Origin of the sequence: Longimicrobium sp. (assembly GCF_036388275.1) — a bacterium.
Taxonomy (GTDB): Bacteria; Gemmatimonadota; Gemmatimonadetes; order Longimicrobiales; family Longimicrobiaceae; genus Longimicrobium.
Window position 1 is genome coordinate 1 of sequence record NZ_DASVSF010000041.1, and the last position, 53,119, is coordinate 53,119.

Annotated in this window: 47 protein-coding genes and 1 pseudogene; 31 read left to right on the forward strand and 17 right to left on the reverse strand. The window is 70.4% G+C overall.

The annotated features are described in order from the left end of the window. Nucleotides 1-328: 328 nt before the first annotated feature. The 4 genes from VF632_RS08825 (at nucleotide 329) to VF632_RS08840 (ending at nucleotide 5,844) form a co-directional block, all read left to right on the forward strand. Nucleotides 329-1,381 carry a GntG family PLP-dependent aldolase gene (locus tag VF632_RS08825; protein WP_331022506.1) on the forward strand — a complete coding sequence of 351 codons (1,053 nt, stop codon included), beginning with the start codon at nucleotides 329-331 and terminating at the stop codon, nucleotides 1,379-1,381. Between the two features lie 159 nt (nucleotides 1,382-1,540). Beyond that, nucleotides 1,541-2,581 carry a recombinase RecA gene (gene recA / locus VF632_RS08830; protein ID WP_331022507.1) on the forward strand — a complete coding sequence of 347 codons (1,041 nt, stop codon included), beginning with the start codon at nucleotides 1,541-1,543 and terminating at the stop codon, nucleotides 2,579-2,581. Between the two features lie 489 nt (nucleotides 2,582-3,070). After that, entirely contained in the window at nucleotides 3,071-4,963 is a 1,893-nt protein-coding gene (locus VF632_RS08835; RefSeq protein ID WP_331022508.1) for a potassium transporter Kup, read from the forward strand. A gap of 116 nt (nucleotides 4,964-5,079) precedes the next feature. Further along, complete coding sequence (locus tag VF632_RS08840; RefSeq protein ID WP_331022509.1) at nucleotides 5,080-5,844, forward strand: transglycosylase SLT domain-containing protein; 765 nt, start codon at nucleotides 5,080-5,082, stop codon at nucleotides 5,842-5,844. 43 nt (nucleotides 5,845-5,887) lie between these two features. On the opposite strand, the gene VF632_RS08845 is transcribed toward VF632_RS08840, so the two are convergent. After that, the gene (locus VF632_RS08845; RefSeq protein WP_331022510.1) at nucleotides 5,888-6,568 is read right to left on the reverse strand and encodes a hypothetical protein; all 681 of its coding nucleotides are present in this window, start codon (nucleotides 6,566-6,568) and stop codon (nucleotides 5,888-5,890) included. A 263-nt stretch (nucleotides 6,569-6,831) separates the two neighbouring features. Between VF632_RS08845 and VF632_RS08850 the strand changes: the two genes are divergently transcribed. The 3 genes from VF632_RS08850 (at nucleotide 6,832) to VF632_RS08860 (ending at nucleotide 10,978) form a co-directional block, all read left to right on the forward strand. After that, nucleotides 6,832-7,245 (forward strand): nuclease A inhibitor family protein, encoded by a 414-nt coding sequence (locus VF632_RS08850; protein WP_331022511.1) that lies wholly within the window; start codon nucleotides 6,832-6,834, stop codon nucleotides 7,243-7,245. 155 nt (nucleotides 7,246-7,400) lie between these two features. Continuing rightward, nucleotides 7,401-10,334: a DNA/RNA non-specific endonuclease gene (locus VF632_RS08855; protein WP_331022512.1), complete on the forward strand. Its 2,934-nt coding sequence runs from the start codon at nucleotides 7,401-7,403 to the stop codon at nucleotides 10,332-10,334. A gap of 263 nt (nucleotides 10,335-10,597) precedes the next feature. Beyond that, complete coding sequence (locus VF632_RS08860; RefSeq protein WP_331022513.1) at nucleotides 10,598-10,978, forward strand: hypothetical protein; 381 nt, start codon at nucleotides 10,598-10,600, stop codon at nucleotides 10,976-10,978. Nucleotides 10,979-11,151: 173 nt separating this feature from the next. Here VF632_RS08860 and VF632_RS08865 read toward each other — a convergent pair whose 3' ends face one another. The 10 genes from VF632_RS08865 to mazG form a co-directional block, all read right to left on the reverse strand. Then, nucleotides 11,152-12,339, reverse strand: a complete 1,188-nt coding sequence (locus VF632_RS08865; protein WP_331022514.1) for a PLP-dependent aspartate aminotransferase family protein — start codon at nucleotides 12,337-12,339, stop codon at nucleotides 11,152-11,154. Next, entirely contained in the window at nucleotides 12,336-12,932 is a 597-nt protein-coding gene (locus VF632_RS08870) for a hypothetical protein (RefSeq protein WP_331022515.1), read from the reverse strand. The genes VF632_RS08865 and VF632_RS08870 overlap by 4 nt, the downstream gene beginning before the upstream one ends. Nucleotides 12,933-12,937: 5 nt before the next feature. Beyond that, complete coding sequence (locus VF632_RS08875) at nucleotides 12,938-13,414, reverse strand: peptidylprolyl isomerase (protein ID WP_331022516.1); 477 nt, start codon at nucleotides 13,412-13,414, stop codon at nucleotides 12,938-12,940. Nucleotides 13,415-13,453: 39 nt separating this feature from the next. Further along, a complete protein-coding gene (locus VF632_RS08880; RefSeq protein ID WP_331022517.1) occupies nucleotides 13,454-14,398 on the reverse strand; it encodes an ATP-binding protein in 945 nt (314 codons plus the stop codon). Between the two features lie 166 nt (nucleotides 14,399-14,564). Beyond that, the gene (locus VF632_RS08885; RefSeq protein WP_331022518.1) at nucleotides 14,565-15,404 is read right to left on the reverse strand and encodes a zinc metalloprotease HtpX; all 840 of its coding nucleotides are present in this window, start codon (nucleotides 15,402-15,404) and stop codon (nucleotides 14,565-14,567) included. An 864-nt stretch (nucleotides 15,405-16,268) separates the two neighbouring features. Continuing rightward, nucleotides 16,269-16,727, reverse strand: a complete 459-nt coding sequence (locus tag VF632_RS08890; RefSeq protein ID WP_331022519.1) for a DUF488 domain-containing protein — start codon at nucleotides 16,725-16,727, stop codon at nucleotides 16,269-16,271. Nucleotides 16,728-16,812: 85 nt separating this feature from the next. After that, nucleotides 16,813-17,112 (reverse strand): SWIM zinc finger family protein, encoded by a 300-nt coding sequence (locus VF632_RS08895; RefSeq protein WP_331022520.1) that lies wholly within the window; start codon nucleotides 17,110-17,112, stop codon nucleotides 16,813-16,815. Nucleotides 17,113-17,356: 244 nt separating this feature from the next. Next, nucleotides 17,357-17,938, reverse strand: coding sequence for a hypothetical protein (locus tag VF632_RS08900; protein ID WP_331022521.1), 582 nt, complete (start codon nucleotides 17,936-17,938; stop codon nucleotides 17,357-17,359). 26 nt (nucleotides 17,939-17,964) lie between these two features. After that, nucleotides 17,965-19,449 carry a HAMP domain-containing sensor histidine kinase gene (locus tag VF632_RS08905; protein WP_331022522.1) on the reverse strand — a complete coding sequence of 495 codons (1,485 nt, stop codon included), beginning with the start codon at nucleotides 19,447-19,449 and terminating at the stop codon, nucleotides 17,965-17,967. Between the two features lie 79 nt (nucleotides 19,450-19,528). Continuing rightward, nucleotides 19,529-20,347 (reverse strand): nucleoside triphosphate pyrophosphohydrolase, encoded by an 819-nt coding sequence (gene mazG / locus VF632_RS08910; protein ID WP_331022523.1) that lies wholly within the window; start codon nucleotides 20,345-20,347, stop codon nucleotides 19,529-19,531. Between the two features lie 23 nt (nucleotides 20,348-20,370). On the opposite strand from mazG, the gene alr reads away from it, so the two are divergent. The 8 genes from alr to obgE all read left to right on the forward strand — a co-directional run bounded on the left by alr (nucleotide 20,371) and on the right by obgE (nucleotide 30,686). After that, nucleotides 20,371-21,537, forward strand: a complete 1,167-nt coding sequence (gene alr, locus VF632_RS08915) for an alanine racemase (RefSeq protein WP_331022524.1) — start codon at nucleotides 20,371-20,373, stop codon at nucleotides 21,535-21,537. Nucleotides 21,538-21,645: 108 nt separating this feature from the next. Further along, on the forward strand, nucleotides 21,646-22,923 hold the full coding sequence (locus VF632_RS08920) for a hypothetical protein (protein WP_331022525.1): 1,278 nt from the start codon (nucleotides 21,646-21,648) through the stop codon (nucleotides 22,921-22,923). Next, nucleotides 22,920-24,080: a hypothetical protein gene (locus tag VF632_RS08925; protein ID WP_331022526.1), complete on the forward strand. Its 1,161-nt coding sequence runs from the start codon at nucleotides 22,920-22,922 to the stop codon at nucleotides 24,078-24,080. The genes VF632_RS08920 and VF632_RS08925 overlap by 4 nt, the downstream gene beginning before the upstream one ends. Nucleotides 24,081-24,981: 901 nt before the next feature. Continuing rightward, nucleotides 24,982-25,641, forward strand: a complete 660-nt coding sequence (tmk, locus tag VF632_RS08930) for a dTMP kinase (RefSeq protein ID WP_331022527.1) — start codon at nucleotides 24,982-24,984, stop codon at nucleotides 25,639-25,641. A gap of 70 nt (nucleotides 25,642-25,711) precedes the next feature. Then, nucleotides 25,712-27,361, forward strand: a complete 1,650-nt coding sequence (locus VF632_RS08935) for a S41 family peptidase (RefSeq protein ID WP_331022528.1) — start codon at nucleotides 25,712-25,714, stop codon at nucleotides 27,359-27,361. A 178-nt stretch (nucleotides 27,362-27,539) separates the two neighbouring features. Further along, on the forward strand, nucleotides 27,540-28,544 hold the full coding sequence (locus tag VF632_RS08940) for an asparaginase (protein ID WP_331022529.1): 1,005 nt from the start codon (nucleotides 27,540-27,542) through the stop codon (nucleotides 28,542-28,544). Beyond that, nucleotides 28,537-29,145 carry a carboxymuconolactone decarboxylase family protein gene (locus tag VF632_RS08945; protein WP_331022530.1) on the forward strand — a complete coding sequence of 203 codons (609 nt, stop codon included), beginning with the start codon at nucleotides 28,537-28,539 and terminating at the stop codon, nucleotides 29,143-29,145. The genes VF632_RS08940 and VF632_RS08945 overlap by 8 nt, the downstream gene beginning before the upstream one ends. Before the next feature lie 515 nt (nucleotides 29,146-29,660). Next, a complete protein-coding gene (gene obgE / locus VF632_RS08950; protein WP_331022531.1) occupies nucleotides 29,661-30,686 on the forward strand; it encodes a GTPase ObgE in 1,026 nt (341 codons plus the stop codon). Between the two features lie 121 nt (nucleotides 30,687-30,807). Here obgE and VF632_RS28220 read toward each other — a convergent pair. After that, nucleotides 30,808-31,287, reverse strand: a pseudogene (locus VF632_RS28220) (RES domain-containing protein); the annotation flags it as partial. Next, complete coding sequence (locus VF632_RS08955) at nucleotides 31,287-31,787, reverse strand: antitoxin Xre/MbcA/ParS toxin-binding domain-containing protein (RefSeq protein ID WP_331022532.1); 501 nt, start codon at nucleotides 31,785-31,787, stop codon at nucleotides 31,287-31,289. The gene VF632_RS08955 and the pseudogene VF632_RS28220, both read right to left, overlap by 1 nt. A 312-nt stretch (nucleotides 31,788-32,099) precedes the next feature. Here VF632_RS08955 and dprA point away from each other — a divergent pair, with 312 nt between their 5' ends. The 9 genes from dprA (at nucleotide 32,100) to VF632_RS09000 (ending at nucleotide 41,185) form a co-directional block, all read left to right on the forward strand. Further along, nucleotides 32,100-33,245: a DNA-processing protein DprA gene (gene dprA, locus VF632_RS08960; RefSeq protein ID WP_331022533.1), complete on the forward strand. Its 1,146-nt coding sequence runs from the start codon at nucleotides 32,100-32,102 to the stop codon at nucleotides 33,243-33,245. After that, the gene (locus tag VF632_RS08965) at nucleotides 33,242-33,688 is read left to right on the forward strand and encodes a hypothetical protein (RefSeq protein WP_331022534.1); all 447 of its coding nucleotides are present in this window, start codon (nucleotides 33,242-33,244) and stop codon (nucleotides 33,686-33,688) included. The genes dprA and VF632_RS08965 overlap by 4 nt, the downstream gene beginning before the upstream one ends. Nucleotides 33,689-33,977: 289 nt before the next feature. After that, the gene (hemW, locus tag VF632_RS08970) at nucleotides 33,978-35,243 is read left to right on the forward strand and encodes a radical SAM family heme chaperone HemW (RefSeq protein WP_331022535.1); all 1,266 of its coding nucleotides are present in this window, start codon (nucleotides 33,978-33,980) and stop codon (nucleotides 35,241-35,243) included. Between the two features lie 67 nt (nucleotides 35,244-35,310). Then, on the forward strand, nucleotides 35,311-36,357 hold the full coding sequence (gene hrcA, locus VF632_RS08975) for a heat-inducible transcriptional repressor HrcA (protein ID WP_331022536.1): 1,047 nt from the start codon (nucleotides 35,311-35,313) through the stop codon (nucleotides 36,355-36,357). A 16-nt stretch (nucleotides 36,358-36,373) separates the two neighbouring features. Further along, complete coding sequence (gene dnaJ / locus VF632_RS08980; protein WP_331022537.1) at nucleotides 36,374-37,522, forward strand: molecular chaperone DnaJ; 1,149 nt, start codon at nucleotides 36,374-36,376, stop codon at nucleotides 37,520-37,522. Beyond that, a complete protein-coding gene (gene prmA / locus VF632_RS08985; RefSeq protein ID WP_331022538.1) occupies nucleotides 37,519-38,388 on the forward strand; it encodes a 50S ribosomal protein L11 methyltransferase in 870 nt (289 codons plus the stop codon). The genes dnaJ and prmA overlap by 4 nt, the downstream gene beginning before the upstream one ends. A 543-nt stretch (nucleotides 38,389-38,931) precedes the next feature. After that, nucleotides 38,932-39,282 (forward strand): histidine triad nucleotide-binding protein, encoded by a 351-nt coding sequence (locus VF632_RS08990; RefSeq protein WP_331022539.1) that lies wholly within the window; start codon nucleotides 38,932-38,934, stop codon nucleotides 39,280-39,282. After that, the gene (locus tag VF632_RS08995) at nucleotides 39,279-39,773 is read left to right on the forward strand and encodes a DinB family protein (protein WP_331022540.1); all 495 of its coding nucleotides are present in this window, start codon (nucleotides 39,279-39,281) and stop codon (nucleotides 39,771-39,773) included. The genes VF632_RS08990 and VF632_RS08995 overlap by 4 nt, the downstream gene beginning before the upstream one ends. Nucleotides 39,774-39,928: 155 nt before the next feature. Continuing rightward, entirely contained in the window at nucleotides 39,929-41,185 is a 1,257-nt protein-coding gene (locus VF632_RS09000) for a GGDEF domain-containing protein (RefSeq protein WP_331022541.1), read from the forward strand. Here the strand turns inward: VF632_RS09000 and VF632_RS09005 are convergent. Both VF632_RS09005 and VF632_RS09010 read right to left on the reverse strand, forming a co-directional pair. Further along, nucleotides 41,182-42,558 carry a GAF and HD-GYP domain-containing protein gene (locus VF632_RS09005; protein WP_331022542.1) on the reverse strand — a complete coding sequence of 459 codons (1,377 nt, stop codon included), beginning with the start codon at nucleotides 42,556-42,558 and terminating at the stop codon, nucleotides 41,182-41,184. The genes VF632_RS09000 and VF632_RS09005 overlap by 4 nt on opposite strands. A 532-nt stretch (nucleotides 42,559-43,090) precedes the next feature. Next, nucleotides 43,091-43,558, reverse strand: a complete 468-nt coding sequence (locus VF632_RS09010; protein ID WP_331022543.1) for an EVE domain-containing protein — start codon at nucleotides 43,556-43,558, stop codon at nucleotides 43,091-43,093. Between the two features lie 174 nt (nucleotides 43,559-43,732). Between VF632_RS09010 and VF632_RS09015 the strand changes: the two genes are divergently transcribed. The 7 genes from VF632_RS09015 (at nucleotide 43,733) to VF632_RS09045 (ending at nucleotide 50,598) form a co-directional block, all read left to right on the forward strand. Then, nucleotides 43,733-44,497, forward strand: a complete 765-nt coding sequence (locus VF632_RS09015) for a thioesterase II family protein (protein WP_331022544.1) — start codon at nucleotides 43,733-43,735, stop codon at nucleotides 44,495-44,497. Nucleotides 44,498-44,559: 62 nt separating this feature from the next. Further along, on the forward strand, nucleotides 44,560-45,624 hold the full coding sequence (locus tag VF632_RS09020; RefSeq protein WP_331022545.1) for an HAD-IIIC family phosphatase: 1,065 nt from the start codon (nucleotides 44,560-44,562) through the stop codon (nucleotides 45,622-45,624). 213 nt (nucleotides 45,625-45,837) lie between these two features. Further along, complete coding sequence (locus tag VF632_RS09025) at nucleotides 45,838-46,173, forward strand: tRNA-binding protein (RefSeq protein ID WP_331022546.1); 336 nt, start codon at nucleotides 45,838-45,840, stop codon at nucleotides 46,171-46,173. A 131-nt stretch (nucleotides 46,174-46,304) separates the two neighbouring features. Continuing rightward, entirely contained in the window at nucleotides 46,305-47,174 is an 870-nt protein-coding gene (locus tag VF632_RS09030; RefSeq protein ID WP_331022547.1) for a hypothetical protein, read from the forward strand. Continuing rightward, a complete protein-coding gene (locus VF632_RS09035; protein WP_331022548.1) occupies nucleotides 47,171-47,611 on the forward strand; it encodes a PIN domain-containing protein in 441 nt (146 codons plus the stop codon). The genes VF632_RS09030 and VF632_RS09035 overlap by 4 nt, the downstream gene beginning before the upstream one ends. A gap of 93 nt (nucleotides 47,612-47,704) precedes the next feature. After that, entirely contained in the window at nucleotides 47,705-49,093 is a 1,389-nt protein-coding gene (locus VF632_RS09040) for a pitrilysin family protein (protein ID WP_331022549.1), read from the forward strand. Next, complete coding sequence (locus VF632_RS09045) at nucleotides 49,090-50,598, forward strand: pitrilysin family protein (RefSeq protein ID WP_331022550.1); 1,509 nt, start codon at nucleotides 49,090-49,092, stop codon at nucleotides 50,596-50,598. The genes VF632_RS09040 and VF632_RS09045 overlap by 4 nt, the downstream gene beginning before the upstream one ends. A 63-nt stretch (nucleotides 50,599-50,661) precedes the next feature. On the opposite strand, the gene VF632_RS09050 is transcribed toward VF632_RS09045, so the two are convergent. Together VF632_RS09050 and VF632_RS09055 are read right to left on the reverse strand one after the other, a co-directional pair. Then, a complete protein-coding gene (locus VF632_RS09050; protein ID WP_331022551.1) occupies nucleotides 50,662-51,165 on the reverse strand; it encodes a thioesterase family protein in 504 nt (167 codons plus the stop codon). Continuing rightward, the gene (locus VF632_RS09055) at nucleotides 51,162-52,412 is read right to left on the reverse strand and encodes an aminoacetone oxidase family FAD-binding enzyme (RefSeq protein WP_331022552.1); all 1,251 of its coding nucleotides are present in this window, start codon (nucleotides 52,410-52,412) and stop codon (nucleotides 51,162-51,164) included. The genes VF632_RS09050 and VF632_RS09055 overlap by 4 nt, the downstream gene beginning before the upstream one ends. Between the last annotated feature and the right edge of the window lie 707 nt (nucleotides 52,413-53,119).

Consider the following 53,119-nt stretch of genomic DNA (forward strand, 5'->3'; position numbering starts at 1 on the left):
GGGAATCTGCGGGAATCTGCGGGAATCTGCGGGAATCTGCGGGAATCTGCGGGAATCTGCGGGAATCTGCGGGAATCTGCGGGAATCTGCGGGAATCTGCGGGAATCTGCGGGAATCTGCGGGAATCTGCGGGAATGGACGGACGACTCACCATCTGACGGAGGCAGAACATGGGGTTCATCGGCAGCGGGTACGAGTCGTACTGGCCGATGTTCGGGAACCGCTACAGCGTGCTCGCAACGCTGGAACCGAGGCCGTTGCCGTCCCTTGCATCGGCGGCGGGTTCGCGGGATCTTTCGGCTCCTTCTGAACCCGCCAAGAGCCGTCGATGCCCGCACGCCCCGAAAGCACCGTAGACCTTCGTTCCGATACCGTTACGCGGCCCACGCCGGCCATGCGCCGCGCCATTGCCGAGGCCGAGGTGGGCGACGCCGTGCTGGGCGACGACCCGACAGTGGCGGAACTGGAGCGGGTGGCGGCGGAGCTGGTTGGAAAGGAGGCCGCGCTGTTCTTTCCCAGCGGCATCATGGCCAACGCCGCCGCGCTGCTGGTGCTAGGCAGGCCTGGGACCGAGGCGGTGATCGAGGCGTCGGGGCACATCCTGAACTACGAGGAGGGCGCGGCGGCGGCCTGGGGCGGAATCCAGCTTCACGCCGTACCCACGCCCGACGGCCTGCTGACCCCGGAGCTGGTTGCGGAGCGCATCCGCCCGCCGTCGCCGTACGTGCCGCAGACGTCGCTGCTGTGCCTGGAGAACACCCACAACAGCGCTGGCGGAAAGGTGCTGCCGTTGGACCGGATGGGCGCCCTCGCCGGCGTGGCCCGCGAGCGCGGAGTGCGGGTGCACCTGGATGGCGCGCGCCTCTCAAACGCGTCGGTCGCCTCGGGCGTGGCCATGCGCGACTACGCGGCGCACGCCGACACGGTGATGTTCGCGCTTTCCAAGGGGCTGGGCGCGCCGGTGGGCTCCATGCTGGCGGGGGACGCGGAGGCGATGGAGCGCGCATGGCGGGTGCGGCGGCGGCTGGGTGGAGGCATGCGCCAGGCGGGGATCCTTGCGGCGGCGGGGCTGTACGCCCTTCGCAACCACTTCCCGCGGCTGGAAGAGGACCATCGGCGGGCGAAGGAGCTGGCCGCAGCCGTGTCGAGCGTGGAGGGGGTGGCCGCCGCGGAGCCCGAAACGAACATCGTGATGATCGATCTTCGCGAGCCGCGGCTGGACCCCACCGCGCTGCTGGCGGCGCTGGAACGCCGGGGCGTGCGCATGGTGCAGTTCGGTCCGCGCCGGCTGCGGGCCGTAACGCACCTGGACGTGGACGACGCGGGGATCGAGCACGCCTCCAGCGCCTTTTCCGATGTGGTCGGCGAACTGCTGGCCTAGGCAGGAACGCGCGGCAACTTGCCGCACGAAAACCCTTGTGCATCGTGCCGCGAACGTGTAAACTTTCGCTTTATCTTCGGGAACGCCGTCCGGCGTCCGGTGTATTGTCCGCACAGCCGCCCGGCGGCTTTCTGAACGAGCTTCTACCAGGGAAACCCAATGGCCGTCGACATCGCCGAGGACAAGCGCAAGGCCCTGAACGTGGCCATTGGCCAGATCGAAAAGGCCCACGGCAAGGGCTCCATCATGCGGATGGGGGTCAACGGCCCCCGGGTGGCGATCACGGCCATCCCCACGGGCGCCATCAACCTCGATGCGGCCATCGGCATCGGCGGCATCCCGCGTGGGCGCGTCACCGAGATCTACGGGCCGGAGTCGTCGGGCAAGACCACGCTCTGCCTTCACGTCATCGCCAACGCGCAGAAGGCCGGGGGCGTGGCCGCGTTCATCGACGCCGAGCACGCGCTCGACATCGAGTACGCGCGCAAGCTGGGCGTTGACGTCGACAACCTGCTGGTGTCGCAGCCCGACACGGGTGAGCAGGCGCTGGAGATTGCCGAGGTGCTGGTGCGCTCGAGCGCGGTGGAGGTGGTGGTGATCGACTCGGTGGCGGCGCTGGTGCCCCGCGCCGAGATCGAGGGCGAGATGGGCGACAGCCACGTGGGCCTGCAGGCGCGGCTGATGAGCCAGGCGCTCCGCAAGCTGACGGGCGCCATCAACCGCTCGCAGACCACGGTGATCTTCACCAACCAGATCCGCGAAAAGATCGGCGTGATGTTCGGCAGCCCCGAGACCACGACCGGCGGCCGCGCGCTGAAGTTCTACGCCTCGCTGCGCATCGACATTCGCCGCATCGGGTCCATCAAGGACCGCGAGGTGCTGGTGGGCAACAAGACGCGCGCCAAGATCGTCAAGAACAAGGTGGCGCCGCCCTTCAAGCAGGCGGACTTCGACATCATGTTCAACGTGGGCATCGACCATCACGGCATCGTGGTGGACCTGGGCGTGGAGTCGGACGTCATCAACAAGTCGGGCGCGTGGTTCTCGTACGGCGACGTGCGGCTGGGGCAGGGGCGCGAGAACGCCAAGAGCTTCCTGCAGGAAAACCCGCAGGTCGCCGCCGACATCGAGGCGCGCGTCAAGGAGGTGCTGGGGATGCGCGGGATCGTCGCCGCCACCGACGGCGCCGACAGCGACTGACGTCCTTCCGCTGTGCGGCGAGGCGCTGAGAGAGGGGAAAACTTCGATCGGGGTTCGACGGGCCGCCTCGCATCCTGCGGGTGGGCCCCTCCCCCGGCAAACTGCGCCGGGAGAGGGGAGACTTCGATCGAGGTTCGACGGGCCGCCTCGCATGCCGCGGGAGCCCCCCACTCCCCGGCCCTCTCTCCCGCTTCGCAGGGGAGAGGGAGAATTCGGTAGCGCTCCGGCACGGTCCACGTGAAGCCTCCCGCAGTCGGGGAGGCTTTCCGCTTTTGTCGGGGCCGATTCATCCGCTTCAGGCAGCAACTCGCAACGGGCGCGGCCTCTCGCTCATACGGCGTTGACGCGGGCCTTCACGCCCGCGAGGTTGTCGCGCGCCCTGGCAGCCGGAGCAGTCGTGGAGCGTGGGCACAAAACCGGCTGTAAGGCCGCTACGTAACCGGCGGCGCACCGAATGGGCGCCGCTGGGCGTCCGCATCCCGGGATCCCGTGAGCACGAACACCCACGCCGAACCGTCCGGCAAATACTTCTACGTCCTGGCGCTCACCGCCCTGGGCGTGGTGTACGGCGACATCGGCACCAGCCCCATCTACGCCATCCGCGAAGCGCTCGGGCCCCACTACGGGCTGTCGCCCACGCGCGACAACGTGCTGGGCGTGATGTCGCTGGTCTTCTGGGCGCTGATCCTCGTCATCTCCATCAAGTACCTGCTCTTCGTGATGCGGGCCGACAACCGCGGCGAAGGCGGGATGATCGCGCTTACCGCGCTGGTGGCGCCGCAGCGCAGGATGCGGCCGGGTAGCCGGCGCTGGGTCCTCGTGCTGGTGGGGCTGTTCGGCGCGTCGCTGCTGTACGGCGACAGCATGATCACGCCCGCCGTCTCCGTGCTCTCCGCCGTCGAGGGGCTGGAGGTGGCCACGCCGCTCTTTTCGCCGTACGTGCTGCCCATCACCATCACCATCCTGGTCGCCATCTTCGCGGTGCAGTCGCGGGGAACGGCGGGCATCGGGCGTGTGTTCGGGCCGGTGACGCTGGTGTGGTTCCTCACGCTGGGCGCGCTGGGGCTCAACCAGCTGGTCCGCCGGCCCGAGGTGCTGTGGGCCATCAACCCGGTGCACGGCGTCGAGTTCTTTGCCCGCAACGGCTGGTCGGGCTTCTTCGTCCTCGGCTCCGTCTTCCTCGTGGTGACCGGCGGCGAGGCGCTGTACGCCGACATGGGGCACTTCGGAAAGAAGCCCATCCAGGCGACCTGGTTCACCATCGTGCTCCCCTGCCTGATCCTGAACTACTTCGGGCAGGGGGCGCTGATCCTGGGCGACCCGGCGGCGATCGAGCACCCGTTCTTTCTGATGGCGCCCAAGTGGGCGCTCTATCCGCTGGTGGCGTTGACCACCGCGGCCACGGTGATCGCCTCGCAGGCCGTGATCTCGGGGGCGTTCTCGCTCACGCGGCAGGCCGTGCAGCTGGGCTACCTGCCCCGGCTTCACATCGAGCACACGTCGGAGCGGCAGATCGGGCAGATCTACATTCCGTCCATCAACTGGCTGCTGATGTTCGCCTGCATCGGACTGGTGCTGGGCTTCCGCACCAGCGGCAACCTGGCGGCGGCGTACGGCGTGGCGGTGACGACGGACATGGTGTTCACCACCATCCTGTTCGCGTTCGTGGCCAGCCAGCGCTTCGGGTGGGCGCGGTGGAAGGTGGGGCTGCTGTGCGCCGGGTTCCTGGTCGTGGACCTGGGCTTCTGGGGGGCCAACATCGTCAAGATTCCGGATGGCGGCTGGTTCCCGCTGGTGATCGCCGCGGCGTTCTTCGTCTGCATGACTACCTGGAAGACGGGACGGCAGATCCTGGCTGACCGGCTGCAGAGCCGCACGCTGCCGCTGGCCATGTTCATGGACGACCTGGAAAAGAACGCGTTCACCCGCGTTCCGGGCACGGCCGTGTACATGTACGGCAACTCGCAGGGCACGCCGCCGGCGCTGCTTCACAACTTGATGCACAACAAGGTGCTTCACGCGCGCGTGGTGCTGCTGACGGTGGAAACGGAGGAGGTTCCCTTCGTCGACGACAGCGAGCGCACCACCGTGGAGCAGCTGAGCCACGGCCTGTACCGCGTGATCCTGCGCTACGGCTTCACCGAGAACCCCGACATCCCCACGGCGCTGGCGGCCATCCAGAACCCCGACCTGCCGCTGAAGACTATGGAAACGAGCTACTTCCTGGGTCGCGAAACGCTGATCGCGTCCAAGAAGCGGGGGATGGCCATCTGGCGCGAGCGCCTGTTCTCGGTGATGTCGCGCAACGCCCGCAGCGCCACGTCGTTCTTCGGGCTGCCGCCGAACCGCGTGGTGGAGCTGGGCGCGCAGATCGAACTGTAGGGACGGGATCGGACGAGGAGAGGGACCGGCGGCCTGGCCGCCGGTCCCGGATTTGCTCCGGGTGGGCCGCGCCACACCGTTCGGATGGACGGTTCGGAAAACGGAGGAGATGGACCGTGACCGACACTGCCCGACCCAGCGGGTCGTCGAAGTATGGGCTGGCCGGCATCCCGCGGTGGATGCTGGCGCTGCTTCCGCTGATCCTCATCGCCGGCATCGCCCTCGCACGTTCCACCGCGGGCGTGTCTCGGGCCTTCGCGCCGGCCGCGGGCGTGCCCGACAGCCTGCGCGAGCTGCGCGTGGCCGCCCCGCGCACCCCCCGGCTCGTGAAGACGCCGTACCTTGAGCGGGTGGTCGAAAAGAAGGCCGATCCGCGCGAGATTCTCTGCGACCAGATGGTGGCCCGCTACAACATCACCAACACCATGGCGCGGATGGTCTACGACGCCGCGGCCGAGGTGGGGCTGGACCCGGAGCTGGGCTTTCGCCTGATCCGGGTGGAGAGCGTGTTCGACCCCGGGGCGGTGGGGCAGGGCGGCGCCGCGGGGCTGGTGCAGATGATGCCCGGCACCGCACGCGCCATCAATCCCGAGATCGACACCAGCCGGGAGCTGATGGACCCCAACACCAACATGCGGCTGGGCTTCGGCTACCTGCGCGAGATGATCGAGCGCTACGACAAGTACGGGAACGACGCGGTGCGGCTGGGGGTCATCGCCTACAACCGCGGCGAGAACGCCGTCGACCGTGCGCTCAAGCGGGGGAAGGACCCGGAGAACGGCTACGGCGCGCGCGTCCTGGGGCCCCGCGCCCACGGCGGAGGCAGCTACCAGGGAAAGGGCGTCGGCCCCCTGCCGGCCGACTCTGCCGCGAAGAACTAGGCCAGGCACCCTCCAGGGGCGCCCGGCCTCCGTCGTCCAGGGGTCAGTAGCGGCCGCCCCGGTCCGGCGAAGCGTCGCGGATTTCCTGCTTCAGCACGTCCACGCGTCGCGCCACGTCGGTGCGGGCGGGAAGGTTTGCCGAGAGGGCGGTGAGCACGTCGCCCGCGCGGTCGGCGACGGCGGTGGCGCGGCACTCGATGGCGTTCTGCTGGATCTGCCGCGCCAGGGTGCGGGCGCGGCTCTTTTCCGGGTCCATCACGAACAGCCCCGTCTGCGTCTCCGACGCCGACACCAGGTTGCCCAGCTCGTAGGCCTGCGACTGCATCTGCACGCATTCGCGGCCCCAGTACGGCGGGCGCGAGCCGCCGGGGTAGCCAGGCCGGTCCTCGTAGTCCGGCCGGTCCGGGTATCCGCCGCCCGCCTGCTCCTCGTGCGGAAACACCAGGGCCATGTACACGATGGCCGTCGCCTGCGTGGCGGTGAGCGTCCCGCGCCGCGCGCCGGGCCCCAGCAGATCCACCCACGTCAGGTCGATGGCGCGGGACTGCTCGCGGGTCAGCCGGTTGGGGTTGTAGCCGTAGTACCGCACGGCGCGGTCGATCAGCCGCTCGGAGCGGCTGCCGCGCCACTGGGCGGTGGAGGACTGCGCATGCGCCGGGGTGTGGGACGAGGCCAGCGCCACAAGGGCGGCGGCGGCGAAGATCAGGGTGCGGAATCGGGGCATCGGGGTGTCTCGCTGTAAGCTTGAATGGGAGCGCCGGAGGGGCGCCGCCGGCGGGCTGTCCATCCCGCCGTCGCCTGGCTCCATGCGCAACCGGAGCGCCCGCGCGTGTGTTCCCGCCGCAAGTGATTGTGTGTCAAGGCGATGTCCCTTCCGCCAGCCTCATTTTCGCCCTGCGCGGCTGTCCACGCCGGATGACAGGCGCGGCGGCGGAACGCCCCGAGGCAGGGGACAGCATCCCACCTACTTCCAGCGGAGTCCAATCCATGGCCCAGCCCGATCCCGATGAACTAAAGCGTGAGATGGAGGCCGCCTCGGCGGGGCTCACGTACGGCAGCGAATCCGATCGCCCCTTCTCGTTCTTCTTTCTCCCTGGCGCCGGCGACAATCCACCCGGCGTGGACGAATTCGCGCGGCTCCTCTGCGAGCCAGACGGTTCTCCGGTGGAGGAGCGGTCGCTGGACCACTTCTTCACCGGACACACGGAAACCAGCGATCCGTGGGACGCGCAGGCCCAGGCCATCCGCCCGCGCTACGAGGCACTGCGGGAGCTGCTCCGCACCCGGCTCCGCGGCGCGACGGTGTACCGCCTGGGCAAAATCGAGGTTCGCTGCTACGTCGTCGGGGGAGACGGCAAGGGGAACCTGGCCGGGCTGGAAACAGTGGCGGTCGAGACCTGACCGTTACTCGTAAAGTGATGCACCGGTACGAGATACGTCTGATGTGGGGGCTTGAAATCCGGTGTCGGGGATGGTATCTTTGTCATCTATCCCTGACGGGTTCCGCGCCTCCAATCGGAGGCGCGATCCTTTTCGCCCTCCTTTCCAGAATCCCCATGAGCCTTTCGACGCTGCGTGTCCTCGGGGCCGCATTTTTTGGTGTGGTGCTGCTTTCCGCTTGTACGCAGGACACGGCGACTGCGCCCACCGCGCGCCTGGACGTCCAGGCGGCTGCCGCCACCGGCCTGGTCATCAACGAGGTGATGCCCAACCCCAACGCGGTGCTCGACGACTTCGGCGAATGGTTCGAGGTCTACAACCCCGGCGCGGCGGACGTGGACCTGAAGGGATACACGCTGGCCTCGGCCAACGACGCGGCGTACGTGATCCCCGCCAGCGTGGTGGTTCCCGCGGGCGGGTTCGTGGTGCTGGCGCGCAGCGGCGACGTCACCAAGAACGGCGGCCTGAACGCCGCGCACGCCTACCGCTCCACCTTCACACTCGCCAACGGCACCACCGACTGGCTGGCCCTGCGCGACGCCTCGGGCGCCTCGGTAGACTCGGTGGCCTGGGGCACGACGTCGCCTCCCACGGGTGCCACGCGCGGCGTGGTGAACGCCGCCGCCGACAACGTGGTGATGAGCGGAAGCAACTGGGCCACGGCCACCAGCACGTACGGCCTGGGCGACAAGGGCACCCCCGGGGCGGTGAACGACGGCTCCACCACCACCCCGCCGCCGCCGCCCCCCTCCACGGGCACCGGCGCCATCGTCATCAACGAGATCCTGGCCGACCCCAACGCCGTGCTCGACGACAAGGGCGAGTGGTTCGAGGTGGTCAACCGCACCGCGGCGCCCGTGAGCCTGCAGGGATGGAAGATCGTGTCGCGCGGCGACGCGGGCCACACCATCACCACCGCCGTGACGGTGCCGGCCAACGGCTACCTGGTGCTGGGGCGCAACGCCGATTCCGTAACCAACGGCGGCGTGGCCGTGGGCCACGTCTTCGCCAACGTCAACCTGGGCAACAGCTCCGACCACCTGGTGCTCAAGGACGGCGCCGGCGCCACCGCCGACTCGGTGGACTGGGCCGTCACCGCCCCCCGCGGCGCCTCGCGCTCCGTGATCGACGCGGCGGCCGACAACACCGACGCCGGCGCGGGCACCAACTGGTTCACCTCGACGGCCTTCTTCGGCGCGGGGGGCGACAAGGGCACGCCGGGCGCGGCCAACAGCTCCACCGGCGGCGGCGGCCAGCCGGGTGTGGTGGCTTCCATCAGCATCAGCATCAACACCCCGCGCTCGGTTCCGGCGGGCTACACCAAGCCGGCGTTCCCCACGGCGCGCGACGCCTTCAACACCGTCGTCTCGCCGCCCCCGGCGTACACGTGGACCACGTCGGACGCGTCCGTGGCCGTCGTCGACTCCATGGGCTACATCACCGGCGTCTCGGCCGGAACGGTGACCGTCACCGCGACGGCCCCCAACGGCGTGTCGGGCACGGCGCAGATCACCATTCTCCCCGGCACCGCGCCCACCCCGGCCGTCTACCGCAACCACGTGGAGTTCGGCACCCCGGCGGCGGCCGGCGTGCTGCTGAGCAAGCCGCAGTTCGCCGCCTCGTACAGCGAAACGCGCGGCGGGCCCAACTGGGTGAGCTGGAACATCAACGCCACGCAGTTCGGCGCCGCGCCGCGCTGCGACTGCTTCAGCGCCGACCAGACGCTGCCCACGGGCACCTACCGCGTGGTGGACTTCGACTACCGCAACGGCGGGTACGACCGCGGCCACATGGTGCAGTCCGAAAGCCGCACCACCACGGACCAGGAGAACGCCAGCACCTTCCTGCTGACGAACATCCTTCCGCAGGCCGGTGAGAGCAACCAGGGCCCCTGGAGCAAGTTCGAGAACCACCTGAACGACCTGGCCCGCCAGCAGGGCAAGGAGATCTACGTCGTGGCCGGCGGCGAGTACTCGGCCAACCCGGTCACGCTCAAGGGCCAGGGCCGGGTGCAGATCCCCGAGTGGACCTGGAAGGTGGCCGTGGTGATGGACGGCGGCGAGGGGCTGAACGACGTGCGCGGCACGGGCGACGTGCAGGTGCTGGCCATCCGCATGCCCAACGACACGGCCGCCGCCCGCGGGACGCGCAACAACCCGTGGGAGATGTACGCCGTGACGGTGGACCAGATCGAGGCGCGCACCGGCTACGACCTGCTCGACAAGCTTCCGAACGCCATCGAGCGCATCGTCGAGGCCAACGACCGCGCCCCGGTGGCGGCCACGGACGGGCCGTACATCGGCATCGAGGGCTCGTCGGTGACGCTGGACGCCTCGGCCTCGACCGATCCGGATGGCGACGCGCTGACGTACGAGTGGAGCTTCGGCGACGGCGCCACCGGCACGGGCGCCCGCCCGGTGCACGTCTACACGGACAACGGCACCTACCCGGTGTCGGTGATCGTCAGCGACGAGTACGGCGCGGCCGACACGGCCACCACGGTGGTGACGGTGATGAACGCGGCGCCCACGGTGGCGGCGTTCGGCGGCGCGGCGCTGCTGCGCGGTGAGAGCTACACGGCGGCGGGCACCTTCGCCGATGCAGGCGACGACACCTTCACCGCCATCGTGGACTACGGCGACGGCTCGGGCGCGCGTGCGCTGGCGCTCGACGGCGGATCGTTCGCCCTCGCGCACCGCTACACGTCGGCCGGCACCTACACCGTGACGGTGCGGGTGACCGACGACGACGGCGCCGAAGGCGTGCGGACCTCGACGGTGACGGTGCAGTCGCCGGAACAGGGCGCGGCCGCGCTGATCAACGCGGTGCAGAACGCCAACCTGCAGCGCGGCGAAGAGGTTTCGCTGACCGCCAAGCTCCGCGCGGCACAGCAGTCCCTTGCCCGCGGCAACGACGGCGCCGCCGTCAACCAGCTGGGCGCGTTCATCAACGAGCTGGAAGCGGCGCAGCGCACGGGCCGCATCTCGGGCGACGACGCGGCGCGCTTCTCGGCCGAGGCGCAGCGGATCATCCGCAGCATCGAAGGCTGAGATCCGCCGCCGGGCCTTGCGCCCGGCACGCAGGACGGGGCCGCTTCTCCACGTGAGGAGCGGCCCCGTTTTGCATCCGCCGGTTTCTGCGATCCGAAGCCGCGCGGAGGGCGTGCACGGCGTAAACATTGTCCCGTTGGGGCGAGCCGGAAAGCGCCTCTTGTTAACGGCGCGCGAGGGCGATAGACTATCCAGTGTACAAAGACTAGAGATAAACGGTTTGGACGGCGGCTACAGGGCCGCGGTCCCGGGCAGGGTGGCGAATGACGCCGCCTGATCCCCGGCGGGTGCCCATCGAGGCCATCCGCGAGGCGGCGCGCCGCGCCGTCTCCGAACAGTCGCTGCGTGCCGTGGCGCGGGCGATCCCGATGAGCCCCATGGGCTTGCAGCACTTCATCAACGGGACGTCGCCCTACCGAAGCACGCTGCGCAAGCTCACCGCGTGGTACGTGAACCGGGGCGCCAGCCGGGGAGAGTTCTCGGAAGACACGGTGCTGGCCGCGCTGGCCATTCTGCTGGACGGGCTTCCCGACGAGCAGCAGCCGACCGCACGCGCCGAGCTTCTGGACCGCATCGCGGTGCTTTACGAGGGCGCCGGCACCGAGGTGCCCGCCTGGCTGAAGCGCCTGCGCCGGGACGGCTGAGGCGCTGTGATTGCATCAAAAGGGCGCCGGGGACCAGGGGTCTCCGGCGCCCTTTCGTGCGTCTTCAAGAAAACAAAGAAGGCCTCACGCAGAGGCGCAGAGCCGCAGAGAGAGGAACCGAGAGAACTCCGCGTCCTCTCGGCGCCTCTGCGGCTCTGCGCGTGCTTTTTTGTTCAGTCGGCCGCTTCGCGCTCGGTCTCCCCGGCGTCAGCCGCGCGCAGGGCCTGGTCGAAGTCGGCGATCAGGTCCGCGGCGTCCTCGATACCCAGGGAGATGCGGACGAAGCCGTCGGGTATGCCGTTCGCAGCGCGCTCCGCGGGCGTCATCGCCGCGTGCGACGTGTGGCGCGGCTCCGACACCAGCGTCTCTACCCCGCCCAGGCTGGGCGCCAGCTTCGCCAGCTGCAGCGCGCGGACGAACCGCGTCGCCGCCGGCCCGCCGCCCCGTAGCTCGATCCCCAGCATCGCGCCGAACCCGTCCAGGATGCGCGCCGCCGTCTCGTGGTCCGTGTGCGAGGGCAGGGAGGGGTGAATGACGCGGGCGATCTCGAGCCGCTCCTGCGCCCAGCGGGCGATCTCCGCGCCGTTGCGGTTGTGCCGCTCCATCCTCACCGACAACGTCTTGATCCCGCGCTCCAGCAGCCACGCCGCGTGCGGGTCCAGCACGGGCCCCCACACGCGCGCCCGCTTGCGCGCCTCGCCAATGCGCGCGGCGCTGCCCACCAGCACGCCCGCCGTCACGTCGCTGTGGCCGCCCAGGTACTTGGTGGCGCTGTGCATCACCAGGTCCGCCCCGTGCTCCAGCGGGCGGAAGTTGAGGGGCGACGTGAAGGTGCTGTCGATCACCAGCGCCGCCCCGTGCGCCTGCGCCGCCCGGGCGACCGTGGCCACGTCCAGCACGCGCAGAATGGGGTTGGATACCGACTCGCCCAGCACCACGCGCGTCTCGGGACGCAGCGCCTCCGTCCACTCCGGGGAGAACAGGTCCACGTAGGTGGTCTGGATGCCCAGCCGCGACAGCTCGGTGGAAAGCAGCGCGCGGGTGCCGCCGTAGATGGCGTCCGTAGCCACGACGTGGTCGCCCGCCTGCAGCAGGGAAAGGAGCGCGCAGGCCATGGCCGCCATCCCGCTGCCCACCGCGAGGGCGTCGTCGCCGCCGTCCAGGGCGGCCAGGCGGGCCTCCAGCACCTGGTGGTTGGGGCCGTTGCCGTAGCGCGTGTACAGCAGGTCGCCCCGGCCCTCCGCGTCCATGTAGAACGTGGTGCTGGTGACGATGGGGTTCACCACCGGCGCGTTGGGGCGCGGCGCGGGGTCGCCCGCGTGGATGGCCTGGGTACCGGGGCCGGCCGGGTGCGGCATCATCCCTCCTGCACGACGAAGGCGGACAACGGCGAGATGGTGCCGTCCACGTGCACGGCAGCCACCCGCTTCAGATAGAGGTGCGCCAGCGCGGCGGTCACCGCCTCGCGGGCCACGCCGGTGTCGTCGGCCAGGTCGGCGCGGCTGGCGCGGCCGCGGCGCACCAGGGCGTCCCACACCGCGCGCTGCGTGGCATCGGCTTCGCCCAGCAGCGCCACGTCGCCCTCGTCCTGGATGGCCACCAGGAGCAGGCCGTGGCGCTCCAGCACGGCCTCGATGGCCTCGACGTGGTGCTCCTGCACGTTGCGGACGACGAAGAACGCCTCGCCCGGGCGCTCGTCGCCCAGGTAGCGCAGCAGCAGCTTCGCGACGATCTCGTCGGCGCAGGAATAGTCCAGCACCCGGACCTGCGAAAAGTCCAGGATCGACAAGGTGACCTCGCGGTCCTCCATCTCGGCGAGCTGGCTCTCGACCCCGGTGCGGATGGCCCGCCCCGTGGGGCGGGTCACCAGGTTGCTGAAGAGCGAAGTCACCGAGCGGCGGGCAGCGCGGTACAGGTCGATGGGAAGCGGAGCGATCCTGCGCCCTTGAAGCATGGCCGTCAGGCCGCGGCGCCGTCGCTGACGGTCACCGTCTCCATCTTGTCACCCTTGGCGAGCTGAAAGATCACGTCCAGCCCCTCGGTGACCTTGCCGAACACCGTGTGCACGCCGTTCAGGTGACGCGTGTTCTGCTCGCTGAGCACGATGAAGAACTGGCTGCCGCCGGTGTCCTTGCCGGCGTGGGCCATCGACAGGGCGCCCACCTCGTGGCGGTGCGGATTGCCCTGGGTTTCGCACTTGATGTTGTAGCCCGGGCCGCCGGTGCCCACGCGCGGGTTGTTCACGCCGCCCGCTTCCTTGGTGATGGGGTCGCCGCCCTGCACCACGAAGTCGGGGATCACGCGGTGGAAGATGATGCCGTCGTAGTAGCCGTCCTTCACCAGCTTGGTGAAGTTCTGCACGGTGCCGGGCGCCTCGTTGGCGTACAGCTCGGCGGTGAAGGTGCCCTTGTTGGTCTGGAACGTAACGGTGCTCATGAGAGTGCGTGAGTTCGGGAGTGCGTAAGTGCGTCGCGCCTAGCGGCGGACGGGTCCAGGTCTGGCTGCTGGGCGCGCCGCGGGTTCCGCGGGAGGCGCTGGCGGCTTGGCCGGAAGGACGATCAGGATCTGCGAGCCGGGAAAGTCGGCCAGCTCCGTGGCCATGGGCGGCGAATCGTCCCAGTCCGGCACGTCGGAGATGCGCGCCGTGCCGCTGCGGATGGCGATCTTGCCGCCCCACCGGCCCACCTTCTTGCGGATCTGCTTGAGGCCCTGCCCACGTCCCGGGTCGCGAAAGCGCGTGACGCCGTGGATGAACGCCGCCTCCAGCGCGGTGGCGTCGCCCCAGCGGTCGCCGAAGCGGCTGCTGTGCTCGCGCTCCAGCGATCCCCGGAAGCCGGTGCCCAGGTCCATCACCGCGATCACCACCACGCGCTTGTCGATGCGGCGCCAGCGGCGGTACGTCTGGATGCCCACCCACCCCGGCGCGCCGGCGTGCTCGATGATGTTCTGCGAAACCTCGCTCAGCAGCATGCTGAAGGCGATGGCGTCGGCGCGCGAGTAGCCCAGCTGCTCCGAAAGAAGGGTGCTGATCCGGTGCTCGTTCAGCGCCTCGATCACCCCGTGCACGTCCTCGTGCGTGTCGATCACGGTGATGGGAAGCAGCACGCTGGAGCCGTCGTTGGCCCGCGGGCGCGGTGCATCCACCATCTCGAACGCCGCGTCGGCCGCTGCCACGAACCCCATCCGCGTGAAGTAGCTTCCCACCTCGGGCGACTGGGGAAAGTGGAGGATGGGCTTCACCCCGTCGCGCGTAAAGTGCTGCCCCAGCGCCAGCAGCCCCACCATGCCGTACGGATCGGCGAAGCGCAGGTGGCGCCCGTCGAACAGCAGGCGCGCGTCGCCGCCCTCGGCCGCGCTCGCGATCATCTGGTCGAAGGCGTCGCTGTCCAGCGTGGGAGGTACGGCGATGACGTGCGTCATTGTGCGGAGCGGGGGGGCGTGATCATGCCCGCAAGTTAGCACCGGGGCACGGCGGGTGAAAGTGCGCGGACGGGGAAGTGCGTTGGTGCGTGAGTGCGTTAGTGCGGAAAAGAAAATCGACGCGCTCTCCGGGAAGAGCGCGTCGATTCCGTTCCTGCTTCCAGCGTCAGGCGGCGAGGCGCATCCCCGTAGCCAGCTCCGAGAGGCGGGCGACGCGCTCCTCGGTGGGCGGGTGGGTGCTGAACAGCTTTCCGATCCCCCCGCCGCGAAGCGGGTTCACCTGCGCCAGCGGGGCCACCGCGGGGCTGACGTGCATCGGCACGTGCCGCGCGCCCGCCTCCAGGCGCTGCAGGGCGCTGGCCAGCGACAGGGGACGGCCGCAGATCTCGGCGCCCACTGCGTCGGCCTTGAACTCGCGCTGGCGACTGATGGCGAACTGGATGATCATCGCCGCGATGGGCGCCAGGATCGCCAGCAGGATGGCCGCGAACGGATTGCTATCCTCGTCGCCCCCGCCGAAGAACAGCCCGAACTGCGCCAGGTTGCTGATGGCGCCGGCCATAGTGGCCGTCACCGTCTGCAAGAGCATGTCGCGGTTCTTGATGTGCGCCAGCTCGTGCGCCACCACGCCCTCCAGCTCGTCGCGCGTCACCAGCTTCATCAGCCCCTCGGTCACGCAGACCACCGCGTTTTCCGGGTTTCGTCCCGTGGCGAAGGCGTTCGGCTGCGCGTGCGGGGCGATGGCCACCGTGGGCATGGGCAGCCCGGCGCGCTGCCGAAGCCGGTCGACCATCGCGTACAGCTCGGGCGCCTCGCGCTCGGTGACCACCTGCGCGCCGTACATGCGCAGAACCATCGACGCCGAGCCCCAGTACATCACCACGTTCATCAGCCCGGCGAACGCCAGCGCCATCAGCATCCCGGCCTGGCCGCCGATCATGGCTCCCACCGCGCCGAACAGCGCCGTCAGGCCGGCCATCAGCGCGAAGACCTTGATGTTGTTCATCTTTCGTCGTCGTCTCCCTGGTTCAACATGGGCCCGGGCACATGCCCGGACCCGCCACTCACCTCAGCGCGGGCGCCTGGCCCGCACGGGCACGGGCACCAGCCGCGGCTGCCGGTCGCGGCACCGCATCAGCGCGGCCCCCGCCAGCCCTACCAGCGTCGTCCAGATCACGTACGCAACCATCGGCTTTCTCCCGCTGCGAGACACAAAAAAGGGCGAGACCCTACCACGGAACCAGAGGTCCGCGGTGGTCTCGCCCGGTTTCCCGTCCGGCGGCCGGGGATCGTGTCCGATCCCGTCTTGACGGCCGCCGGTCCGGCGCGCTGCACGCGCCGGCGGCTACTCCCCACTGCTCACTATCGTATTGCAACTGCCGGGCCGCACAGGTCTATCATCCGGACCCCGCAACCTCAACGCCCACAAAGATATGGCCGTAGATCGCCCAGCGGAATCGCCCGCGGATTATCGATCGATTAAGCCACCGTCACGTGTGCGTCACAGCCCCGCAGTCACCGCCACTGTCATCCCGATGGAGCGGACACGCTGGACGCGCCGTGAAAAGCAGCTCGCCGCGCCGCCAATGTCATCCCGATGGAGCGGCCCCGGGAGACCTGACGCGTGAAGGTAGTACGCAGCGACTGAGGGATCCGCCACACAGCAGTCCGGAGCGCTCCACAGCCGCGGCTGACTCGTATCATGCTCTCGATCCGCAAGAGGAACGGATTCCGGAGTAGGCATGGATACGTTCGGATCGCGGCGTGTGTGGCGGATCCCTCAGTCGCTGCGGAGTTCGGCGTATCGGCAGATCGGGGCGGGCGCTCCTTCGGGATGACATCGAGCGTCCGTCGGCGTCTGTGAACTCCCTCAGTCGGGATCGAGCTGGGCCGCGAGGTGACGGATCTCGATGGGCATCAGGTCGGCGAGGGCGGCGGCGACCATGCTGCGGTGGCAGTGCGCAGGGTCCGCTTCAAAGCACAGTAGGCACACGCGGCGGCCGGAGCGGACGATGTCGGCAAGGCGATGCAGCTCGTCCTGCGCGGCCGGCGTGGCCAGGTGCTCCATGAAGATCTCGCGCATCTCCTCGTGCCGCCCGGCCCGCGCCGCGGAGCGTCCCTCGGCCGGAGTGCCCAGGCCCCGCAGGTGCAGGTACTCGATCCCCAGTTCCTCGACGTTGGCCGCCAGCCGTGTCTTCGCGAAACCCGGCCGCCGCGAGCTGGCAACTGCGCGTACGTCCACCAGCAGATCCACGCCGCCCTCGCGCAGCGCTTCCTGGAAGGCAGGCACCGTGGTGCCCTCGTACCCGATCGTCGCCACCGTCATCATCCCACCCGCTCCGCGCTGAGGTACGTCCGCCCTGGTTGGCGGCGGATGCTTGCAACCCGCGCACCGTCGACGGGGAGCGATGCCTTCACGCCGCGCGGACGCGGTCGCGGAGTTGGCGGACGAGGCCGCTGATCTCGCGGATCACGCGCTCGTCGCCTTCGCGGAGGAGGGCGGCGAGGATGTGCTTGCACACCCGCTCCCGCCACAGGTGGTCGCCACAGTCGCAGCGCGGGACCAGGCGCGACCGCAGGTCTACCCAGTGCGGCTCCGTTCCGCCGTCTACGCGGTACCGCCCCGGTCCCACCCGCTCGGCGGCGAGCCCCAGGCAGCGCTCCAGCCGCCCCGTCTCGATGCCGCCCGCCCGCTCGATGTCGATCATCATCATCCGCTCACCTCCCCGAATGTCCACAGTTGCCGACATCGTTAGTACCCCGATCCGGTACCCTGGTTTCGGTTTCGATTCGGTTAATCGCAACTCGTGCGGCGTGGACGAGGAACGAACGACGGGGCCTCACACGGAGGGCACGGAGGTCACGGAGGAGGGCCACGGAACGAGAAGGAGCGCGACCCTGACCGGATCGCGCTCCTTTCACTTCCGCACTAACGCACTCACGCACTCACGCACTTCCCTACCTGGGCCGCGGCGCCAGCGTGTTCCGAATCCGCTGAAGCTCTTCGCGAAGCTCGCGGATCGTCCCGTCGCGCTCCGCGACCTCACGGCGCAGGCGCGCGACCTCGGCCGACTGGTCGCCGTCTCGCACCACCACCGTTTCGCCCGGCGTGCGCCGCGTGACCACCGCGGGCTCGCAGCGCAGGCCACCCGTCCGCTGCTCGCACGGAAGCACCAGGTTGCGCGACAGCAACAGCAGGCGCACCGCCTCGGGGCGGCGGGCCTGCCGCCCGCCCATGGTGTCGGCGGCCAGGTACATCTCCAGGTGCTCAGATGCCCGAGGCGCGTCGAAGTTGCGCGGGTCCAGGTACAGCGTGCCCAGGTAGAAGCGCGCCTCGTTGCCCTCGAGCGTGCCGGGGTGCTCCGCCGCCAGCCGCTGGAAGGCAGCCAGGGCGATGCGCGCCGAGTCCTGGTGCATGGCCTGGTGCGCCTGCCGCCACAGCAGGTCGCGGCTGGGCGCGCCGGGTTCGGCGCCGCCACGTCCGCCGGAGGCGCAGGCGGAAAACAGGACCAGGCACAGAACGGAAAACGCGGTTCTCACAGGCGGACGCGTAAAAAGTCGGGCGATCAGGCCGCCTTCTGAACGGGCGGCCGCTCCGGGAGAAACACGCTGAAGCGCGTGCCCCGGCCCACCTGGCTTTCTGCAGTGATCGTGCCCCCGTGCGCCTCGACGATCTCGCGCGAAATGGCCAGGCCCAGCCCCGATCCCACCGACCGCGGCTGGGCGTCGTTGTCCACCTGGTAGAACTTTTCGAAGACGCGGGGCAGCTGGTCGGGCGGAATGCCCACGCCCGTGTCCTCCACCTCCACGCAGATCCCGCCGTCGCACCGCTGCGCATCCACCCGGATGGTGCCGCCCTTGGAGGTGAACTTGAAGGCGTTGGACAGCAGGTTGCCCAGCACCTCGTTCAGCCGGTCCTCGTCGCCGTGGATGGTCGTGGGAAGGTCGTCGGCCAGGCGCACGGGAAACTCGATGCCGTTCTGCCCCGCCAGCACCTGGAACCCGCTGGTCAGCTCGCGGAAAAACGCCCCCAGGTCGATGTCACGCAGCTCCAGCCGTCCGCCGCCGGCCTCGAAGCGGCTGACGTCCAGCAGGCGGTGCACCAGCCGCGTCAGCCGGTCGGTCTGCGCGTTCACCGCCTCGAGCGTGGTCTTCTGCCGGTCGTTCACCGGGCCGTAGATGCCGTCGGCCAGCAGCGTCACGTAGCCACGGATCACGCTGAGCGGCGTCTTGATCTCGTGCGAGGCCACCGACACGAACTCGGCCTTCAACCGGTCAAGCTCCAGCAGCCGCGTGGTCATGGTGTCGAACGAGCGGGCCAGGTCGCCCAGCTCGTCGGGCCGCTCCACGGGAATGCGCACGTTGGGCGCAAAGTCGCCCTCCGCCACGTTAGCCATCCCCCGGCGCAGCTCGCCCACGGGGCGCAGCAGGGTGCGGGTGAGCCAGGTTCCCAGCACCAGCGTCAGCACCAGTGCCGCCGCCAGCGCCGCCAGGGTGGTGCTGGTGGATCGGCGCGCCACGCCCTCGGCCCGCTGCACCTCGCGCTCCGTCTGCCGGTCGATCTCCACTCCCACCGGCTCCAGCGAGGCGGCCATCCGCTGGAAGGCGGGGGTGACGGCCTGGCGGCGCAGGGCCGCGGCGCCGTCGCGGTCGCCCGCGCGGATGAGCGCGCGCTCCTGCTGGGCGAAGGCCCGCGTGCTGTCCCACAGCGCCGCCACGCGCGCCGACGAGCGCCCGTACGCGCCCCGGCTGAGCGTCGCCAGCCCCCCCGACACGGCGTTCGAGGCGCTGTCCAGCCGCTGCTCCAGGGCGGCGAAGTCCTGCGCCTCGCCGATGCCGCCCAGCGCCGAGTAGCGCACCTGGGCGTCATTGGCTGCCTCGACGCCGTTGCGCACGTCGCTGAGGGCGTTAATGGCCCCTACGTCGCGCCCCTGCAGGGTGTGCACGGCGGAGTGCACCTGCTGCAGCGCCAGCAGCCCGTACGCGGCGGGGATCACCAGGATGATGGCGATCCCCAGCAGGGTGAGCACGATCCGTTGCCTGAGGCTCATCCGAGTCGGCGGGTGGATGGACGTCCGGGCCAGGCGCTCCGGCGGGACGGGAGGGAGGACGCGCGGCCGGCGGCCCGCGTCACGGCGCGCCCGCGGCGGAGGCCGCGCGCTCGCGGCGCTTCACCTCGTCCCACAGGGTGTCGAGCTCGGCGAGCGTGGCCTGCCCGAAGACGACGCCCCGCTCGCCGGCCAGCCCCTCCAGCGCCCGGAAGCGGCGCTCGAACTTGGCGTTGGCGCGGGCCAGGGCGGTGCTGGGGTGGGCCCCCGCCAGGCGGGCCAGGTTGACGGCGGCGAACAGCAGGTCGCCCAGCTCGTCTTCCAGCCGCTCCGGGTGGGCCTCGTCGAGCTCGCGCCCCACCTCGTCGGTTTCTTCGCGCACCTTTTCCCACGCGCCACGCGGGTCGTCCCAGTCGAAACCCACGCGGGACACCCGGTCTTGCACGCGGAAGGCGCGGAGCAGCGGGTCCAGCCCCGCGGGAACGTCGTCCAGAACGCTGCCGGCCGGGCTTTCACCCCGCTCGCGCCGCTTGAGCGTGTCCCAGTCTTCCGCCGGTCCCAGGCCGTACAGGTGGGGATGGCGGCGGCGCATCTTTTGCTCCAGCGCCGCGACCACCTCTTCCCGGGAAAACGTGCCTGTCTCCTCGCCGATCACCACCTGGAAGGCCACGTTCAGCAGCAGGTCGCCCAGTTCGCCGCGAAGCGCCTCGGCGTCGCCCGCGCCGATGGCGGCCGCCACTTCGTGGGCTTCTTCCAGCAGGTACCGCGTGAGGGACGACGGCGTTTGCGCGGCATCCCACGGGCAGCCGGCGCGCAGGAACTCCACCAGCGCCAGCGCGCGGTCCAGTACGCCGCCCGAAGGCGTGGCGGGAAGGCTGTTTTCGGCTTGCGAGTCACTCACGATGGGCCTAGAATACGCGGCTTGTGACTGATCCGTCAACCGGGGTTTCCCGGGCCTGGGTAGAGGTGGACGAGGGAGCGCTGCGGCGCAACCTGCGGCGCGTGCTGCACGCGGCGCGGGGATCGGCCGCGCTTCCCATGCTCAAGGCCAACGCCTATGGGCTGGGGATGGGCCCCGTCCTGGAGATGGTGCGCCGCGAGCTTTCCGAACGCGAGCTGTGGGCCGCCGGCGTCGCCGCGGTCGCCGAGGGCGAAGAGCTCCGGCGGCTGGGGTGGCGGGGGCGCGCCGTGGTGTTCGCCCCGGTGCCCCCCGGCGAATACGCCCGCGCGGCCCAGGCCGACCTTACGCTCGCCCTGTCCGAAACCGCGGCCGTCCGTCGCTGGGCAGAGGCCGCCCGCGCCGTGGGACGGCGGCTGGCGTTCCACACCGAGATCGACACGGGAATGGGGCGCGCCGGCTTTCCGGCGGCCGGCGCCGCGGAATGGGGCCGCGAGGTGATGGAGGCCGCCGCGGACCTTTTGGCGTGGGAAGGGTGTTTTACGCACTTCCACTCCGCCGACGAGCCGGACCTGGCGCCGACCGATGAGCAGCACGCGCGGCTGCTGGACGCGCTGGAGCGGCTGCCGGCGGCGCCCGGGCGGCGGGTGATCCACTCCGCCAACAGCGCCGCCTCCGTACGCCGGGGCGGGTACGGCGGCGACGTGGTGAGGCCCGGCATCTTCCTGTATGGGGGATCGGCGGGCCCGGGTGCCGCGCCGGAGGCGGTGGCGTCGCTGCGGGCCCGGATCGCCCTGGTGCGCCAGGTGCCGCCGGGAAGCACCTGCGGCTACGGGGCCACCTACACGGCCACCCGCGAAGAGCGGTGGGGAACGGTGGCCATCGGGTACGGCGACGGGCTCCCCCGCGCGCTGGGCACGGCGGGGGGCGAGGCCATCGTCCGCGGCCGCAAGGTGCCCATCCGCGGCCGCGTGTCGATGGATATGACCGTGGTGGACCTGACGGACCTGCCGGAGGTGGAGGCGGGCGAGGTGGCCACCTTCATCGGCCGCGACCGCGATGCCGCGATCACGGTGGACGAGGTGGCGGCGCGGGCGGGGACCATCTCGTACGAGGTGCTCACCGGGTTGGGAACGCGGCTGCCGCGGGTGTACCTTCCTCCACAGGGAACGGAAACCCCCTCCGCCGCGTAGCAGGAACCCTGAAGCGCGTCGGCGGCCCGGAGCCGGCCAGGTGTGCCGGCTCTCGGCCGCCGCGCTTTTACGGGTGCGAAAGCACCCACACGCAAGACCTCTGGACGGATGCAACGCCGTATTATCCTGTTCGGCCTGGCCGCCGCGCTCCTCGCGGGCGCGGCCGCCTGCACCGACGAAACGCCGACGCTGCCGGGCGAGTTTCCGCTGGAAGCCCAGCCCGTGACGCGCGAGGTGCTGGTGCCCGCGTCGCAGTTCTTCCGGGTGCTCAGCTCGCACAGTGGGTACACCAGTGTGCACGCGGCCTCGTACCTGACGGTGGCCGAGAACTACGGGGGCCTCTACGCGCACGCGCTGGCCCGCTTCCTGGGCTTTCCGCGCCAGGTTACGTACCTGCGCGATGGCGTGTCGCGTACCGACAGCCTGTTCACCTTCACCGGGGGCGAGCTCGTCGTACGGGTGGACACCACCGCTTCCACCGCGCCGTTTACGCTGCGGGTGTTCCAGGGTGTCCAGGACTACGACCCGGGCAGCGCCACCTGGCAGCTGGCGGTGGACACGGGCAGCGTCGAGGTGCCCTTTACGCAGCCGGGCGGCACACGCGGCGCGCTGCTGAGCCAGGCCACCCGGGCGGCGGGATCGGCTGGCGATTCGCTCGTGTTCCCGCTGACCACCGCCACGGTTCGTGCGCTCGCCGACAGCACGTCGAAGGGCGTGGTGATCACGGGTGCCGAGCCGGGAACGAGGGTGAAGATCACCGGCTTCGTGCTGCGCGCCCGCGTGCGGCCCGACAGCGCGCGCCCCGACACCACCTTCGTGATCAGCGCCAGCGGCACCGACGCGGCAACGGTGTACACGCCCGAGCAGCCGGAGCCGGGCGCGAACATCCTCGCGGCGGGCGGCGTGCGGGGCGCCCGCACCCTGCTGGAGATCGACGTGAACCAGCGGGTGCCCGGGTGCGCGGCGCCGCAGGCCTGCGCCGACGTGGGGCTTCGCGACGTGCAGCTGAACTCCGTGGAACTGCTGTTGAAACCGGTGAACGTGCCCAACGGGTTCGGTCCCCTGGGGCTGCTGCCCCTGCACCTGCGGCGGGTGAGCGAGCCGGAGCTGGGCCGCCGGGCTCCCCTGGGGTGCTGCGCTCCGGGCGACCCGGCCGGGTTGCTGGACCAGCCGGTGTTCTACAATCCCAAGACCGACACGCTGGCGGTGATCCCGCTGACCCGGCTGGCGCTGCAGACGGTGTTCTCGGCCGATACGCTGCCCACCACCTTCGCGCTGCTGAGCGAGCTGGGTCCGGGGCCGCCCACCTTCGGCGTGGGCTTTTTCCGGGGCGATCCGCTGCTGCGCATCGTCTACACGCTTCCCGCCCGCCGCCGACTGCCATGATCCGCCTTCGTATTCCGGGCTCCGCGCTGCTGCTGGCGGCGCTGGCCGCGGCCCCCGCCGGCGCGCAGTCGCTGCTGTCGGCGTACTCGCTGGGCTATCCGCTGGAGCCGGTCGACGCTCGCGGCCGCGCCCTGGGCGGCATCGCGGCGGGGTTCCAGGGGCCGCACTTCTCGCTGGTGAACCCGGCCGCGCTGTCCGGGCTTCCCGTGGCGGGCGTAACGCTGACCCTGCAGTCCGACGCCTTTACGCTCGACGGTTCGGCCGACCGGGTGACTACCGCGCGCTTTCCCGCCATCCAGGCGGCGTTCCCCTTCGGCTCGCGCCTGGTGGCCTCCATCGGGTACGCCGCGGTGCTGGACCAGAGCTGGGAGGCGGTGATCGAGGACTCGCTTGACATCGCGGGCCAGCGCCGCTTCGTGCGCGACCGCTTCGTCTCGCGCGGCGGCCTGTCGCGGTTCCGGGCGGGCGCGGCGTACATCCTGGTGCCGCGGCTGGACGTGGGCGTGGGGCTGGACCTGTACACGGGCGCGCTGCGCGATTCGGTGTCGCGCGCGTTTCCCGACGGCGGGCTCTTCGAGTCGGCCACGGGCACCGACTACGAGTACGAGGGGCTCGGCGTCTCGGTGGGCGCGCGCTACCGCGGCTCGGCGGTGACGGTTGCGGCGGCGGTTACGGCCGCGGGCGACCTGACCGCTACAGCGACGGCGGCGGGCGACTCCGCTGTGGAGTCGCGATCGTACGCGCTGCCCCTGAAGCTGGACGCCGGGGCCACCGCCCGCATCTCGCAGAACGCGCTGGTGGCGGCTTCGTTCCGCTGGTCGGGCTGGTCCGCCGCCGACGAGGCGCTCTCGCAGTCGGGCGGCGCGCGAGACGTGATGCATGCGTCGGGCGGGCTGGAATACGAGGGGCTGGGCCTGGCCGGACGCCCCCTGCCGGTGCGGGTGGGCGTGCGATGGACGCAGCTTCCCTTCGCCGCCGGTGAAGGCGACCAGTTCTCCGAAGAGCGCGCGATCACCGGCGGCTTCGGGCTGGTCCTTGGCGGCGGCGCGGCCGCGGCCGACCTTTCCGCCGAGCGGGGAACGCGCGACGGGGGGGATCCCCTGCTCAGCGAGAACTTCTGGCGCGTGTCGCTCTCGCTGTCGCTGCTGGGCCGGTAAAGGAACAGGAGCGATCAGGGCTGACTCGATATCTCCGTGGTTGCTCTGGTGATGCATGCCCCTTCTCCACCAAGCGTGGGGGAGGGGCATGGGTCGATACGGGGCCCAAGGCGAACGCCAAAGCCTGTCATCCTGAGGCCCAGCCTAACGGCCAAAGCCTGTCATCCTGAGGGCCAGGCGCACAGTGCTTGCCCGCACGCCTGGCCTTGCGGCCCGAAGGATGTAGCCGCGGACACGTACAAGCCCGGGCGCGGCAGCGGTCACCGTAGCCGAGGCCTCGGCTGCCGTGGGGCCCTCACCCGGCCGCGCTGACACGCGTGCCACCCTCTCCCACAAACAGCGTGGGAGAGGGGGTACACTTCGGGATTGGGGTGCGTGGGAAGGGCGGAGCGTCAACCCGGGCCCTATCCGAGGCGGTTGATTGAAACCGCGTCTGGAACGTCACGAAGTCCGCCTGCGCGGACTGCACGCGGAGTCGAGCGCGCCAAGCCAGCCGAAGGGCGTTTCAGGTCTCCCCCTCCCCTGCGCAGCGGGGGACGGGGGCCGCGGGGAGGGGGTTCCCAAGGCATGCACGACAGCCCGTCGCACCTCGTGAGAAGGTCTCCTCTCTCCCGCGCAGTTTGCGGGGGAGAGGCCGGGGGGAGGGGGCTCTCAAGGAATGCGAGGCACCCAGTCGAACCCCGATCGAAGTTCCCCCTTTCCGCACGCCGTTTGTGCGGGGAGGGGCCGGGGGAGGGGCCACCCGCGGCGTGCGCCGCCCGCGGTCGAACCCCGATCGAAGTCCCCAGCGCGGCCCTTGCCCTTGCGCCGCGCGCCGCCGACACGCACCCTCTCTCGGCCGACACTCACACCGTCTCGTCCACGCACCCCGTCGCTCCCAGCATCCCCTTGACCGCAGCCCATGACCGACCCTGAACGGGGCCTGTTCCTTGCTTTCGAAGGGGTAGAAGGCTCCGGAAAGACCACCCAGGTGGCCCGGCTGGCGGCGTGGCTGCGCGCGCGCGGCGCGGACGTGGTGGTGGCGCGCGAGCCGGGCTCTACGCCGCTGGGCGAGCGGGTCCGCGAAATCGTGCTATCGCCTGACCTGCACGTGCCCGCCCGCAGCGAGCTGTTCCTGATGCTTGCCGCGCGCGCCGCCTTCGTGGAGCAGGTGGTGAGGCCCGGGGTGCAGGCCGGCAAGGTGGTGATCGCCGACCGGTTCGAGCTGTCGACGCTGGCCTACCAGGGCGCCGGGCGCGGCCTGCCGCTGGACGAGGTGGAGGCCTGCAACCGGGTGGCCACCGGCGGCCTGGAGCCCGATGCCACGCTGCTGATGGACGTGGACCCCGAGGTAGGTGCGGAGCGGCAGCGGGTGGCGGGAAAGGCCGCCGACCGCATGGAGCGCGAGGAAGCGGCGTTCCACCGGCGGGTGGCCGAAGGGTACCGCGCCCACGAGGCACGGGTGGCCGGGATCGTGCGGATCGATGCCGTGGGCGGCGAGGAGCAGGTGCACCGCCGCGTGCTGCAGGCGCTGGCGGCCCGGTTTCCCGAAACCTTTCCGGCGGCGCAGGTTATCAGGTAACGAACGGAGCGCGGCACCCTGGCCGCGGCCGTATTGAATGGTTGATCGGAAGCATGAATCTGGAGGCCCCATGCAGTTGAAGCGTACCGTCGTGGCGCCCGCGCTCGTCGCCGGCATGGCCCTGGTTTCGGGCGGCTGGCTGCTGCAGCAGGACGTGAACGGCGGCGGCAGCGTGTTCGCGCGCGCGCGCCTGTTCGACGAGGTGATGACGCACGTGATGGAGCGCTACGTGGAGCCGCAGTCCGAGGCCGAGCTGTACCAGAAGGCGGTCCAGGGGCTGCTGCGCGAGCTGGGCGATCCGCACACCTCCTTCATGACCGCCGAGGAGTACGCCCAGCTGCACCTGCAGACCAGCGGCGAATACGGCGGGCTGGGGATCCAGATCTCGTCGCGCGACGGCTGGGTGACGGCCGTGGGCATCCTTCCCGAAACCCCGGCCGAGCGCGCGGGCGTGCGGGTGGGTGACCGCTTCCTGGAGATCGACGGCCAGAGCGCCGAGGGCCTGTCCGACGACCAGGCCGTGCAGCGGCTGCGCGGGCGCAAGGGAACGCCCGTCACCGTGAAGGTGCAGCGCGTCGGCGTGGAGCAGCCCATCACCTTCACCATCGTTCGCGAAGAGATCCACGTCCGCTCGGTTCCGCACGCGTACATGGTGGCCCCCGGCGTGGGCTACGCCAGCCTGGTGATGTTCAGCGCCACCAGCACCACCGAGCTGCGCGCGGCCATCGACCGCCTTCGCTCCGAGGGCGCCCGCTCGCTGGTGCTGGACCTTCGCGCCAACCCGGGCGGCCTGCTGGACCAGGGCGTGGGCGTGTCGGACCTGTTCCTGAAGCGCGGCGAGTCCGTCGTGGAGATCCGCGCCCGCGACCCGCGCGAAAGCGAAACGTACCGCGCCGCCGACGACCAGGCGTACGAGGGGCTGACGGTGGCGGTGCTGGTGGACGGCTACAGCGCCAGCGCGGCCGAGATCGTGGCCGGCGCGCTGCAGGACCACGACCGCGCCATCGTGCTGGGCACCACCACGTACGGCAAGGGCTCGGTGCAGACGCTGCTGCCGCTGTCCGGTGGCAACGCGCTGAAGATCACCACTGCCAAGTGGTACACGCCCGTGGGCCGCTCCATCCAGAAGGAGGCCACGCGCGGCGAGGGGCAGGAGGAAGCCCGTGTGGAGGAGGAGGACGAGGTGCTGGGCGCCGACGGCACGCCGGTAACCGCCGCGGACACTACGAAGAAGGTGCCCTACCGCACCGACAGCGGGCGCACCGTGTTCGGCGGCGGCGGCATCGTCCCCGACCTAATCGTGCGGCAGGACACCGCGGTAGAGGCGGAGAAGGAGTTCTTCCGCGTGGCGTCGCGCAGCGCCGCCAAGTTCCAGAACGCACTGTTCGCGTTCGCGGTGGCGTACGAGCGGGCCCACCCGGAGCTGCGGCCCGACTTCGCGGTGACGCCTGAGATGCGCCGCGGCTTCTACGACCGCCTGCGGGCAGCCGGTGTGGACGTGACCTGGGAGGTGTTCCAGGGCGCCCAGCGCTTCATCGACGCGCGGTTGATCGACGAGATCGCGCGCAGCAAGTTCGGCGCGTCGGTGGCGGCGCGGCGCGACGACCCGACGGACCGCGTGCTGCAGGAGGCCATCCGGCTGCTGCAGCAGGCACCGAACACCCAGGCGCTGCTGCGCGCGGCGCAGCAGCAGCCCGCGGCGGCCGCCCGCAGTCGCTGATGGGGCTTGCGGCGCTTGCCGTAACGTTCGCCGTCGGACTGCTCGCGGGCCTGCTTTCGGGGCTGGTGGGGATTGGAGGAGGGGTGCTCATGGTGCCCTTCCTCCCCTTCTTTTACGCCCAAGCGCCGCCCCGCGCGGGCGGCTTCCTTCGCAAACGATTCGACCCGACGTTCCGGCGATGTCCGACAGCTTCGTAGAGGTGACCCGCGGACCGGTGGTGGAAAGCCGCCACCGGGTGCACGTGGCGGTGGTGGACGCCGAGGGTACGCTGCGCGCGTACTCGGGAGACCCCGACCTGGTGACGTTCTGGCGCTCGTCGGCCAAGCCGTTCCAGGCCATTCCGGTCGTGGACGACGGCGCGTACGACCGTTTCGGGTTCACGCCGGCCGAGCTGGCCGTCATTTGCGGCTCGCACAGCGGCTCGCCGAGCCACGTGAGGACCGTGGAGGGGCTGCTGGAAAAGATCGCGCTGACGGCCGAGGCGCTGGCGTGCGGCCCCCATGCCCCGTTCGACGACGCCACCCGGCGCGCGCTGGTGGAAGAGGGGCTCGAGCCGGGGCGCCTTCACAACAACTGCTCGGGGAAGCACGCGGGGATGATGGCCGTCGCCCGCGTCCGCGGCTGGGATCCGGAGGGATACCAGCTGCTGGAGCACCCGGTGCAGGCGCGCCTGCTCACCGAGGTGGCGCGCTGGGCGCGCATGCCCGCCGAGGCCATCGGCCTGGGGGTGGACGGGTGCGGCGTAGTCTGCTACGCCATGCCCCTGCGGCAGATGGCGCTGGCCTACGCGTCGCTGTCGGCCGCGGCGCGGCGGGGCGAGCGCGGGCCGGCCACGGTGGTCGAAGCCATGGCCGCGCACCCGGAGATGGTGGCGGGCGAGGGGCGCATCTGCACGGAGCTGTCGCGGCTGACGGAGGGGCGCATCTTCGCCAAGGTGGGCGCCGAGGGCGTGTACTGCGTGGGCAGCCCCGGCGCGGAACTGGGGATCGCCCTTAAGGTGGAGGACGGGACCACCCGCGCCCTGGCGCCGGCCGTCGCGGGGGTGCTTCGGGAGCTGGACCTGATTTCGGAGGACGACTTCGGGGCGCTTCACCGGTACGTGTTCCGCGAGATCACCAACACGCGCGGCGAGGTGACGGGCGAGGTGCACCCCGCCATCCGCCTGCGCGCGGCGGATGCCTGACGCGTCCGGCCGGGCGGCGCTGCTGCGCGTCGCCGCCTCGCTGGCCACGCGCGACACGGGCGCCATCCGGGCCGCCCTGCAGTCCGCCTCGACGTCGGCGGACCCTGTGGGGGTGGAGGAGTTGCTCCTTCAGTCGCACCTGTTCGTGGGCTTTCCCGACGCGCTGAACGCGATCGCCCTGTGGCGAAACGTGAGCGGGCGTGCCGCGCCGGAGCCCATCCGCGAGGACCCGTCCGGCTGGGGGGCGCGCGGAGAGCGGGTGTGCTCCACCGTCTACGGCGGCAACTACGTCAAGCTGCGTGAGAACGTGCGTGGGCTGCACCCGGACTTCGACGGGTGGATGGTGGCGGGCGGGTACGGACGGGTGATCGGGCGGCCGGGGCTGGACCTGAAGACACGCGAGCTGTGCATCGCCGCGCTGCTGGCGGTGTGGAACGTGCCGCGCCAGCTTCATTCGCATCTGCGCGGCTCACTGAACGCCGGGGCCACCGCGGCCGAAGTGGACGAGGCGGTCGAGATGGCCTGCGGGATGATTTCCGCCGATCGTGCGGCGGAGGTGCGCGCGCTGTGGGGGGAGATCCGGGGCAGGGTGGGGGAGTAGGTAGGAGGGCCGGGGTCCAGGGGTATTCCATGGCTCCGGGAGATGATCCAAGGCTTCGGGCTTGTCCAAGCCTCCTCGGGCGAATGAATTCGCTGCAACAACCACACGAAGTCCGCCTTCGCGGACTGGCTTGCTTGGGTGTGAGTTGAACCGTGTGGCGCGCCCGGAATCTGGTGCAGTTCTCCCCCTCTCCCGCTTGCGGGAGAGGGGGCCGGGGAGAGAGGGCAGCCGGGGATTGCGCCGGGTTGGCCGGAGCGCGCCGAAGCAGGCCAGGGACGCCTGTCGCGTGCGCCGGAACCCCGAAACGCACCAGACTGGCTCCCTTCCCCCACGCAGTTTGTGGGGGAAGGGCTGGGGATGGGGGGCGGCCGCAGCATGCGCCAGAACGGTCGAAGCGCAACCGGTTCTTCTCGCGCTTCACGGTACGCCCGGGGCTCAGGATGACAGTAACTGCGCGGAGCCGTGGAATCGATCACGGATACTGCGATTCAACTATTTGGGAGTGAGGCAGAGCGGTGTTCCTGGATTACGCTGAGATCAACGTGAAGGCGGGCCACGGCGGCGCGGGTGCGTCGTCCATGCGCCGCGAGTCGATGACCCCGCGCGGCGGCCCCGACGGTGGCGACGGCGGGCGCGGCGCCGACATCATCCTTCGCGCCGATGGCCAGCTCACCACGCTGCTGGACTACCGCTACCGCCAGCAGTACAAGGCCGAGAGCGGTCAGAAGGGCGCGGGCGCCAACTGCACCGGCCGCAGCGGCGAGCCGCTGGTGCTGCGCGTGCCCCCCGGCACCGTCATCCGCGACGTGGAAACCGAGGAGCTGCTGGGCGAGCTGCTGGAGGACGGCGAAGAGATCGTCATCGCACGCGGCGGGAAGGGTGGATGGGGCAACGCGCGCTTCGCCACGGCCACCAACCAGGCGCCCCGGCGCGCCGATCCCGGCGAGCCGGGCGACGAGCGGCGCATTGCCCTGGAGCTGAAGCTGATCGCCGACGTGGGGCTGGTCGGTGAGCCCAACGCCGGAAAGAGCACCCTCCTCGCATCGGTCTCGGCGGCCACGCCCAAGGTGGCGGACTACCCGTTCACCACGCTCACGCCCAACCTGGGCGTCGTGCAGCTTTCGGGGAACCGCTCGTTCGTCATGGCCGACATTCCCGGCATCATCGAGGGCGCGCACGAGGGCAGGGGGCTGGGGCACCAGTTCCTGCGCCACATCGAGCGCACCCGCACGCTGGCGCTGATGATTCCGGGCGACGCGCTGGAGCCGCAGGCCGAGTACGACAAGCTGCGCTCCGAGCTGCGCGAGTACTCGGCGGAGCTTGCCGCCAAGGCGCACTGCGTGGTGTTCACCAAGGCAGACCTGCTGCCGCCGGATTGGCCGGAGCCGGGGGTGGATGCGCCCGATGCCTGGGGCCAGTTCTCGATCTCGTCCGTCGCGCAGAAGGGGCTCGATCCCTTCCTTGAGGCGCTGTGGACCCAGGCCGCGGCCGCCTTGGCCGCGGAGCGCGGGGACGACGAAGAGGAGCCCTGGCGTCCGTGAGGCGAACTACGGACTGCCGGGGATTGGCATCTTGAGAAATCTCGCAGCGGCCTGACGCCGGGTGCGGGATCTCTACCGGCTCGGGATCGGTGTACTCGATGGAGCGCGGATCGACGCGGTCCATGAACAGCACGGTGACGTGCCAATCGCCGGTTAGGGCCGACCACCAGCGGAATCCGGGGTAGCCGTCCGTTGCCGCGTGCACGCGCCGGGAGATCGCCTGGGTGACCGCGCGGTCGTGCGACGCGAGCTGGTCTGGCCTGATATCGAGTTCAACGAGCACTGCCGGGTCCGCAAGGTCCGGCAGTCTTGCTTCCATGCCCCGGGCCAGCCGTGCTTCCACGAGCGAGAGCGGGTGATACGTACCCGGCGCGGTCGGATCAGGGCGGAGCAGGTGCTCGGGAAGGAGTGGGGTGCCGCGGAATCCGTGCAGCAGTTCGGTGAGCGCGTGCGTCGGGCCTTGGGCCAGGTAGGGCACCGGTGGGTCCCCCAGATCGAAACGCCCGCCGGTCTGGGCACCGGCGGGCGGAAGATAGCACACGGAGAACGGCGCGCCATCCGGAGCATGCGGATCCCACGGGAACACGCGCCAGAAGGGCATCAGATATAGGCTCCGTGCTCAGTCGCATTCACGCTCTGCAGCACCTCGGGCAGGCGCCCTTCGCGAAGCATCTCGATCGGCGTTCGGTCGCCCAGATCGAACTTGGGCGCGGTCAGCCAACTGGTGACCACGGCCGGATGAAGAATCCGCCGCAACGCGTCCACCGTAGTCGCGACGTCCGCCAGAAAACGCATGTGCTCCTGCCGCGGTACCGCCGCGCCTTTCTTCCACGCGATGAGGCGCGTCCGGTCCAGCCCCAGCTTCTGCGCCATCTCCAGGTCCGACTTGAAGGCAAAGCGGGCGCGCAGGTAGTGAGAGACCAGGATCAGCCAGTCGGACGAAAGGTCCACGTCGGCGTCCGTTGTCGACAGGTTGATCTGAAGGCTCGGCCCGCCACCTCTCCCATCGACCGTGACCCTGATGTGCGCCGGGCTGCTCGGCTCCACGCGTGGATTACGGGTGAGGCTCCCGGGCTTCGGCAGTTTACGCTTGATCGGCACGATGACCTCGTGGTTTCGGTTCATTCGAAATGTTGCACTTCGTAAGCCAGAACACAAGTCGAGGCGTGGGATTAGAGTTGTGGACTGTTGTGCTTTGCGCCCGTGGAACGCCACCGTCCCGGAGCGGCCACGTCGATCGTGTCAACGGCTCTGAACGGCCGCGGATCCGCTGCGTTTCCGGGCAGAGCAATGCGAGACTCCGTCCCGTTTTGGCCAGCCTGGAGGCCCAGTTCCCGCCAGCCCTTCCGCTGCGCGCTGTCCCGGTGGTATCGTTCGGGCCGTACGCTTCCGCCCGTCGTCGCTATCTCGCTCATGCCGCTGGCCCGCGCCGCCCTCGAAGACATCGTTCGTATCGCTATCGTCCCGGGGATCGGGCCGGCGCGGCTGGCCGCGCTGATCGCCCGGTTCGGCTCGGCGGAGCGCATCCTTTCCGCGCCCGTCGCCGCCATCGCCGCCGTTCCGGGCTTCGGCCGCGAGTTCGCGCGGCGCGTGGCGGGTGCGGGCACGCCCGAGGGCCGGGCGCGGGCGCGCGAGGCGCTTCGCATTCTTACCGAGGTCGGCGCCACCGCCATCACCTCCGATGACGAGGCCTATCCCGAGGCGTTCCGTGCCCTTCCCGATCCGCCCTTCGTCCTGTACGCCGCGGGCGACCTGGGGCTGCTGCGCCGTCCCGGCGTGGGCGTCGTCGGCACGCGGGCGCCCACCCCCTACGGCCGCGCCTCCGCCGCGGGGCTGACGCACGAGCTGGCGCGCGCCGGCTACGTCGTCGTCAGCGGAATGGCGAAGGGCATCGACGCCGTCGCCCACGCCGCGGCGCTGGACGCGGGGGGCGCCACGGTGGGCGTGCTGGGGCACGGCATCGACCGCGCGTATCCGCCCGAGAACCGCGGCCTGTTCCGCCGCGTCCGCGAGCACGGCCTACTGATCTCGGAGCTGCCGCCCGGCGAGCAGCCGCTGGCGGGCAACTTTCCCCGGCGCAACCGGCTGATCGCGGCGCTCAGCGCGGGCGTGCTGGTGGTAGAGATGGGGGAGAAGAGCGGTGCCAAGCACACGGTCGACTTCGCGCTGGAGCTGGGCCGCGAGGTGTTCGCCGTCCCGGGCCCCATCGGCTCGGCGGCGAGCGCGGGGACCAACCAGCTGCTGAAGGATGGCGCCCGCCTGGTGACGTCCGCCCGCGACATCCTGGAAGAGCTGCACGGCGTGGGACTGGTGCCGCACCAGGCGGAGGAGCGCCGGTCCGCCGCGGCGCCATCTCCCTCAGCGCCGACCCCGCCCGCCGTCTCGCTGGCGGGTGACGAGCTGCGGGTGTTCGGCGTGCTCCGCCCCGATCCGCGCCACGTCGATGCGCTCGCGGCCGAGGCCGGGCTGGGCGTCAGCGGCACCCTGGCGGCCCTGCTGGGGCTGGAGCTTCACGACCTTGCCGAGGCGTTGCCCGGCAAGCACTTCAAGCTGCGGTGACGATCGTCGCCGCAGGCATCGATCACCTTCTCGTTCGCGAGGCCATCATGCGTAATGCCTTTCGTCGTCTGCTCCTGGTTCCGGGGCTCGCCCTTCTTGCCGCCGGCTGCGGCGACCTGGGTGAAGTGCTGGTGCTGTCGCGCGACATCAAGCGCGAATTCGCCGCCTCGGACGTGAGCGTGAACCTGCAGGATGGCCGCAGCGTGGAGGTCTCGGTCTGGCGCGACACGCCGCCGGCCACCGACGGTGCCGTTGCGCCTGAGAGTGACGCGATGGCGCGTCGAGTGGCGGAATACGTCCGCGACCACTACGCGGGGTATGATCGCCTGGCCGAAGTGCGGGTGGAGCTGAAGAGCAGGCGTGGCGCGGCCGTGAACAGCTACGCGGTGTCGGATGGGTTCTACGTCTTTGCGCGCCGGGAGCTGGGGCCCGCGCGGAAGTAGGCGCGGGCGAGTAGGTGCGGCCTTGGATTCTGTGACCGCTACCGCGCCTTGGCTGAAAGGCAGCCGCGGCTAGATCCTTCGCCCCGCGTTGGATCGTGGTGGGCCGGTGTCGCTCGCTTGGGGCTCAGGATGACAGGCTGTCGTTGAGATCCACGTCTTTGCGAGTATTAGCCTGGCTTCGTTCGCTTGCGGCTCAGGGATGACAAGCTTTCGGTGCTCGGACTATTGCGCGTGCCGGTCCGCCGGCTCGTGGAGGGAACGCGCGGCGGGTTCCGGTGTCGTTACCCCCATGCGCTCCAACGTGTTGCCGGATTCGCCGACGCCGGCCGCCTCCGGGCGGCCTCGGTCGCTGTACGTGCACGTGCCGTTCTGCACGCGGCGCTGCTCGTACTGCGACTTCGCCGTGCAGGCCATGCGCGATCCGCCGGTGGATGCCTGGCTGGACGCCATCGCGGGCGAGATGCGCATGCTGGCGGACGAGCGGGGCTGGGGCGCGCCGCTGCGGCTGGACACCGTCTACGTCGGCGGGGGGACGCCGTCGCTGCTGGGGCCCGATGCCATGGCCGCCCTCCGTGACCGCCTGCGCCCCTGGGCGGAGTGGGGCGACGAGGGGGCCGAGTGGACGTGCGAGGCCAATCCCGAGAGCTTTACCCCCCAGGTGGCGCGTGGATGGCGAGCCGCCGGGGTGAACCGCATCTCCCTGGGAGCGCAGACCTTTCACGAGCCCACGCTGCGGTGGATGGGCCGCCTTCACGGCGTGGACGGCCCCGCCCGCGCGTTCGACGCGGCGCGCGCGGCCGGGTTCGACAATGTGAGCGTGGACCTGATCTTCGGCGTCCCGTCGCGGCTGGGACGTGATTGGGGAGATGACCTGGTTCGTGCGCTGCTGTTGGAGCCCGAGCACGTCTCGCTCTACGGGCTGACCGCCGAGGCCTCCGCTCCGCTGGGGCGCTGGGTAGGTGAGGGCCGCGAAACGCTGGCCGACGAAGACCGCTACGCCGACGAGTACCTGCTGGCGCACCGCACGCTCTGCGGCGCGGGCTTCGAGCATTACGAGGTGAGCAACTTCGGCCGGCCGGGGCTGCGCTCGCGCCACAACTTCGTCTACTGGACGGGGGAGCCGTACGCGGCGCTGGGCCCGGGGTCGCACGCCTTCTATCCCCCGCTGCGCCGCTGGAACGTGCGCGGCTGGGACGACTATCGCGAGATGATCACGTCCGGCCGTCCGCCCACGGATGGCGAAGAGGTGGTGGACGAGGATACCGGCGGGCTGGAGCGCGCGTGGCTGCTGCTGCGCACCGACCAGGGCTGGCCGATGGAGGGCGCGGGCGACGAGGTCCGTCGAGTGGCGGCGGGATGGCGGGACCGGAAGCTGGCGGAGGCGCGGGACGGACGGCTGCGGCTGACGGTGGAGGGGTGGCTACTGCTGGATGGCTTGGCCGTGCAGATGGCCGGCGCGGCCGAGCAGGACGCGCGCTCCGCCTCCGCGCGGGGCGGCGAGCGGGAGGACTTGGCGGCCGCGGGCGCACGAAGCGCAAGCGGCGCCGCGGGTTGACGCCCTTGCCGGGGGAGGGCAGATTGATCGGGTTTTGCTTGGAACTCAAAAGGCCTTCGTGCCGCAGATGACCACGGGAGAACCTCTTTCCGAGCGCGAGCACCAGATCCTCGAGGCGGTGATCCGCACCTACGTCGAAACTGCCGAGCCCACGGGCAGCCGCACCGTGGCACGCCGGTTCAAGCTGGGCATTTCGCCGGCGACGGTGCGCAACACCATGAGCGACCTCGAGGAAAAGGGCTACCTGTACCACCCGCACACCTCGGCGGGGCGGGTGCCCACGGATATGGCCTACCGCCTGTACGTGGACAGCCTGATGGACCGCCGCGCCCTGAGCGAGGCGGAGCGCACGTCCCTGCGCCACGAGCTGGCCGCCGGGGGCGACGTGGCCGCGGTGGAGCGGCTGCTGCGCCGCGCCGCGCAGGTGCTGGGGCTGCTGACGCAGGAGCTGGGCATCGCCGTGGCGCCGCGGCTGGACGAAGCCGTGCTGGAGCGGCTGGACCTGCTTCCCGTCTCCGAGGCCAAGGTGCTGCTGGTGATGACGCTGCGGGCCGCCGGGGTGCGCACCGTGTTCGTCGACGTGCCCGCCAGCCTGCCGCCCAGCACGCTGGCCTCGGTTGCGCGCATTCTGAACGAGCGGCTGGCCGGGAACACGCTGCGGGCGATCCGCGGAACCCTCCCCGACCGCCTGCGCGACAGCGTGGCCTCGGGCGACCCCGGCTCGGAGCTGCTGAACGTGTTCCTGCAGTCGGCCGAGGACTGGTTCGCCCCGGTGGGCACGGACGAGCTTCACCTGGGCAGCGCCTCGGTGCTGGCCGACCAGCCCGAGTTCAGCAGCGGCGAGCGCCTTCGCTCGCTGATTACGCTTACCGAAAGCCGCGACCTGCTGAAGAGCGCGGTCGCCGGCCGGGTGGACGGCGAGGGGCTGAAGGTGACGATCGGCGTGGAGCACCGCGACCCGGCGCTCTCGGGCTTCACCCTGGTGACGTCGGAGTACCACGTGGGCGGGCTGAAGGGCGTGATCGGCGTGATCGGGCCCACGCGCATGCCGTACGAGCGGGTGATCGCCGTCGTGGAAAGCACGTCGTCGATGGTCTCGGACCTGTTGATGTGAAATCATGAGCACCGCGATGAAAGACTACTACGAGGTTCTTGCCGTCGAAAAGACGGCCGATGGCGAGTCCATCAAGAAGGCGTACCGCAAGCTCGCCATGCAGTACCACCCGGATCGCAACCCGGGTGACAAGGCGGCGGAGGACCGGTTCAAGGAGGCCACCGAGGCGTACGAGGTGCTTCGCGACACCGAGAAGCGGGCGCTCTACGACCGCTACGGCCACGCGGGGGTCAAGCGCGGCGCCAGCGCGCCGGGAGGCGCCGGCGGGTTCGGCGGCTTCGGGTTCGAGGACGCGCTGAACATCTTCATGCGCGACTTCGGCGGCGGCGGCTTCGAAGACCTCTTCGGGCAGCGGCGTGGGCGTGGCGGCGTGCAGAAGGGCAAGGACCTGCAGATCAAGGTGCCCATCACCCTGCAGGAAGTTGCCACCGGCGTCCGCAAGACCATCCGCATCCGCACGCTGGACCCCTGCGACACCTGCAAGGCCACCGGCTCGGCCGACGAGGGCGGCGTGCAGACCTGCACCACCTGCCAGGGCGCTGGCCAGGTGAGGACGGTGCAGCGCAGCGTCTTCGGGCAGTTCGTCAGCGCCAGCGCGTGCCCCACCTGCCGCGGCGAGGGCAAGACGATCAAGAACCCGTGCCGGTCATGCAACGGCGACGGCCGCCAGCGCGGCGAAAGCACGGTGGATGTCGACATCCCCGCAGGGGTGAGCAGCGACAACTACCTGACGCTGCGTGGCGCGGGCAACGCCGGCCCCCGGGGTGGGCCGCGCGGCGACGTGCTGGCGGTGATCGAGGTGGAGGACGATCCGCGCTTCCAGCGTGAGGGGAGCGACCTGCTGTTCGAGCTTCCGGTTTCGTTCAGCCAGGCGGCGCTGGGCGGCGACGTGACCATCCCCACCGTGTACGGCGACGAAAAGGTGAAGGTGGCCGCGGGCTCGCAGAGCGGGGAAGTGCTCACCCTTCGCGGCAAGGGGCTGCCGCACCTGGGCGGCGGCGGGCGCGGCGACCAGTACGTGCGCCTGAACGTGTGGACGCCCACCGAGCTGAACGAGGAGCAGGAGGAGCTGTTCCGGCGCCTGGCCCAACTGGAGGGCCCGGTGCCGGGCGCGCGGCGCACCAAGGGGCTGTGGGACCGCGTGAAGGACGCCTTCGCCGCGTGACGGACCGCTGGCTGGTCCTGGTCGTCCGCACCGCCGATCCCGAGCTGCTTCCGCTGGCCGCCGAGGTGCTGGCGCCGTACGGCGGCGGCGCGGTGCTGGAGGCCGAAGGCGGGCTGGTGGCGTACGCCGCCGAGCCGGCCGACGTGGACGCCTTCATCCACGAACTCTCCGGCCGGCTGCAGGACGAGCTTCCCGCGGCGGCGGCGCCCGAGGTGTCGTGGCGGTGGCAGGAGAACGAGGATTGGGCCCGCAAGTGGAAGGAGGGTCTGGGGCCGCGCCAGGTGACGGAGCGCATCGTGGTGAAGCCCACCTGGTGCGAGTGGGATGAGCGCCCGGGGCAGGTGGTGATCGACATCGATCCCCAGATGGCGTTCGGCACCGGCGAGCACGCCACCACGCGTGGGTGCCTGCGCCTGCTGGACGACGTGCTCAAGCCCGGCGACCGGGTGGTGGACGTGGGCGCCGGCTCGGCGATCCTGGCCATCGCCGCGGCGCGGCTGGGGGCGCGCGAGGTGATCGCGGTGGAGTACGACCCCGACGCCAACCTGAACGCGCGCGAAAACCTGGAGGGGAACGGCGTCGAGGACCGGGTGGAGATCGTGGAGCAGATGGCGGATTCCGCGCTGCTCGACGAGCTGGGTCCGTTCGACCTTGTGCTGGCCAACATCCTCAGCGGCGTCATCCGCCCGCTGCTCCCGGCGTTTCACACCGCGCTGGGCGGCACGCCCGAGGGGCGCCTGATCGTCAGCGGCATCCTGCGCACCGAGGCGCCCCTGGTGGTGCACGATGCTGAGGCGGCCGGCTTCCGTGTGGTGGAGATCGACGAGGAAGAGGAGTGGTGGAGCGCCCTCCTGCGGCCCGCCTGACGACCCTTGGACGCGCGACGCACCCTGTCATCCTGAGCCCCAAGCGCACCGCACCGGCCGCCTGACGAACCGGGGTGTACGCGGCACCCTGTCATCCTGAGCCCCAAGCGCACCGAACCAACCCGCAAGCCAAACGTCGCGGGGCGAAGGATCTAGCCGCGGAAGGGTAATCCTTTGGGCGCGGCAGCGGGTGCAAAGCCCCGGGTCTCGGACTCCAGACCCTGGCGTCACCTTGAATCTGAGGAGTGGGCCGGCCCTGCACGGGCGAATGAATTCGCTGCAACAACCACACGAAGTCCGCCTTCGCGGACTGGCTTGCTCTGGGGGGCGTTCAGGCGTCGTGCGCGACCACGCCTCCGTCCGCCCGGGCCATCCACGATATGCAGGTGAAGCCTCCCGCTGTTTGGGAGGCTTTCTGCTTTTGGTGCGGCGGGTTCACCCGCTCCCGACGATACGCATCCCGTCCTGTTCCGCCCCGCATCCTCCGCCGCTACGTTTCCCGCCCCGCTGCACCGCATCCGACCATTTGAGAGGCGAGGACGCATGGCCGACAAGACGATCTTCACGCGCATCATCGACGGAGAGATCCCGGGCAACTTCGTGTACCAGGACGAGCATTGCATCGCCATCCGCGACATCCACCCCGCGGCCCCGGTGCACGTGCTGGTCATCCCCCGCAAGCCCATCCCCTCCATCGCCCACCTGACGACCGAAGACCACGCCATCGCGGGACACCTGCTGATGGTGGTCAAGAAGGTGGCGGAACAGGAGGGAGTGGCGGAGAGCGGCTACCGCGTGGTGATCAATGTCGGCGACGAGGGCGGGCAGACCGTGCCGCACCTTCACATTCACGTCATGGGCGGCCGGCAGCTGCACGGCCACGGGACCGCGTGAGCGCGGCCGGCGCCGCCGAGCGCGAAGCCATTCTCGACGAGCTTCGCCGCGCCTGGGATGGCGACCCCTGGCACGGCGATCCGCTCCGGCGCGTCCTGGAGGGCGTGACGGCCGAGCAGGCCGCCGCGCGTCCGCTGCCGGGTGCGCACTCCATCGGCGAACTGGTGCTGCACCTGGCCTCGTGGTCGCGCGAGGTCGCCCGGCGCCTCGTCGACCGGGTGGCGCGGGACCCCGAGGATGGCGACTGGCCGCCGTTCGCTGGTGGCGAGCAGAGCTGGCGGTCGGCGCTGGACGGGCTGGCCCGCGCGCACGGGGAGCTGCTGGCCGCCGTGGAGGCGTTTCCCCCGGACGAACTGTCCTCCCGGATGGGCGATGAGCGGGACCGTCCCCTGGGTGCGGGGGTGTCGTTCGCGGTGATGCTGCACGGCACCGCCCAGCACTACGCCTACCATGCGGGCCAGGCGGCGCTTCTCCGCAAGAGCTTCGGCTGACCCCGCGCGGCCACCCCCGTCCCCGGGAGGGGACGCCCGTTGACCGGAAATGGAAACATGTGTAGATTCAGGTATCTTACGAAATGACAACGAGATAGGTACGCCGGGGTGGCCGCGGTGACGCGCGGTGCACGGCTCTTCGCTAGAGGTTACACATGCAGGTGCGGCGGACGGATGACCGGCGGCTTCGCCTGGTGATGGCGCGGCCCACCGGCTGGATTTCCGGCGGAGACGTCGCCACGCGGCGCACCAACAGGCGCCGCGACGTATCTCCCGAGCGGATGGAGATGAACGACGGCCTTCCCGAGCGCGTGGAGCGTGGGGAAGACCTGGTGCTGCTGCTGGACGGCCCCGACGGCGAGGGCGTGCTGGTGACCGGCGCCGTGGCTGGCCGCGTTCCCCAGGGGCGGCACGACCCGGACCTGATGGACCGGGCCGCCGTGGGCGCCGCGGTGTTCATGCGCGAGCGTCTGCGCACCGAAAAGCGGCAGCGGCTTCCCGACCAGCTGATCGTTTACTTTGAGGAGCTGAACGCGGCCGAGAACGACAGCCAGGTGATGCGTGCGCTTGCGGATCATGCGTTGCGCATCGTGGGCGCGCACACGTCGGTGGCGCTGATGCGCGAGGCCAGCGGCTTGCTGCGGGCACCCGTGCCCACCGAGCCGTGCGCCTGCCGCGCGCGGGTGTGCATGGCGTGGGACGACCGCTTCGGCGAGCCCGGGCTGATCCTGTCGGAGGACGCGCGCCCCGGCGGCGCCATCCCCGGCGCGGCCCCGCTGTTCGGCGACCCGCACACCGTGCTCGTGGCGCACGTGCCGGTGGGCGGCGACGGAGTGCTGGTGCTCACGGAGCGCCGCGACGAGCGCATCTTCGAGCCGGAAGACTGGGACGTGCTGCGCGCCCTGGCGCTGCAGGCGCAGATGGCGCTTCGCCGGCTGAAGCTGCTGGAAGACGTGCGCACCCTGTCGCTGACGGACCCGCTGACGGGGCTCGGGAACCGCCGCCACATGGAGCTGATGCTGGCGCACGCGTGGGCCGCGGCCCGCCGGGGCGATCCGCTGGCGGTGGTGGTGCTGGACCTGGACGGCTTCAAGGAAGTGAACGACACCCTGGGCCACCACGCGGGCGACGAGCTCCTGTGCGCCGTGGGCGAGGCGCTGCGCGACGAGGCGCGCGAGTCGGACGTGGTGGTGCGCTTTGGCGGCGACGAGTTCCTGGCGCTGCTGACGGGGGGCACGGCCGAGGGCGGGCACCTGCTGGTGGAACGGCTGCGCAAGCGGCTGGGCACGCGCGTGGGGATCAGCGCGGGGGTGGCCGCCTACACGCCCGAGATGGCGACCGCCGAGGAAATGATCCGCCTGGCCGACCGGCGCCTGTACGACGGGCGCGCCAGCCGGCGGCCGGCCCACTAGCCGAAGGTGATCCCCGCCAGCTCCCCCCGCTCCGCGAGCGGCACGAAGCTGGGGAGCAGCCCGCACTCCGCGTCGAAGTCGTCGTCCTGGTCTTCCGCGCGGGGATCGTCGAGCACGTCCAGCAGCACCTGCACCACCCGGGGATCGAACTGGGTGCCGGCGCAGCGCTCCAGCTCGGCGCGGGCGTGGTCGGGGGTGTACGCTTCCTTGTAGCTGCGGCGCGTCATCATGGCGCAGTACGCGTCCACCGCCGACACGATGCGGGCGGCGAGGGGAATCTCTTCGCCGCGCAGTCCGTCGGGGTACCCGCTTCCGTCGTACCACTCGTGGTGGTGAAGCACCACGTCGGCCACGGGGCCCAGCGCGGGAACCGTGATCAGCAGGTCGTGCCCTACCCGCACGTGCGCCCTCACCAGCTCCAATTCTTCCGGCAGCAGCGGCCCCGGCTTGTTCAGCACGCCGTCGCTCACGCCGATCTTTCCCACGTCGTGAAGCAGGGCCGAGTAGCACACCACGGCCAGCTCGTGCGAGGGAAGCTCCATCCGTTCCGCCACCATCCGCGCATAGCGCGACGCCATCTCGCAGTGCCCATGCGTGGAGGGGTCCTTGGCCTCCATGGCGTCGGCGAGCATGCTCACCGTCGACAGATAGGCCCTTTGCAGCTCGCGCTCCAGGCGCCGGTTGCGCACCGCCACCGCGGCCTGGTCGCCCACGGCCAGCAGCGAGTCGACGTCCTGGTGGTCGAACTCGCCGCTCTGCCGGTCGCCGGCGATGATCACCCCGTGCAGGTCCGCCATCAGCACCACGGGGGCCGCGACGAAGTTGCGGAACTGCTCGGCCTTTCCAGGCGCGGGGATGCCTTCCGGACGGCCGTCGTTGCTCACCAGCGTCTCGCCCGATTCCAGCACCTGGCGGCAGAGCGCGGCGATGGTGGGGGACGCATCGCCCAGCTCCATGCCCGTCATCCCCAAGGCGGCTCGCACGCGAAGCCTGTCGCTTCCCGTGGCCATGGTGACGTACACGCCGCGGCTGGCCTCGGTGATCGTCAGGCAGGCCCGCAGGATCAGCGCGTAGACGTCGCCGCTGAACAGCGCGCCGTGGATTTCGCGAAGGGCGCGCTCCAGGCACTCGGCCCGGTGGCGGTGGCGCTCGGCCTGGGCCCGCTCCATGGCCAGGTCGGCTTCCAGGCGTGCGCGGGCGGCTTTCCACTCGGCCTCCTCGGCTTCCTGGGCTGCCTGGGCCTCGCGCAGCGCCTCTTCGGTGGCCGTCTGGTGGGCCCGCCACTCCGATTCGCGCGCGCGGTGTGCGGCGGCGGCCTGGTCCAGCGCCGCCAGTACCGGGTCTCCCGCGCTGCCGCCCGCTCCGCTCGTCATCTCCGCCATCATGCACCCCGGGTCCTGGTTCCGCCTCCCGCCCCCGGGGCGCAGGAGATCATGAATTGTACCGCGGGGGAAGCGCCGCTCCCCAGCCTGGCCGGGCGAATGAATTCGCTGCAACGACCACACGAAATCCACCTTCGTGGATTGGCTTGCCGCCGTGCAGCCGCTGGAGTGTGGCACGCCCGGTCTCGATCTCACGGGGCTCTGTCATCCAGAGGCCCGGGCGCGCCGATCTCGCCCATACGCCAGCCCTTGCGGGCCGAAGGATCTTGCCTGCGGCACTTCCCAGCCGGGGCGCGGCAGCGGCACGGATCTCTGCTGGCGATGTGTGCCGAGGCTGGGTTGGCGCGCATCGGCGAGTGTGTGGCGGATCCTTCGGTCGCTGCATGGCTCGGCGGGCCGGCCGGGTCCGCCTGGCCGCTCCGTCAGGATGACAACGAAGCGGCCGCGACGATTTTGTCGCGGCCGCTGTCAGCAATTACGCACTTCCGCACTCACGCACTTCCGCACTCACGCACTCGCGCACTCACGCACTTCCCTCCCGGCCCAGCTTCACCACGATCTCGAACTCCTCATCCGTCACCGGCTGCACCGAAAGCCGGCTCTTGTTGATCACCAGCATCTTTTCCAGCCCGGGCGCCTGCCGCAGGGCGTCGAGCGACACCACGGCCGGGAACTTCTCGGCGAACGCCACGTCGATCATGTACCAGCGCGGGTCGTGGTCCGACGCCTTGGGATCGAAGTAGTCGCTCTCGGGATTACGGGCGGCCGGGTCCGGATACCCCGCCCGCGCCACCGTGGCCAGCCCCGCCACCCCCGGCGGATCGGCGTTGCTGTGGTAGTACAGCACCCGGTCGCCGGGCTGGGCATCGTCGCGAAGGAAGTTGCGCGCCTGGTAGTTGCGCACCCCCTCCCACGTGGTCTGCCCGTCGCGCTGCAGGTCGTCGATGGAGTATACCTCGGGCTCGCTCTTCAGCAGCCAGTTGCGCGGCATCGCTTCAGGTCCGTAGGGGAGGTGGATGGACAGCGCCCCATCTTGGCGCGCGCCGATGCGTGGGGCAAGCGGATTCATCTCCGTCCGCCGATGGAGAACCAATCCCCCAGCACTGTACGGCCCCGCGCTCGTTCGATACCTTGGTGCGCTTCGTGGCGGAACAAGAGAGGAACTGTGAGCACGAGCACGACGGACCGATGGATTGTGCGCCCCAAGGCGAACCCGCGGGCGCGGCTGCGACTTTTCTGCATCGCGCACGCAGGCGGCGGCGCTTCGGCGTTCCGGGGCTGGGCAGAGGCGCTGCCGCCGGAGGTGGAGGTGTGCCCGGTGCAGCTTCCCGGCCGCGAGAACCGCTTCACCGAGAAGCCGTTCGACCGCCTGGACCCGCTGGTGGCCGCACTGGCGGATGCGGTGCATCCCTGGCTGGACCTGCCCTGGGCCCTTTTCGGCCACAGCAACGGCGCGCTCATCGGGTTCGAGCTGGCCCGGATGCTCCGGGCACGCGGGCTTTCCGGGCCGCGACACCTGTTCGCCAGCGGACGCCGCGCGCCCGACGTGCCGGCGCAGGACCCGCCCATCGGCCACCTGCCGGACGACGAGTTTCTGGCTGACCTGGGGGAGCTGGGCGGCTTGCCGCGCGAGCTGCTGGAGAACCGCGAGATCATGCAGATCCTGCTTCCCGTCCTGCGCGCGGACGTGGCCCTGCACGAGACGTTCGAGTTCCGCGAAGAAGCGCCGCTGGACTGCCCCATCACGGCCTACGGAGGCGTCGCCGACGCCAAGGCCACCCGCGAGGTCATCGAGGCATGGGGCCGCCACACCCGCGGCCCGTTCGTGATGCGCATGTTCCCCGGCGGCCACTTCTTCCACCAGTCCGAGCGCGAGGGGTTTCTTCGCGTCTTCTCGGCGGACCTGCACCCCGTTCTCCACGCGCTGTAGGAGGGAGCGCCGCAGCCAGCGTGGTGACGACAAGTACCCCGTAGAACACGACACAGGCCGACATGAGCGAACGCATGGGGGAGCCGATCGGCGGCGCCGCGGCCAAGACCGTCAAGTGCGTGGTGTGGGACCTGGACCACACCGTCTGGAACGGCATCCTGCTGGAGGATGAGCGGGTGGAGCTGCGCCCCGGCGTGCTCGAGATCCTGCGCGAGCTCGACGAGCGCGGCATTCTGCAGTCCGTCGCCAGCCGCAACGACCACGACCGGGCCATGGCCCGGCTGGAAGCGCTCGGCATCTCCGAGTACTTCCTGTACCCCCACATCAACTGGAACGCCAAGGGCCAGAACGTCGCCGACATCGCGCGCGCGCTCAACATTGGCCTCGACACCCTGCTGTTCGTCGACGACCAGCCCTTCGAGCGCGAGGAGGTGGCCTTCGCCTGCCCCGCCGTCCGCACCTTCGACGCGGCCGAGCTCGCGGACCTGCTCGCCCGGCCCGAGATGAACCCCGAGTTCATCACCGACGACAGCCGCAACCGCCGGCGCATGTACATGGCCGACATTTCCCGCAACCGTGCGGAAGAAACGTTCGCCGGCCCGTCCGAGGAATTCCTGCGCACGCTGGACATGCGGTTCACCCTGTCGCCCTGCAGCGAAGACGACCTGCAGCGCGCCGAGGAGCTCACCGTGCGCACCAACCAGCTGAACACCACCGGCTACACCTACGGCTACGACGAGCTGAACGCCTTTCGCGCCTCGCCCGGGCACCTGCTGCTGGTGGCCGGGCTGGAAGACCGCTACGGCACCTACGGCAAGATCGGCCTGGCGCTGGTGGAGAAGGGGTCCCGGTTCTGGACGCTGAAGCTGCTGCTGATGTCGTGCCGGGTGATGTCGCGCGGGGTAGGCACCATCATGATCAGCCACGTGATGGGTGAGGCCAAGGCTGCGGGCGTACGCCTTCGCGCCGAGTTCAAGCCCAACGGCCGCAACCGGATGATGGAGGTCACCTATCGCTTCGGCGGCTTTCGCGAGGTGGCGCGCGAAGGCGACCTGATCACCTTCGAGCACGACCTGTCCACCGTTCCGCCGTTTCCCGACTTCGTGCGCGTCGACGTCACCCGCTGACCCCGCAAGCCGAGGTGTGATTCGAAATGTGAAGCCTCGCGCAGTTTGCGAGGCTTTCCGCATTCGTAGCCGCGGCGCCGCAGCTTCAGCCGCTTGGGACGGGATTGGGCCAGCCCGCTCGTTGTTGCCGCCGCGCGCCGGCCCGCGCTACCTTCGCCTGACGGCGCTCGCCCCTGCGTGCGTCCGCTCCAGCCAACGACCGACCCGCGGCCGATGACGATCGACTACGAAGACTTTCACAAGGTCGAGATGCGGGTGGGCCGCGTCGAGCGCGCCGAGCCCTTTCCCGAAGCGCGCAAGCCGGCCATCAAGCTGTGGATCGACTTCGGGCCGGAGCTGGGGATCAGGAAGTCGAGCGCACAGATCACCGTGCACTACCTGCCCGAGCAGCTGGTGGGCCGCCGGGTGATCGCCGTCACCAACTTTCCGCCGCGCCAGATCGGCCCCTTCATGTCGGAGGTCCTGGTGCTGGGCGTCCCCGATCCAGACGGAGCCGTCGTCCTGCTCGCCCCGGACCTGGACACCCCCCTCGGCGGACGCGTGTTCTGATACAACCCTTGATCCCGGCCGAACAAAAAGCGTAAGTTTCAGTCTCCTCAACGCGGAGGCGCGCCATGCTGAATTACACGCTGCTTTTGCACGGCTACCGGAGCCCCGGCGCGGGGCTGCCCGGCGCCCTGGTGCGCGACCTCCTGGACGCTGTCGATCGCGGAGCTAAGGGCGCTGTCCGGCTTCGTCTGGAGGGGCGGAGTTCCGCGAAGGGGGGATTTCCGCCCGCGTGGGTCAGCACGGCCGCGCACTTCCAGATGTCCGGCTTCCACGAGGGCACGCCGGGTGTGGAACTGCGGATTCCCACCCTGGGCGAAGCGCTTCCTCACAAGTTCGTGCAGGAAGAGCTGTTTCCCTCGGTAGATCCCGCCAGCTCCGCACTGTCGCTGATGGGCCGTGGCCTGGCCGACGCGCAGGCGGGAGACGGGGACAGCGACGCATACGATTCGCCCCTGCTGCGGACCTTCGGCGAGTTCCGCGAGGTTTTCAGGCACGGTGTTCAGGCGGTGGAACTCCGCAACGGCCGGCCGGATTCAGCCCCGGTCATGATCACTCCCGCCGGTCTCGCCGCGGCCGAGCGGCTGCAGAAGCAGACTCCCCGGCCGCAGCGAGTTCGTGTAGCGGGAAAGGTCGACGCCATCCGGCACAGCGACCGCGCCTTTACGCTCGTCCTGGAATCGGGCGAGGTCATTCGCGGCATCCTGGCCGAGGGCGACCCGGACGAACTCACTCCGTATTTCGGACGAACGACGGTGGTGGGCGGAATGGCCCAATTTCGCCCGTCTGGCTCGCTCCTGCGCATCGACGCGGACCTGTTGGAACCGGCGGACGCCCACGATCTCTCGATCTGGTCCGAAGCACCCCGCCCCGTGTTCGGCGGGTCGCCTGACGGGGAGGTCCGCAGGCAGGGTTCGCGGTCCGGGATCAATGCCGTCATCGGTACGTGGCCCGGAGAAGAATCCGAGGATGAAATCTTCGCGATGCTCGAGGAAATCTCGTGACCGCCGGGCTCGTCCTACTCGATACCAACGTCCTCGTCCACCTTGCGCGGGGAGGGGTCGCCGCGGAACGCATCGAAGCGCGGTTCGCCTTGCGTTCCCGCCGCGGCACGCCGTTGCTTTCCGTGGTTTCCGTGGGCGAGAGCCTCGCGATGGCCAAGCGCAACGGCTGGGGCGGTCCGAAGCTGCAGCGGCTGGCGGACGCAATGGAGAACCTGGTGATCGTGGACCTGAACCGCGAGCCGATCCTCCAGTCGTATGCCGCCATCGACGCTCACCTGGCGGGGTCGGGAACGCCGATCGGGCAGCAGAACGACTTGTGGATCGCGGCTACCGCCGCGGCGACAGGCGCGGTCCTGCTCACGACCGACCGCGACTTCGACAAGCTCCATCCCTCGCACCTCCAGCGGGAGTGGATCGATCCCGCCACACTCCGCTGATCCGCGGGGGCGGCGCACGTTGTCCACATCCGCCGGCCCGGCTACCTTGCCCGGGCTGACCCCGATGCGGACATCCACCTTCCCGAGCCGCCGATGAAACCCATCCCCACCCTGGCCGCGCTTCTCCTGGCCGCGCTTCCGTGCGCGCCTTTGGACGCGCAGGCGCCCCCCGCCGTTCGGCTGGAATACGAAGAAGAAACGCTGCCGAACGGGCTGAAGGTCATCTACTCCGTCGACCGCTCCGCGCCCGTCGCCTCCACCGTGCTGTGGTACGACGTGGGCTCCAAGCACGAGGTGCGGGGCCGCACGGGCTTCGCGCACCTGTTCGAGCACCTGATGCTCTTCACCGGCTCGCGCAACGCGCCGGAAGGCCGCCACTTCGGCCTGCTCGAGGCGGTGGGCGCCCGCGCGGGAAGCGACATCAACGGCACCACCAGCTTCGACCGCACCAACTACTTCCAGCAGGTGCCCTCGCACGCGCTGGAACTGGCACTGTGGCTGGAGGCCGACCGCATGGCCACCCTCGACGAGGCGCTGAACGAAGGCAAGCTGGCCAACCAGCGCGAGGTGGTGAAGAACGAACGCCGCCAGGGGATGGACAACCAGCCGTACGGCCGCTGGATCGAGCGGATTCTCGCCCACATGTATCCCGAGGAGCACCCGTACCGCCACGTGGTGCTCGGCTCCATGGAGGACCTGGAGAACGCGTCCATCGAGGACGTCCGCAGCTTCTTCCGCACCTACTACGTTCCCAACAACGCCGTCCTGGTGATCGCGGGCGACATCGACGTGCCACAGGTGCGCCAGATGGTGCAGCGCTACTTCGGCGGCATTCCGGGCGGCCCCGAACCGCCCCCCGTGCGCCGAGTCCCGCTCCCGCCCCGGCTGGGCGCCTCGCCGCGCGACGTGATTCCCGACGCCAACGCGCCCGCGCCGGCCGTCTACGTGGGCTTCCGCGTTCCCCCGGCCCGGGACCCGCGCGCCCCGGCGGTGAACCTGTTGGCGCAGCTGCTGGCCGGCGGGCGCTCGTCGCCGCTCTACACATCGCTGGTGCGCGACCGCCAGGTGGCCACGCAGGTGTTCTCGTTCAACTTCGAGCTGGTGGAAGACGCCGACCTGCTGGTGGTGGGCGCCACCGGAAAGCCCGGCGCCAACGCCGATTCGCTCGAAGCCGCCCTCCTGGCCGAGGTGCACGGCGTGGCGGCCCGCATCGACGCCGCGGCGCTGGAGCGCGCACGCGCCGCCGCCACGTTCGACCTGGTCAACCAGCTGCAGACGATGGGCGGCTTCGGCGGGCGCGGCGACGTCCTGGCGCAGGGTGCGGTCGTGTACGGCGACGCTGGATGGATCAACCGCTACCTTCCCGCGCTCGGCGCCGTGTCGGTGAACGACATGTCCTCACTGGCCCGCGAGTTCCTGGCTCCCGACAACCGCGCCGTCCTCGTCTTCGTCCCCGCCCCGCGCCCAGGAGCCCCCCAATGAGCCGGACGACCCTGCTTCGGCTGCTCGCGGCCGCCCCGCTGGCAGCCGCCACCGCGTGCACGCCCCCCGCGCCTCCCGCCGAGCCCGCGCCGGTGCCCGTCCCCGCCGAGGCGGCTCCCGCGCGGCCCGCCATGGAGATCGTCGCGCAGCCGCCCACGCTCGGCGCTCCGCGGCCGTACACGCTGCCGCTCATCGAAGAGTTCCGGCTGGAGAACGGCCTGCGCGTGGTGGTCGTGCGCCAGGCCTCGGTTCCGCTGGTCACCGGCCGGCTGATCCTGGAAGCGGGCGCCGAGCACGAACTGGCCGAGCGCAACGGCTTGGCCGTGCTCACCGCCAACCTGCTTCCCGAAGGGACTGCGGCGCTCCCCGGCCCCGAGTTGGCCGAGCGGATGGAACGGCTGGGGGCGCAGTTCCAGACAGGGGCGGGACAGAACACGACCTTCGCCGTCGTCACGGCGCTCAAGCCCGCGTTCACCGAGGCGCTAGGGCTGGCCGCGCAGGCCGTCACCGCCCCCGCCTTTCCCGCGCGCGATTTCGAACGGGTGAAGCAGCAGGCCATCACGGCCCACGTGCAGAGCCAGTCCACCGTCGAAGGTCTCGCGGCCGAGGCCTTCGCCCGCGCCGTCTTCGCCGCCCAGGCCCCCTACTCGCGCCTTCCCGGCGGCACCGCGGCCACGCTGGGGGAGGTGACGCGCAATGACGTGGTGCAGTGGCACCGGACGATGTACGTGCCCGCCGGGGCTACGCTGCTCCTGGTGGGCGACGTGACCGCCGACGAGGCGCGGCAGATCGCGCGGCAGGCGTTCGGAAGCTGGCGCGGGGCCGCGCCCCGGCTCGTGCGCAAGCCCAACCCGGCGCGCCCGGCGCAGCGCACGCGGGTGATCCTGGTCGACCGCCCCGGCTCGGTGCAGTCCAACATCCGCGTGGGGCAGGCGGCCCCCGGCGCGGAAGACCCCGACGTCATCCGCCTGACCGCGCTCACGCAGGTGCTGGGCGGCGCCTTCAACGCGCGCATCAACCAGAACCTGCGCGAGCGGCACGGGTGGACGTACGGCGCGTTTGCCAACTTCAATCCGGCGCGCGGCGCCGGAACCCTGTTCATCCACTCGTCGGTGCGCACCAACGCAACCGACTCGGCACTGGTCGAGTCCGTCCGCGAGTACCGCCGCATCGTCGAGGAGCCCGTGCCGGCGGAGGAGCTCACGGGCGCCACGGGCAACCTGGTGGGCAGCTTTCCCGCCTCCGTGCAAACGGTGCAGGGACTCGCGCAGCGGATGCAGAACCTGCTCGTGTGGGGGCTGCCCATGGACTACTACGGCACCTATCGCGAGCAGCTGGCCGCCGTGGCCCCGGGTGACGTGGCGCGCGTCGGCGGCGCGCGCCTCACCCCCGGCGCGGCCACCATCGTCGTGGCGGGTGACCTGGCGCAGATCGAGGCGCCCATCCGCGCCCTCAACCTGGGCGACGTGGAAGTCTGGTCACCCGCGGGCGAGCGCGTCCGCTGAACGAAGAACCCGGTCCGCGCCTGCCTGGCGCGGACCGGGTTTCTTGTCTGCCATGGCCGACGCTCAGGCGCTGGCCGGCCGCTCTCCCTCTAGGTCCCGGATCGCCGCCCGCACCGCCTCCGGAACCGGCGCCTTGGCGCCCGCCGCGTAGTCGTACGACACCAGCAACGCCCCACCCGAAGCCGCCACGTCGTTCAGCGCCCGGCTGACCACGCGGTACTCGTGCGCAAAGCGGTCCTCGCCCAGCTCCGTCGTCCGTGCGCCCACGACCAGCGTGTCGGGATACGTCACGGGCCGGCGGAATCGCGCGTGGGCCGACGCGAGGATCGGCCCCGTCTGCACCGTCTCCGATAGCTCGCGGAAGCCGATCAGGTCCAGGTAGCGGATGCGCGCGCTTTCGAAGTAAGTAAAGAAGACAGCGTGGTTCACATGGCGGAAGTAGTCCATCTCCGCCCATGCCACGGGAATCTCCACGACCACGGGAAACTCGGCCCGCAGCTGCGTCTCTGCATCGACAGAGGGGGAAGGGGACTGCGGACGGGAATCGGACGACGCGGTCTCGGTCATGACGGCAAAGGTTGGAGGGAGGCCGCCGCGCCGATCCCGGCGGCCCGGCCGGTGGCCCACGCCCAGAAGAAGTTGTATCCGCCGATCGGCCCGAAGCAGTCCAGGATCTCGCCGCACAGGAACAGCCCCGGCGCCACGCGGCTCTCCATCGTCCGCGGGTCCACCTCAGAAAGCGGCACGCCCCCGCCGGTCACTTCGGCCTTCTTGTAGCCCTCGTCGCCCGTCCAGGGCAGGGGGTACCGCGCCAGCACCTCCACCAGTCGCGCCCTCTCTTCCCGCCGCAGTTGCGACCGCGTGCGCTCCGGGTCCACCCCGGCCTCGTCCAGCAGCCGGTCGGCCAAGCGCTGCGGCAGGTGGCGCCGCACCAGCGAGCCCACCGCGCCCGGGCCGCGTTCCAGCAGCACCGCTTCCCACGCGGCCGCATCCAGCTCCGTCCAGCGCGCGTAGATCGGCTGTCGCCGTGCCGGGTCATGCGCCGAGCGCACGGCAAGATGCGACACGTTCAGCACGGACGGGCCACTGTATCCGCGGTGGGTGAACAGGAAGCCGCCACGCGCCCGCAGGCTGCCTTTCTGCAGGGGCGCGTCCAACTCCACCTCCAGCGACACGCCAGAAAGGTCCGCATGCACCGGGGGGTGCGCGGTTAGCGGAGTCAGCGCGGCGTACGTGTCGTGAAGCGTATGACCAAGCTGTCGTACGATGCGCAGGCCGGTCCCGTCGCTCCCCGTCGCGGGCACCGACAGCCCGCCGGTGGCGATGACCACGGCCCCTGCGGCGATCTCGCGCCCGCCCTCCAGGAGCACCGTCCAGGGTTCGTCACCCACGGGGGGGCGCAGCCCCGCGACGGAGCTGCCGAACACCGTTTCCGTGCCCCGCCGCCGCGCCAGGTCCAGCAGCCCGTCACGGACGTCGCGCGCCCGGTTGCTGGCGGGAAACAGCTTCCCCGATTCCTCCTCCAGCACCAGGCGGATCCCCACATCGTCCTCGAAGAAGCGGCGCTGGTCCGCCAGCGGCCACGAAAGGAGCATCTTCTTGAGCGTGTTGCGCGACGACTCACTGAAGTACTGCCCCGCGTCCACCCGCGACGGCAGCACGTTGCAGCGCCCACCCCCGCTGATCAGGATCTTCCTCCCGCCATCGCGCGTGCGCTCCACCAGCAGCGTGCGCCGCCCCTGCGCCGCCGCAAAGATCGCCGCCATCGTTCCCGCGGCCCCCGCGCCCACCACCACCACCGGCAGATCGGTCACGTTCTCCTCTCGATGTCCTCTCTATGCTCGTCAGCCGTTACAATAGCCGACGCGCCCGCGCCGGGCGAGAACTGCGCCGCGGCCACGCTCGCCGCGGGGATGCGCAACGAGCCTCTTGACCACCTGTGGGAAGAACACTATACTTGGCGCCCCTCCACCACGCCCGGCAGCACCGGTTGCTGAATCAGGGGTTGACGGGGGTTGGAGAGGCTGGTATCTTGTAGGGCTGTCGCCGGAAACGGCGGCGGATCGGCCGAAGCGGAGGAATTCGGAAAAACCTCCCTTGACCAAACGCCGGAAGTCGAGTAGATTAAAGGCGTTGCAGGAAGTGCCGGGCGGACGAAAGACGAGAAAGTCATCGCCGCCCACCCCTTGACCGAGAGGTTCGAGGGTGGTAGATTGAAGGACTGAACGCGGCGGCCGGGTGAAACTGGCCGGATGCGAATTGAGAAGCGGGCCAGCGGCTCGCGCGATGTTTTGAAAACCTGGGTCTTGGGAGTGCTTTTGTAACGAGCGCCCCGTGGTGGAGGTAAGTCGAGGGCAACACGTCCTTCGCGTCCACACAGAAACACGGGACAAGAACGTGAAATTCCGAACGGAAGCAAAGACTTGAAGAAGTCTAGTGTTTCGTTCACGAAGAGCTGTTTGAATTCTCATGGAGAGTTTGATCCTGGCTCAGGACGAACGCTGGCGGCGCGCTTAACACA

Excerpts from the sequence above, each read along its gene's own strand:
- VF632_RS09005 (WP_331022542.1), bottom strand. The coding sequence starts at position 42,558 with ATGACGAGCGGAGCGGGCGGCAGCGCGGGAGACCCGGTACTGGCGGCG.
- VF632_RS09000 (WP_331022541.1), top strand. The coding sequence starts at position 39,929 with ATGCAGGTGCGGCGGACGGATGACCGGCGGCTTCGCCTGGTGATGGCG.
- VF632_RS08990 (WP_331022539.1), top strand. The coding sequence starts at position 38,932 with ATGGCCGACAAGACGATCTTCACGCGCATCATCGACGGAGAGATCCCG.
- dnaJ (WP_331022537.1), top strand. The coding sequence starts at position 36,374 with ATGAAAGACTACTACGAGGTTCTTGCCGTCGAAAAGACGGCCGATGGC.
- VF632_RS08860 (WP_331022513.1), top strand. The coding sequence starts at position 10,598 with ATGACGCCGCCTGATCCCCGGCGGGTGCCCATCGAGGCCATCCGCGAG.
- VF632_RS08940 (WP_331022529.1), top strand. The coding sequence starts at position 27,540 with ATGTCCGACAGCTTCGTAGAGGTGACCCGCGGACCGGTGGTGGAAAGC.
- VF632_RS08880 (WP_331022517.1), bottom strand. The coding sequence starts at position 14,398 with ATGACGCACGTCATCGCCGTACCTCCCACGCTGGACAGCGACGCCTTC.
- VF632_RS08850 (WP_331022511.1), top strand. The coding sequence starts at position 6,832 with ATGGCCCAGCCCGATCCCGATGAACTAAAGCGTGAGATGGAGGCCGCC.
- VF632_RS08870 (WP_331022515.1), bottom strand. The coding sequence starts at position 12,932 with ATGCTTCAAGGGCGCAGGATCGCTCCGCTTCCCATCGACCTGTACCGC.
- VF632_RS08895 (WP_331022520.1), bottom strand. The coding sequence starts at position 17,112 with ATGATGATGATCGACATCGAGCGGGCGGGCGGCATCGAGACGGGGCGG.
- VF632_RS08875 (WP_331022516.1), bottom strand. The coding sequence starts at position 13,414 with ATGAGCACCGTTACGTTCCAGACCAACAAGGGCACCTTCACCGCCGAG.
- VF632_RS09020 (WP_331022545.1), top strand. The coding sequence starts at position 44,560 with ATGAGCGAACGCATGGGGGAGCCGATCGGCGGCGCCGCGGCCAAGACC.
- VF632_RS08945 (WP_331022530.1), top strand. The coding sequence starts at position 28,537 with ATGCCTGACGCGTCCGGCCGGGCGGCGCTGCTGCGCGTCGCCGCCTCG.
- VF632_RS08925 (WP_331022526.1), top strand. The coding sequence starts at position 22,920 with ATGATCCGCCTTCGTATTCCGGGCTCCGCGCTGCTGCTGGCGGCGCTG.
- dprA (WP_331022533.1), top strand. The coding sequence starts at position 32,100 with ATGCCGCTGGCCCGCGCCGCCCTCGAAGACATCGTTCGTATCGCTATC.
- VF632_RS08865 (WP_331022514.1), bottom strand. The coding sequence starts at position 12,339 with ATGATGCCGCACCCGGCCGGCCCCGGTACCCAGGCCATCCACGCGGGC.
- VF632_RS09045 (WP_331022550.1), top strand. The coding sequence starts at position 49,090 with ATGAGCCGGACGACCCTGCTTCGGCTGCTCGCGGCCGCCCCGCTGGCA.
- hrcA (WP_331022536.1), top strand. The coding sequence starts at position 35,311 with ATGACCACGGGAGAACCTCTTTCCGAGCGCGAGCACCAGATCCTCGAG.
- VF632_RS08890 (WP_331022519.1), bottom strand. The coding sequence starts at position 16,727 with ATGATGACGGTGGCGACGATCGGGTACGAGGGCACCACGGTGCCTGCC.
- VF632_RS08905 (WP_331022522.1), bottom strand. The coding sequence starts at position 19,449 with ATGAGCCTCAGGCAACGGATCGTGCTCACCCTGCTGGGGATCGCCATC.
- VF632_RS08935 (WP_331022528.1), top strand. The coding sequence starts at position 25,712 with ATGCAGTTGAAGCGTACCGTCGTGGCGCCCGCGCTCGTCGCCGGCATG.
- VF632_RS09050 (WP_331022551.1), bottom strand. The coding sequence starts at position 51,165 with ATGACCGAGACCGCGTCGTCCGATTCCCGTCCGCAGTCCCCTTCCCCC.
- recA (WP_331022507.1), top strand. The coding sequence starts at position 1,541 with ATGGCCGTCGACATCGCCGAGGACAAGCGCAAGGCCCTGAACGTGGCC.
- tmk (WP_331022527.1), top strand. The coding sequence starts at position 24,982 with ATGACCGACCCTGAACGGGGCCTGTTCCTTGCTTTCGAAGGGGTAGAA.
- VF632_RS08885 (WP_331022518.1), bottom strand. The coding sequence starts at position 15,404 with ATGAACAACATCAAGGTCTTCGCGCTGATGGCCGGCCTGACGGCGCTG.
- VF632_RS08825 (WP_331022506.1), top strand. The coding sequence starts at position 329 with ATGCCCGCACGCCCCGAAAGCACCGTAGACCTTCGTTCCGATACCGTT.
- VF632_RS09040 (WP_331022549.1), top strand. The coding sequence starts at position 47,705 with ATGAAACCCATCCCCACCCTGGCCGCGCTTCTCCTGGCCGCGCTTCCG.
- VF632_RS09010 (WP_331022543.1), bottom strand. The coding sequence starts at position 43,558 with ATGCCGCGCAACTGGCTGCTGAAGAGCGAGCCCGAGGTATACTCCATC.
- VF632_RS08845 (WP_331022510.1), bottom strand. The coding sequence starts at position 6,568 with ATGCCCCGATTCCGCACCCTGATCTTCGCCGCCGCCGCCCTTGTGGCG.
- hemW (WP_331022535.1), top strand. The coding sequence starts at position 33,978 with ATGCGCTCCAACGTGTTGCCGGATTCGCCGACGCCGGCCGCCTCCGGG.
- VF632_RS08855 (WP_331022512.1), top strand. The coding sequence starts at position 7,401 with ATGAGCCTTTCGACGCTGCGTGTCCTCGGGGCCGCATTTTTTGGTGTG.
- VF632_RS09025 (WP_331022546.1), top strand. The coding sequence starts at position 45,838 with ATGACGATCGACTACGAAGACTTTCACAAGGTCGAGATGCGGGTGGGC.
- VF632_RS08920 (WP_331022525.1), top strand. The coding sequence starts at position 21,646 with ATGCAACGCCGTATTATCCTGTTCGGCCTGGCCGCCGCGCTCCTCGCG.